This is a genomic window from Flavobacterium johnsoniae UW101 (assembly GCF_000016645.1).
GTDB classification, from domain to species: Bacteria; Bacteroidota; Bacteroidia; order Flavobacteriales; family Flavobacteriaceae; genus Flavobacterium; species Flavobacterium johnsoniae.
The window spans coordinates 5708017-5765687 of record NC_009441.1 but is presented as its reverse complement, the minus strand read 5'-3'; the positions used below and the strand labels follow the sequence as shown (position 1 = coordinate 5765687).

Annotated in this window: 49 protein-coding genes and 1 tRNA gene (2 of these 50 only partly in view); 29 read left to right on the top strand and 21 right to left on the bottom strand. The window is 33.4% G+C overall.

The window, feature by feature from the left end:
* A protein-coding gene (locus FJOH_RS24630) for a branched-chain amino acid aminotransferase (RefSeq protein WP_012026735.1) crosses the window boundary here: on the bottom strand, nt 1–152 show its 5' portion. The gene continues 919 nt to the left of window position 1, outside the view; only the first 152 of its 1071 coding nucleotides appear in the window; it begins with the start codon at nt 150–152; its stop codon lies off the left edge, out of view.
* 310 nt (nt 153–462) lie between these two features.
* Between FJOH_RS24630 and mnmD the strand changes: the two genes are divergently transcribed.
* Both mnmD and FJOH_RS24620 read left to right on the top strand, forming a co-directional pair.
* The gene (gene mnmD, locus FJOH_RS24625; protein WP_012026734.1) at nt 463–1128 is read left to right on the top strand and encodes a tRNA (5-methylaminomethyl-2-thiouridine)(34)-methyltransferase MnmD; all 666 of its coding nucleotides are present in this window, start codon (nt 463–465) and stop codon (nt 1126–1128) included.
* Nucleotides 1129–1294: 166 nt separating this feature from the next.
* Nucleotides 1295–1492, top strand: a complete 198-nt coding sequence (locus tag FJOH_RS24620; protein ID WP_044048114.1) for a hypothetical protein — start codon at nt 1295–1297, stop codon at nt 1490–1492.
* A 36-nt stretch (nt 1493–1528) separates the two neighbouring features.
* Here the strand turns inward: FJOH_RS24620 and FJOH_RS24615 are convergent, their stop codons facing one another.
* A complete protein-coding gene (locus FJOH_RS24615; protein WP_012026732.1) occupies nt 1529–2470 on the bottom strand; it encodes a LysR substrate-binding domain-containing protein in 942 nt (313 codons plus the stop codon).
* A gap of 109 nt (nt 2471–2579) precedes the next feature.
* On the opposite strand from FJOH_RS24615, the gene FJOH_RS24610 reads away from it, so the two are divergent.
* From FJOH_RS24610 to can, 4 genes are all read left to right on the top strand, one after another.
* Nucleotides 2580–3059 carry a Dps family protein gene (locus FJOH_RS24610; RefSeq protein WP_012026731.1) on the top strand — a complete coding sequence of 160 codons (480 nt, stop codon included), beginning with the start codon at nt 2580–2582 and terminating at the stop codon, nt 3057–3059.
* A 133-nt stretch (nt 3060–3192) separates the two neighbouring features.
* Nucleotides 3193–3474: a hypothetical protein gene (locus FJOH_RS24605; RefSeq protein WP_044048112.1), complete on the top strand. Its 282-nt coding sequence runs from the start codon at nt 3193–3195 to the stop codon at nt 3472–3474.
* Between the two features lie 79 nt (nt 3475–3553).
* On the top strand, nt 3554–5203 hold the full coding sequence (locus tag FJOH_RS24600; protein ID WP_012026729.1) for a SulP family inorganic anion transporter: 1650 nt from the start codon (nt 3554–3556) through the stop codon (nt 5201–5203).
* A gap of 126 nt (nt 5204–5329) precedes the next feature.
* Nucleotides 5330–5965 carry a carbonate dehydratase gene (gene can / locus FJOH_RS24595; RefSeq protein ID WP_012026728.1) on the top strand — a complete coding sequence of 212 codons (636 nt, stop codon included), beginning with the start codon at nt 5330–5332 and terminating at the stop codon, nt 5963–5965.
* Nucleotides 5966–6001: 36 nt separating this feature from the next.
* Here can and FJOH_RS24590 read toward each other — a convergent pair whose 3' ends face one another.
* Both FJOH_RS24590 and FJOH_RS24585 read right to left on the bottom strand, forming a co-directional pair.
* Entirely contained in the window at nt 6002–7204 is a 1203-nt protein-coding gene (locus FJOH_RS24590) for an LETM1-related biofilm-associated protein (protein ID WP_012026727.1), read from the bottom strand.
* Between the two features lie 109 nt (nt 7205–7313).
* Nucleotides 7314–7841: a superoxide dismutase family protein gene (locus tag FJOH_RS24585; RefSeq protein ID WP_044048110.1), complete on the bottom strand. Its 528-nt coding sequence runs from the start codon at nt 7839–7841 to the stop codon at nt 7314–7316.
* Between the two features lie 214 nt (nt 7842–8055).
* Here FJOH_RS24585 and FJOH_RS24580 point away from each other — a divergent pair, with 214 nt between their 5' ends.
* From FJOH_RS24580 to FJOH_RS24570, 3 genes are all read left to right on the top strand, one after another.
* Nucleotides 8056–8493 carry an META domain-containing protein gene (locus tag FJOH_RS24580; protein WP_012026725.1) on the top strand — a complete coding sequence of 146 codons (438 nt, stop codon included), beginning with the start codon at nt 8056–8058 and terminating at the stop codon, nt 8491–8493.
* A gap of 34 nt (nt 8494–8527) precedes the next feature.
* Nucleotides 8528–9049 carry a DUF4251 domain-containing protein gene (locus FJOH_RS24575; RefSeq protein WP_012026724.1) on the top strand — a complete coding sequence of 174 codons (522 nt, stop codon included), beginning with the start codon at nt 8528–8530 and terminating at the stop codon, nt 9047–9049.
* A gap of 111 nt (nt 9050–9160) precedes the next feature.
* Nucleotides 9161–9646, top strand: coding sequence for a hypothetical protein (locus FJOH_RS24570; RefSeq protein ID WP_044048586.1), 486 nt, complete (start codon nt 9161–9163; stop codon nt 9644–9646).
* A 70-nt stretch (nt 9647–9716) separates the two neighbouring features.
* Here FJOH_RS24570 and FJOH_RS24565 read toward each other — a convergent pair whose 3' ends face one another.
* From FJOH_RS24565 to FJOH_RS24535, 7 genes are all read right to left on the bottom strand, one after another.
* On the bottom strand, nt 9717–10811 hold the full coding sequence (locus FJOH_RS24565) for a glycoside hydrolase family 18 protein (protein WP_012026722.1): 1095 nt from the start codon (nt 10809–10811) through the stop codon (nt 9717–9719).
* 227 nt (nt 10812–11038) lie between these two features.
* Nucleotides 11039–12844 (bottom strand): acyl-CoA dehydrogenase family protein, encoded by a 1806-nt coding sequence (locus FJOH_RS24560; RefSeq protein WP_012026721.1) that lies wholly within the window; start codon nt 12842–12844, stop codon nt 11039–11041.
* A gap of 146 nt (nt 12845–12990) precedes the next feature.
* On the bottom strand, nt 12991–14172 hold the full coding sequence (locus FJOH_RS24555) for a thiolase family protein (RefSeq protein ID WP_012026720.1): 1182 nt from the start codon (nt 14170–14172) through the stop codon (nt 12991–12993).
* A gap of 58 nt (nt 14173–14230) precedes the next feature.
* Entirely contained in the window at nt 14231–14584 is a 354-nt protein-coding gene (locus FJOH_RS24550) for a four helix bundle protein (protein WP_012026719.1), read from the bottom strand.
* Nucleotides 14585–14633: 49 nt separating this feature from the next.
* Nucleotides 14634–17024: a 3-hydroxyacyl-CoA dehydrogenase/enoyl-CoA hydratase family protein gene (locus FJOH_RS24545; protein ID WP_012026718.1), complete on the bottom strand. Its 2391-nt coding sequence runs from the start codon at nt 17022–17024 to the stop codon at nt 14634–14636.
* 34 nt (nt 17025–17058) lie between these two features.
* Entirely contained in the window at nt 17059–17517 is a 459-nt protein-coding gene (locus FJOH_RS24540) for a MarR family winged helix-turn-helix transcriptional regulator (RefSeq protein ID WP_012026717.1), read from the bottom strand.
* 221 nt (nt 17518–17738) lie between these two features.
* Complete coding sequence (locus FJOH_RS24535; RefSeq protein ID WP_012026716.1) at nt 17739–18776, bottom strand: helix-turn-helix transcriptional regulator; 1038 nt, start codon at nt 18774–18776, stop codon at nt 17739–17741.
* Between the two features lie 312 nt (nt 18777–19088).
* Here FJOH_RS24535 and FJOH_RS24530 point away from each other — a divergent pair, with 312 nt between their 5' ends.
* Both FJOH_RS24530 and FJOH_RS24525 read left to right on the top strand, forming a co-directional pair.
* Nucleotides 19089–23480, top strand: coding sequence for a PKD domain-containing protein (locus FJOH_RS24530; RefSeq protein ID WP_012026715.1), 4392 nt, complete (start codon nt 19089–19091; stop codon nt 23478–23480).
* A 16-nt stretch (nt 23481–23496) separates the two neighbouring features.
* Nucleotides 23497–24498 (top strand): PorP/SprF family type IX secretion system membrane protein, encoded by a 1002-nt coding sequence (locus FJOH_RS24525; protein WP_012026714.1) that lies wholly within the window; start codon nt 23497–23499, stop codon nt 24496–24498.
* 232 nt (nt 24499–24730) lie between these two features.
* Here FJOH_RS24525 and FJOH_RS24520 read toward each other — a convergent pair whose 3' ends face one another.
* Nucleotides 24731–25378 (bottom strand): HD domain-containing protein, encoded by a 648-nt coding sequence (locus FJOH_RS24520; RefSeq protein ID WP_012026713.1) that lies wholly within the window; start codon nt 25376–25378, stop codon nt 24731–24733.
* Nucleotides 25379–26339: 961 nt separating this feature from the next.
* Between FJOH_RS24520 and FJOH_RS26890 the strand changes: the two genes are divergently transcribed.
* The 9 genes from FJOH_RS26890 (at nt 26340) to FJOH_RS24480 (ending at nt 36629) form a co-directional block, all read left to right on the top strand.
* Nucleotides 26340–26457 (top strand) — tRNA-OTHER (locus tag FJOH_RS26890).
* Nucleotides 26458–26713: 256 nt separating this feature from the next.
* Nucleotides 26714–28954: a hypothetical protein gene (locus FJOH_RS24515; protein WP_012026712.1), complete on the top strand. Its 2241-nt coding sequence runs from the start codon at nt 26714–26716 to the stop codon at nt 28952–28954.
* Between the two features lie 403 nt (nt 28955–29357).
* Nucleotides 29358–29918, top strand: a complete 561-nt coding sequence (locus tag FJOH_RS24510; RefSeq protein WP_012026711.1) for a hypothetical protein — start codon at nt 29358–29360, stop codon at nt 29916–29918.
* Nucleotides 29919–29991: 73 nt separating this feature from the next.
* Nucleotides 29992–31413 (top strand): RtcB family protein, encoded by a 1422-nt coding sequence (locus tag FJOH_RS24505; RefSeq protein ID WP_012026710.1) that lies wholly within the window; start codon nt 29992–29994, stop codon nt 31411–31413.
* Nucleotides 31414–31637: 224 nt separating this feature from the next.
* Complete coding sequence (locus FJOH_RS24500) at nt 31638–31859, top strand: hypothetical protein (protein WP_012026709.1); 222 nt, start codon at nt 31638–31640, stop codon at nt 31857–31859.
* Between the two features lie 92 nt (nt 31860–31951).
* On the top strand, nt 31952–32272 hold the full coding sequence (locus FJOH_RS24495; protein WP_012026708.1) for a S24 family peptidase: 321 nt from the start codon (nt 31952–31954) through the stop codon (nt 32270–32272).
* Between the two features lie 4 nt (nt 32273–32276).
* On the top strand, nt 32277–32615 hold the full coding sequence (locus tag FJOH_RS24490; protein ID WP_012026707.1) for a hypothetical protein: 339 nt from the start codon (nt 32277–32279) through the stop codon (nt 32613–32615).
* A gap of 92 nt (nt 32616–32707) precedes the next feature.
* Nucleotides 32708–33505: a TatD family hydrolase gene (locus tag FJOH_RS24485; protein ID WP_012026706.1), complete on the top strand. Its 798-nt coding sequence runs from the start codon at nt 32708–32710 to the stop codon at nt 33503–33505.
* Nucleotides 33506–33710: 205 nt separating this feature from the next.
* Complete coding sequence (locus tag FJOH_RS24480) at nt 33711–36629, top strand: TrlF family AAA-like ATPase (protein WP_012026705.1); 2919 nt, start codon at nt 33711–33713, stop codon at nt 36627–36629.
* Nucleotides 36630–36698: 69 nt separating this feature from the next.
* On the opposite strand, the gene FJOH_RS24475 is transcribed toward FJOH_RS24480, so the two are convergent.
* A complete protein-coding gene (locus FJOH_RS24475; RefSeq protein WP_012026704.1) occupies nt 36699–37097 on the bottom strand; it encodes a helix-turn-helix domain-containing protein in 399 nt (132 codons plus the stop codon).
* Nucleotides 37098–37253: 156 nt separating this feature from the next.
* Here FJOH_RS24475 and FJOH_RS27110 point away from each other — a divergent pair, with 156 nt between their 5' ends.
* Entirely contained in the window at nt 37254–37400 is a 147-nt protein-coding gene (locus tag FJOH_RS27110) for a hypothetical protein (RefSeq protein WP_165768437.1), read from the top strand.
* A gap of 27 nt (nt 37401–37427) precedes the next feature.
* On the opposite strand, the gene FJOH_RS24470 is transcribed toward FJOH_RS27110, so the two are convergent.
* Genes FJOH_RS24470 through FJOH_RS24455 form a run of 4 tightly spaced genes read right to left on the bottom strand, consistent with a single transcriptional unit; the run spans nt 37428 to nt 40137 of the window.
* Nucleotides 37428–38222: a sensor histidine kinase gene (locus tag FJOH_RS24470; RefSeq protein WP_012026703.1), complete on the bottom strand. Its 795-nt coding sequence runs from the start codon at nt 38220–38222 to the stop codon at nt 37428–37430.
* Entirely contained in the window at nt 38219–38854 is a 636-nt protein-coding gene (locus tag FJOH_RS24465) for a hypothetical protein (RefSeq protein WP_012026702.1), read from the bottom strand. The genes FJOH_RS24470 and FJOH_RS24465 overlap by 4 nt, the downstream gene beginning before the upstream one ends.
* Entirely contained in the window at nt 38854–39501 is a 648-nt protein-coding gene (locus tag FJOH_RS24460) for a hypothetical protein (protein ID WP_012026701.1), read from the bottom strand. The genes FJOH_RS24465 and FJOH_RS24460 overlap by 1 nt, the downstream gene beginning before the upstream one ends.
* Before the next feature lie 6 nt (nt 39502–39507).
* Nucleotides 39508–40137: a response regulator transcription factor gene (locus FJOH_RS24455; RefSeq protein WP_012026700.1), complete on the bottom strand. Its 630-nt coding sequence runs from the start codon at nt 40135–40137 to the stop codon at nt 39508–39510.
* A gap of 208 nt (nt 40138–40345) precedes the next feature.
* Here FJOH_RS24455 and FJOH_RS24450 point away from each other — a divergent pair, with 208 nt between their 5' ends.
* From FJOH_RS24450 to FJOH_RS24425, 7 genes are all read left to right on the top strand, one after another.
* The gene (locus FJOH_RS24450; protein ID WP_012026699.1) at nt 40346–41641 is read left to right on the top strand and encodes a hypothetical protein; all 1296 of its coding nucleotides are present in this window, start codon (nt 40346–40348) and stop codon (nt 41639–41641) included.
* Nucleotides 41642–41999: 358 nt separating this feature from the next.
* Complete coding sequence (locus tag FJOH_RS24445; protein WP_012026698.1) at nt 42000–45092, top strand: DUF6493 family protein; 3093 nt, start codon at nt 42000–42002, stop codon at nt 45090–45092.
* Nucleotides 45093–45097: 5 nt separating this feature from the next.
* Entirely contained in the window at nt 45098–46426 is a 1329-nt protein-coding gene (locus tag FJOH_RS24440; RefSeq protein ID WP_012026697.1) for an SWIM zinc finger family protein, read from the top strand.
* 995 nt (nt 46427–47421) lie between these two features.
* On the top strand, nt 47422–47583 hold the full coding sequence (locus FJOH_RS27105; RefSeq protein ID WP_159436639.1) for a hypothetical protein: 162 nt from the start codon (nt 47422–47424) through the stop codon (nt 47581–47583).
* 109 nt (nt 47584–47692) lie between these two features.
* Nucleotides 47693–48193, top strand: coding sequence for a hypothetical protein (locus tag FJOH_RS24435; protein ID WP_012026696.1), 501 nt, complete (start codon nt 47693–47695; stop codon nt 48191–48193).
* A 144-nt stretch (nt 48194–48337) separates the two neighbouring features.
* Nucleotides 48338–48883 carry a 3'-5' exonuclease gene (locus FJOH_RS24430; protein WP_012026695.1) on the top strand — a complete coding sequence of 182 codons (546 nt, stop codon included), beginning with the start codon at nt 48338–48340 and terminating at the stop codon, nt 48881–48883.
* A 251-nt stretch (nt 48884–49134) separates the two neighbouring features.
* Nucleotides 49135–50400, top strand: coding sequence for a hypothetical protein (locus tag FJOH_RS24425; protein WP_012026694.1), 1266 nt, complete (start codon nt 49135–49137; stop codon nt 50398–50400).
* 96 nt (nt 50401–50496) lie between these two features.
* On the opposite strand, the gene FJOH_RS24420 is transcribed toward FJOH_RS24425, so the two are convergent.
* The 3 genes from FJOH_RS24420 to FJOH_RS24410 form a co-directional block, all read right to left on the bottom strand.
* Nucleotides 50497–52275, bottom strand: coding sequence for an AMP-dependent synthetase/ligase (locus FJOH_RS24420; RefSeq protein WP_012026693.1), 1779 nt, complete (start codon nt 52273–52275; stop codon nt 50497–50499).
* A gap of 177 nt (nt 52276–52452) precedes the next feature.
* On the bottom strand, nt 52453–52884 hold the full coding sequence (locus FJOH_RS24415; RefSeq protein ID WP_012026692.1) for a hypothetical protein: 432 nt from the start codon (nt 52882–52884) through the stop codon (nt 52453–52455).
* A gap of 144 nt (nt 52885–53028) precedes the next feature.
* Nucleotides 53029–55440: a TonB-dependent receptor domain-containing protein gene (locus tag FJOH_RS24410; RefSeq protein ID WP_012026691.1), complete on the bottom strand. Its 2412-nt coding sequence runs from the start codon at nt 55438–55440 to the stop codon at nt 53029–53031.
* 234 nt (nt 55441–55674) lie between these two features.
* Between FJOH_RS24410 and FJOH_RS24405 the strand changes: the two genes are divergently transcribed.
* On the top strand, nt 55675–55959 hold the full coding sequence (locus FJOH_RS24405; RefSeq protein ID WP_012026690.1) for a hypothetical protein: 285 nt from the start codon (nt 55675–55677) through the stop codon (nt 55957–55959).
* A 216-nt stretch (nt 55960–56175) separates the two neighbouring features.
* On the opposite strand, the gene purL is transcribed toward FJOH_RS24405, so the two are convergent.
* Nucleotides 56176–57671, bottom strand: partial view of a phosphoribosylformylglycinamidine synthase gene (gene purL, locus FJOH_RS24400; protein WP_012026689.1) — the end only. 2158 nt of this gene lie beyond the right edge of the window; only the last 1496 of its 3654 coding nucleotides appear in the window; its start codon lies off the right edge, out of view; the stop codon is at nt 56176–56178.

Here is a 57671-nt window from a genome sequence, read left to right as displayed (position 1 = left end):
ACCGGAGTCTGCCATTGTCCGTTTTTGTAATCACATTCAAATAAATGGTCTGTAAATACAGCACCAAAGCTTAAGTTTTCAAAGTCTACAGAGCTTATCTTAGACGATTCAGCTTTTCTGATTTCAATTTTGCTTGTTTGAGTTGTACTCATAATTATGTAAAGTTTTTATCTATTTTGTATTCTTTCAGATGAAAATCTAACGTAATGATCTGATGAAGAATAGGTTTTACTGAATGCAAAATTACGGAAAAATATATAATTTACTTGGTAAAACTGCATTAATTCCTGCATTTGACTGAGATTTATTTATCTTACAATAAACCTAAAATTTTAGCGAAGTTTTATAAAGAATTTATGAAAAAACTGTCGTTTTTTAAGGCTTTACGCATTTGTTTTAATTAATTTTGACTGATAAAATAAACTCAAAATCAATAAAACACCATTGTAAAATTCGAAAATTGTGAAAAGGGAAATAATTAAAACGCTAGATGGTTCAACGACAATTCATTTGGAAGAGTGGAATGAAAGTTATCACTCTAAACATGGTGCAATACAGGAAGCAAAACACGTATTTATAATGAATGGACTTTCTTTATTTGAGAATAATCCGGTAACTATAATGGAAATTGGTTTTGGGACTGGTCTAAATGCTTTTATTACTTTTTTGGAGTCTGAAAATAAAGATCAAAAAATTGACTATGTTGGAGTAGAGGGATATCCGGTAAATGCAGAAGAAGTTTTAGCAATGAATTATGTCGAAGAACTCGAAGCATTGGAATTTCGTAACATTTTTGAAGAAATGCATAAATCTGAATGGGGTAAAAAAATAGAAATTAGCAGCCGTTTCTCGTTAACCAAAAGGAAACAATTTTTTGATGAAATAAACGATTTAGAAATTTTTGATTTGATTTACTTTGACGCCTTTGGATATCGGGTTCAGCCGGAGCTTTGGAGTACTGAAATTTTTCAAAAAATGTACAATAGTTTAAAGCCAAATGGAGTTCTCGTTACTTATGCAGCTCGTGGAGTTGTTAAAAGAAGTATGATTTCTGTTGGATTTACGGTCGAAAAATTGGCAGGGCCTCCGGGAAAACGAGAAATGTTTAGAGCCTTTAAAAAGGTTTAAGTGAGTTATTTAGAATAGTTCTATATTGATTTAAACGCATTAAGAAAACGTATTCGCTGCTAAAATTTTTAAAAAAATAAGTTAAAAATAGTATCTGTGAATGTTATTTGTTTACATTTGTTGCGAGTTTAAAAATATAGATAACCCCCAAAAATCTTATTTTATTATGTCAAAAATGATGTTTGATTACACAAAATCAATACTTGAAAGAGTAAGTTTCGATCCGGTACTTTTCTGCAAAGAGTTAGAAAAAGCTATCAAAACACTGTTACCTTACGAAATGGAACAATTACAAGAATGGTTATTAAGTTTTGTAATCGAAAAACCAGAATTAAAACCAAGTCTACAGCTAATTAAAGTATAAAAGAAAAAGGAGCCAAACTGGCTCCTTTTTTTATGATTACTTTTTTTGCAGCGGGCTGATGATCTGCACATTTTGAAAAACAATAGCGCCTTTTACAACACCGGCAATTGTAGATCGAATGGCATCAATGATCTGCATTTTTAATTCGCTCTTTGGGTAAATTAAACTTACCTCTCGGGCAGGTTTTGGTTCTTTAAAGTTTCGTAGTTTTAGTTTATCGGATTCTTTTAAGTCTAAGGTGTGCAAGTACGGAAGTAACGTTGTGCCCAAACCTTCATCGGCTAATTTTATTAAAGTTTCAAAACTGCCGCTTTGAATCTGAAAATTGTTTTGGTCGACATCAGTGCCGTTTTTGCATAAATTTAAAATTCCGTCTCTAAAACAATGTCCGTCTTGTAAAAGCAGGATTTCATTAATGTTTAAATCGGCAACTTCAATTTCTTCTTTTTGAAAACTATGATGATGTTCCGGAATATAAGCCACAAAAGGCTCAAAATACAAAACAATTTCTTTTATCTTTTCATCTTCAAGAGGCGTGGCGGCAATGGCAGCGTCCAGATGACCGTTTTTTAATTTTACTATAATTTCATCTGTATTAAGCTCTTCAATTAAAAGCTTAACTTTTGGATATTTTTTAATAAAATTATTTAAAAACATTGGTAAAAGGGTTGGCATAATAGTAGGTATAATTCCTAATCGAAATTCTCCGCCAATAAAACCTTTCTGCTGTTCTACAATATCTTTGATTCGGTCAGCTTCGTTTACAATATTTTTAGCCTGATTTACAATTTTTTGTCCAATGTCTGTAAGCTGAATTGGTTTTTTGCTTCTGTCGAAAATTAAAATATTAAGTTCTTCTTCAATTTTTTGAATCTGCATACTTAATGTTGGCTGTGTTACGAAACACTTTTCGGCGGCAAGTGTAAAGTTTTTATGCTCTGCAACAGCTAATACATATTGTAATTGAGTTATCGTCATTTTGATAGTAATTTTTGATGCAAAAATAGGTAAATATAATTTTTTTTTATAATTTTTTTAATCAAGTTGCTTTAAATTTGTAGTAACTTAGTTATTAAAATACAAGATTATGAAAACAAATATTTTAGGATTACCTGTAAAAGAGTCAGAATTGTTAGTAGAAGAATTAAATGTGTTATTATCAAATTTTCAAGTTTACTATCAAAATTTAAGAGGAATTCATTGGAATATTCGTGGTAAACGTTTCTTTGATCTTCATGTAAAATTTGAAGAATTATATACAGATTCACAATTAAAAATTGATATGATTGCCGAGAGAGTTTTGACAATTGGCGGCACTCCATTACATACTTTTGAAGATTATATTAAAAACAACAAATTAACAGTTGGAAAGAATATCTCAAATGACGAAAAAGCGGTTCACTTAATTGTAAATTCATTATCGGATTTATTAAAAATTGAAAGAGAAATTTTGAAAAAATCTGATGAAATTAACGATGAAGGTACGAATTCTATGATGAGTGACTTTATTGCAGAGCAGGAAAAAACCATTTGGATGATGAATGCATGGTTAGACGAAAGCTTGTAATAAGTTGTTTGTTAATGTGTTAAAAAGCAGGATGATTGAATTTGATCATTCTGCTTTTCTATTTTTGTTAAAATTGTATAAAAATTTTGCCTTCCGGCTTTGATTTTATTTGTTTAACGCTATTTTTGTTTCGATGAAAATACTTGCACGCATATTATTATTCATATTTATTGCCTTTTTATCGACTCCGACAATTGTTCAGGCGATAAAGAAAGGGAATAATACCTGCGTGTCTTTTAGTATTTCTGAAGAAGAAGTTCATAAAGAACTTAAAAATATAGTGCATCCTGTTATTTTAGAACATGAAGTGCTGATACCGGTTTACATTGAAAAGAAAACGATCCTTTCTGAAAACATCGTAAAACTAGATAATATTTCTCCGAGCATATTTGCTCCACCTCCCAATTTAGTATAATACTTCCGATTATTTGAAAGATGCTGTATTTGAAATAAATACGGCCGGTCTTTAATGTATTCATTTTTAGTATTGTATTATGACAAAAAAAATCAATCTTTTTGCCAACCTTAAATCTGATTTTGCTTCAGGTTTAGTGGTTTTCTTGGTGGCTCTTCCATTGTGTTTAGGTATTGCAATGGCTTCTGGAGCGCCGTTATTTTCTGGAATTATTGCAGGTGTTGTTGGTGGTATTGTGGTAGGTTATTTGAGCCAGTCACACATCAGCGTTTCTGGACCTGCAGCTGGGTTAACAGCTATTATATTAACAGCTATTACTGATTTTGGCGCTTTTGATGTGTTTTTATTGTCTGTATTTATTGCAGGAATAATTCAATTAGCATTAGGATTTTTAAAAGCCGGAAGTATATCCAATTATTTTCCAACCAACGTAATCGAAGGAATGCTGGCGGGTATTGGAATTATTATTATTCTAAAACAAATACCGCACGCTTTTGGTTACGATGCTGATTTTGAAGGTGATCAGGCTTTTATCCAAAACGATGGAAGCAACTCATTTTCATTTCTTTTTGACGTTTTAAATCACATTCATTTAGGTGCTGTTTTAATTTCGGCAATTTCACTTGCAGTTTTAATTTCTTGGGATAAAGTTCCGTTTTTAAAGAGATTGAAATTAGTTCCGGGTGCGCTTGTTGCTGTAATTTTAGGAGTGTTGTTAAACGAATTTTTTATATCTACAGGAAGCTCCTTGGCAATTGCAAAAGAACATTTGGTTTCTTTGCCTGTTCCAAAATCTTTTGATGAATTCAAGTCTATTCTGGTTACGCCAAATTTTGCTGCTATTACAAATCCGCAGGTTTGGGTTGTAGCTGTTACAATTGCCATTGTTGCTTCTATTGAAACACTTTTATGTATTGAAGCTTCAGACAGAATGGATGTTCAAAAACGTTACACAAATACAAACATTGAGCTTAAGGCGCAAGGTGTTGGTAATATTATAAGTTCACTTTTAGGAGGACTGCCAATGACATCTGTAGTTGTTAGATCTTCTGCAAATAATAATGCAGGTGCAAAATCAAAAATGTCAACCATCATTCATGGTGTACTTTTATTAATAAGCGTTTTATCTATCCCGGTAATTTTAAATAAAATTCCATTGGCAACTTTGGCAACCGTTTTAATTTTAGTTGGATATAAATTAGCAAAACCAGCAACCTTTATGCATTTCTGGGAAAAGGGGAAATACCAGTTTATCCCTTTTATTGCAACTTTGGTCTTTGTCGTTGCGACAGATTTGCTTAAAGGAGTTGCTTTAGGAATTGTGATTAGTATCATCTTTGTTTTAAGAGGAAACTTAAAACGTGCGTATAACTTTAAGAAAGAAGAATACGAAGACGGTGATATTATTCATATCGATTTAGCACAGGAAGTTTCGTTTTTAAACAAAGCTGCGATAAAACAAACATTGAGTGAAATTCCTGAAAATTCAAAAGTGGTTATCAATGCTCACGATACAGAGTATATTGCACACGATGTTCTGGATTTAATTCGTGAATTTAAAGAAACCCGTGCAGTCGACGAAAACATTAGGGTAAAACTGACTGGTTTTAAAGAAGCTTACGAATTAGAAAATACTCCGGAAAACAATAATCATGTTACAATAGAGCATTATTATGATATTGTAAAAAGAGAAGTTGTAAGAAAAGAAGAAGTTAAAGAAGGTTTTTAAAACAAATTATATAAATAAAGATATTTATCAGGTTTGAGAACTATCAAAATTTAAATAACTTTACGGAAATTAAAGGTGTTTTTGATATGCTTAAGCATTGATAATTCCAAAAAAACAAAAAAAAGGATGAGAAAGTTTTATGAACAAATACTAGAGAACAATAAAAAATGGGTTGAAGATTCTTTAGCAAAAGACCCGAATTACTTTGCTGATTTAGCTAAAGGACAATCACCGCCTTTATTATGGATTGGATGTTCTGACAGCCGTGTTCCTGCAAATGAAATTATTGGAGCAAAACCAGGTGAAGTTTTTGTTCACAGAAACATTGCTAACATGGTAGTTCACTCAGACATGAATATGTTAAGTGTACTGGATTATGCTGTAAACGTTTTAAAAGTAAAACACGTTATTGTATGCGGACATTACGGATGCGGTGGTGTAAAAGCAGCAATGGGACAGCAGTCTGTTGGAATTATCGACAACTGGCTTCGTCATATTAAAGATGAATACCGTCTGCATGACAAATATTTAAATTCAATTACTGACGAAACTGAGCGTTTTAATGCTTTTGTTGAAATCAATGCAAAAGAGCAGGTTTACAATTTAGCTAAAACTTCGATTGTGCAGGGAGCTTGGAAAAGCGGTCAGGATTTAATGCTTCACGGATGGGTTTACGGATTAAATTCTGGTTTTGTAACCGATTTAAATGTTACCATTAGTTCAAATGAAGAACTAGATCAGGTTTATCAGCTTGATCTTTAATATAAAAAGAAAATCGCCTCAAAAGGGCGATTTTTTTTATTCGTTTTCGTCTAGATTTTCATTAAATGCAGATGGTAACATGGTTGGTATAAACTTAATTAAAATCGGCAGTAATAAACTTCCTCCCGGAAGTAAAAATATAGTGAGCGACGGAATTGTTTTACAGATGTCTAAAAGTTGTTTCTTGACCTTTTTCTTTTCCTTTGCATCTAAATCTCTTGTTGTAGAGTAGGCCAGTAAAACCATTAATTCCTTACTTTGAACAATTTCTTTAATCAATCTGTTTTTGTTTCTTATAATCAGTTTTACAACGCTGTGCGTCATTTGATCGTAGAAATGCTTAACCGGATTTGAATAATTAAAGTATGGAATTTTCTTTTTATGTGTTGTAATAAAAGTATGTGTTGTGTCAATACTTTTGGTTACAAAATCATCGCCAACACCCATTGTAGAACCTAAGGAATACAAGAAATACGATTCTTCATTTTCAACAACACCATCACTCCATAAAGCCATTCCGGCCATATCAATCAGGTAATAATGTTCTAATTTATTTTTGAAATAATCCAATTGTAAAGTCTCTAAAGTCTCGACAGTAACTTTTGAAAATTTAGAATAACGAATAGAAGCTTCAAAAAGTTTAATTAATAAATCGTCGTGCTGCGATTTTATAGTTTTGGTTTTTAAAGCCAAACCTACTATGCCCAGAACGGTTTCCTCAATACGTTTTAAATATTTTTCTGGAATTTCACCATGTTCTAAATATTGTCTGAAAGCCAGAACATCAATAAACAAAAGTGCATTGGTTACTAAATGCGAAAAGTTTTTGCTTATAATACTGTCATTTGTCTGTACTCTCTCATCAATTATACTTTCTAATGAATGAGAAGGACTGTCTTTTGGAAGCAGAATTTTAAACAAATTAAAGCCTTCCGGGTTCATTTGTTTATAGAACTTTACAACTTCGGTAATAAAATTGTTGGGTTCAGAGCTTCTTTTCTCTAAACAAAAAACATGGTAAAGTGTATTTAATAAGGCAACTTTAGAAATTTCGGTTTTGAACCAGCCTTTTATAGGAATTGGAATTTGAGAATCAATGGCAATGATATGACCATAAATAAACCCTGTTTCTCTCACTTTATAGTAAAAAGAATCTGTAGTTTCAAAAGGTATCGCCTCTGAAAACTTCTGCTCACTAAAAAATTTATCTATCCAGCCGTGTGCTGATGGGTTAATCATTGCATTAAATTTATAGCTGCAAAGCTATATCTTTTTCTTGTTACAGAATATATTAAAATAAAATAACCACTAGATTTTTGTGAAAATAGTGGTTATTGTAAATTTTTGCTTATTTAATGATCCCTGCACAGGCTACACGTCCGCCGGCATTTCCGGTTGGCTGAGTAGTAAAATCATCAGTTCCCTGATGAACAATTAAACCTTTGTTAAGTACATTTTTAGTTTCATCTTCACATCCTATGCACCATTCGTCTGTAGTAAATGTGATAGATCCGTTACCATTTGCATCTGCAGTAAAGTTTCCAATATCACCTTTGTGGTATTCTCCAACACCCCATTTTCCATGTTTTTTGAAAGTAGGATTCCAGTGTCCGCCTGCAGAACTTCCATCAGCAGAGCTGCAATCAGCTTTTTCGTGAATATGTATTGCATGAACTCCCGGCTCTAGTCCAGTCATTTTTGCAGTAAAGGTAACCTTGCCGTTTTTTTCAGTAAAAACAGCAGTTCCGGCTACTTTACTGTTACTTTTTGGCTCTAAGGCAACCGTTATGGTTTTTGCATCGTTTGATTTTGTATTTGTCTTACAGCCAACTATTAAAGCTGTAATTATAGCGAAAGATACGATTAGTTTTTTCATAAATACGGGCATTTTAAATTAAAGATTAAGTAAATTTAACATAAAATAACGGAATAGTTTAACTCTAAAAGTTAAAAAAAAGTCAAACTATACTTTATAATTTAAGATTGATTGAGCACAAAAGCCAAAAAATATGCTTAAATTCGTGATAGTTTTTGTAGATATGTTCTGAAAACTGACTTTCCTAATTCATTCATATTTAATTCTTAATGTTATGATGAAAAAGATTTTTACTCTCGTTTTTCTTAGTTCAATATTGCTTTCCTGCAATGTCTTTAAATGTAAAAAAACAGATGCCGTTTCAAAACTTGATGGAACCTGGGAACTAAATTATATTACCGGACCGCGAATTACTTTTGATGGTTTGTATCCCAATAAAAAGCCTACTATTACTTTTAATACAAAAGACAATCAGGTTTCCGGCAATAGCAGTTGTAATAACTATACAGGTAAATTGGTTGTAGACGGAAACAAAATAGATTTTACACAGCCAATGGCAATGACAAAAATGATGTGCCTAAACGGACAGCAGGGCGAGCAGACGTATATGAGCACGCTTCAAAAAATAACTTCTTATGATATAACAGATGATGGTAAAATGCTGAATTTAATTTCGGGAGATATTGCCATGATGAGATTTACCAAAAAGTAAACTTCTATTTTTAAGTAATAAAAATTGAATTGAGATGAAAAATAAAGTATTCATTTTACTCGTATTATCTGTTTTTTTGAATTTTTCTGCCTTTGCTCAGGAAAAAACGAAAAAAGAATTAAAAGCCGAACGTGAGGCGCAAAAGCAAAAAGAAATTGAAGCGCTTATTGATTCTAAAAATTTTGTTTTTGAGGCTCAAAAGCTTACCCCGCAAGGAGGAAGGCTCATTAATCTAGACTATAATATGTATTTTTTAAATTTTAATACTGAAAAAACTACTGCAGATCTTCCGTTTTTTGGAAGGGGTTATAATGTAGGATACGGAAGCGACGGCGGAATTAAATTTGAAGGGATACCCGAAAATATTAAAGTAGAGAAAAAGAAGAAAAACACAACTATTAAGGCTTCTGTTAAAGGTAAAGATGATGTTTACGATTTGATGTTTACTATTTTTTATAATGGAGGCACCTCACTTTCGGTAAATAGTAATAATCGCGCGCCAATTTTTTATGATGGCGAAATAAGCGCCCCAAAAACAGATGAAAATAAAAAATAACATCTGCATAGTTTTTATGCTTTATAAAACTCTTTTGAAATGAATTACGATTTTAAAAACTATATATTTTGAATGCATAATTATTTAGAAACAAATTTAAAAATTGAAACTATGAAAAAATTAAGTCTTATTTTTATTATGGCCCTTGCCGCGTTTTCATCTTATGCACAGTCTTCATTTAAAGAAGATGTAGATGTTTTACAAAGTCTTTACGGAAAATCAAAAAGTGATCTCGTAAAACAATATATGAATTTGTCTGATGCACAATCGGCAGCTTTTACAAAGGTTTATGACGATTATGAAGTACAGCGTAAAGCTCTTGGGCAGACTAAATTTCAATTAATTAATGATTATGCAGCTAATTATGAAACGCTTACTGATGCAAAAGCAGATGAATTGGCAAAAGCAACTTTAAAAAATCACATAGATTATGAAAAGTTGTATAGTAAAACATATGGAAAAGCAAAGAAAGCGATTGGAAGTATAAATGCGGCTAAATTTATTCAGTTAGAAGTATATCTTCAAACCATAATTCGATCTGAAATTCTGGAAGCAATTCCGTTTATTGGTGAATTAGATAAATCTAAAATCCAATAAAATCTCTTGTTATATAAAAAAAGGCAGTTATTTTTAAATAACTGCCTTTTTTTATCTGCTTTTCAAAAACTTATTTAGCCGTTTTAACTTTATAAATTTCATCGACCATTCCGTTACGGAAACTGTCCAGAGTAAGTTCCCAGAACATGATTCCTCCCAGTTTTTTCTCTTTTACATATTCAGTTTTTGCTTTGATAGATTTAAGATCATCAGATGTAGCAAAAGTTTTAGTCTGTGCATTGTACCAATATGGAGCTTTTGCTTTATCATCCCAGAAATATTTCCAGCCGTTAGCTTCTGTATAGGTTGTCGCGTAGTTTTTAAAATCAACACCTTGAAAATGTTCTCCAGCCTGATACAATCCGTTATTGATATTTTCTACATTTTTCCATTGTCTGGTATAAAATGCGCCTCCAATTACTAATTTTTCAGCCGGAACGCCTTGTTTTAATAAAAATTCAACAGCTCTGTCTGTAGATTCTTCTTTAGGATTTGTGCTGTATAATGGTGTATGATGACCCGTAACTTTTGAATATCCGTTTACTAAATCATAACTCATAATATTGATACGGTTTACAAATGGAGCAACAGCTTTCCAATCGATAGATTCGTCTAAACATTTTTGAAAACCTCCTGCAGCAAAACTCAATTCGTATTTTTTACCTAAAGTAGAACGTAATATTTTTACCAATTCAGTAAAATTAGGCTTATCAGCAGCTTGGTATAAATGTCCCGGAAGTCCTTCGATTGAAGGATATTCCCAGTCTAAATCTAAACCGTCTACTTTGAAATAATCACTTACTTCTTTTACAGATTTAGCAAATTTCAAACGTCCCTCAGCGGTTGAAAATGCATCTGAACAAGGTTCGCAGCCTCCCCAGCCGCCAAGTGATACAATAATTTTTAATTGTGGATTTTTAGCTTTTAAAGATACTAAGTGTTTAATAGTAAGAGAATCTTTAGCAGAGTCTACACTTAGTTTTCCATCTTTTAAATGACAGAAACTAAAAATAATTTGATTTAATTTACTGACTTCGTATTGGTCAATTAATTGAGAATCGCCTGTGTAATAAGCAATAATGTCGAATTTTTTATTTTTCTGCGCAAAAGTTGTTGTGGATAAGATGCAGCAAAATAAAAGTGCAATTAGGTTAATTTGTTTCATTTTATGTTTTTTGAAGTTTTAGAACGCTAAATTTAAAACATTAGAATTTAAGATTTACTATGCTGCCTGCTTCGAAAAGTTAATTTTAACGAATATTTTGCAAATCGTTGCAAAAATATTGCGTGTAATGCTTTTACGGCTTTTCAAAATTGATAAAAAAAATAAACCCGCACAGTTTCGGACTTGTACGGGTTTAAACAAATTAAAAGCTAAAAACTATTTTGATATTAGAAGCAGTATGAATTTTCTGCAACTAATTTTTCTGCGATTTTTTCTCTTAATGCTACTACGTTTGGCAGGTTAGTGTATTTAGTGAAACGTTTAAGTCCCATTAACATCATACGCTGTTCGTCACCTTCAGAGAAAGAAGCGATTCCTTCTTTTCCTCTTAAGTTTACGATATCTACTGCTTTGTACAAGTATAATTTTGCCATAGCGATTTGCTCTTGTACTTTATCTTCACCTTCTTTTTTAGCTAATTTCTCAGTTCTAAGAATAGTACTTTCAGCCATGTAGATTTCGATTAAGATATCAGCTGCAGCCATCAATAATTGTTGGTGAGAATCTAATTCCGGACCGTATTTTTGAACAGCGCTTCCGGCAACCATTAAGAAAACTTTTTTCAAGTTAGCCACGATTACTTTTTCTTCAGAGAATAATTCAGAGAAATCAGGCGTATCAAAAGATGGAATTCCCATTAATTCTTCCTGAACTTTCATTGCTGGTCCAAGTAAATCAACGTGTCCTTTCATTGCTTTTTTGATCAGCATACCTACAGAAAGCATTCTGTTGATTTCGTTTGTTCCTTCGTAGATACGAGCGATACGAGCATCTCTCCAGGCACTCTCCATTGGAGTATCTTCAGAGAATCCCATTCCACCAAAAACCTGGATACCTTCGTCAGAACAGTTTTGAACGTCCTCAGAAACCGCTACTTTCAAGATAGAACACTCGATAGCGTATTCTTCAACACCTTTCAATTCTGCTTCCTGGTGACTTGTTCCTTCCGCCTCACGAGCAGCGATTCTGTCTTCGATATCTTTTGCAGCACGGTAAGAAGCACTTTCTCCTGCATAAGCATTAGTTGCCATTTCAGCTAATTTAGAACGAATAGCTCCAAAAGATGAAATAGATGTATTGAACTGAATTCTTTCGTTAGCATATTTTACAGCTCCAGAAGTAACTCTTCTTTGAGCATCTAAACAAGCTGCTGCTAATTTAATACGACCAACATTTAAAGCATTCATTGCAATTTTGAAACCGTTTCCTCTTTCAGATAACATATTTTCAACCGGAACTTTTGTTTCGTTGAAGAAAACCTGACGAGTAGATGAAGCACGGATTCCTAATTTATGTTCTTCTTCATTCATAGAAATTCCGTTTGAAGGATCGTTTTCTACGATGAAACCTGTAATATTTTTATCATCTCCAATACGAGCAAAAACGATGAAAACGCTGCAGAAACCTGCATTCGAAATCCACATTTTTTGTCCTGTAATAGAGTAGTACTTTCCATCATCAGATAAAACTGCTTTAGTTTTTCCTGAGTTAGCATCAGATCCTGCGCCTGGCTCAGTTAAGCAATAAGCTCCAAACCATTCTCCAGAAGCCAATTTCGGAACGTATTTTTTCTTTTGTTCTTCAGTACCGTAAAGTGTAATTGGCATAGTTCCAATTCCTGTATGTGCACCAAAAGCAGTAGAGAAAGAACCTGTTGCTCCAGAAATGTAGTCACAAACTAACATTGTAGAAACAAATCCCATTCCTAATCCGCCGTATTCTTCTGGAACTGCAACTCCCAGAAGTCCTAGTTCACCAGCTTTACGCATAGATGATTCTGTATACGCATAATCTTTTTTCTCAAAACGATCTTTGTGCGCCCATAATTCTTTGTCTACGAACTCCTTTACTGAGTCACGCATCATTAACTGCTCTTCTGAGAAATCTTCTGGTGTGAAGATATCTTCGCATTTTGTTTCTTTAACTAAAAACTGACCACCACGAGTCACGTTTTTTTGAATTGTATCTGCCATGATTATGTTTTTTTATATTTTGTTTTTGCTCAATCTTGTCATTGCGAGGAACGAAGCAACCACACTTGCTTTGCGCAATTGTTAGCGAGGTTGCTTCGTTCCTCGCAATGACCAAACTGGACGTATACTTTACTTAATACTACTTATTACAACACTTCGTAAATCCCCGCGCTTCCTTGCCCAGTTCCTACACACATAGAAACGATTCCGTACTTATTGCCTCTACGTTTCATTTCATCAAACAACTGAACAGAAAGTTTAGCTCCAGTACATCCCAGAGGGTGACCTAAAGCAATTGCTCCACCATTTACGTTTACGATTTCTGGGTTTATGTTTAATTCGCGAGTTACTGCTAAAGCTTGTGAAGCAAAAGCCTCATTTAATTCAATTAACTCAATATCGTTCAATGTTAATCCTGCTTGTTTCAACGCTTTCGGAATTGCTTTTACAGGACCGATACCCATAATTCTTGGCTCAACACCAGAAGAAGCAAAGTTTACCAAACGTGCAATTGGTTCAAGGTTTAATTCTTTTACCATTTCTTCGCTCATGATTAAAACGAATGCAGCACCGTCGCTCATTTGAGAAGAGTTACCAGCTGTTACACTTCCGTCAGCAGCAAAAACTGGTTTTAAACCTGCTAAAGCTTCTTTAGAAGTTCCTGCTCTTGGTCCTTCGTCTTTGTTTACAACGTATGATTTTGTTTCTTTTTTACCATTTTCATTGATGAAAGTCTGCTCAACAGTAATTGGAACGATTTGTTTATCGAATTTCCCTTCTGCCTGCGCTTTTAATGCTTTCATGTGAGAGTTGTAAGCAAACTCATCCTGATCTTCTCTAGAGATTTTGTATTGGTTAGCCACCGCCTCAGCAGTTAAACCCATTCCCCAATAGTAATCTTCGTGACCCGCTGCAGCAACTTTATAATCCGGAGTTGGTTTGTAACCTCCCATCGGAATATAACTCATACTTTCTGCACCACCAGCGATGATACAATCTGCCATTCCTGATTGGATTTTAGCAGTTGCCATTCCGATAGTTTCTAATCCAGATGCGCAATAGCGGTTTACTGTAACTCCAGGAACGTCTTCTACTTTTAATCCCATTAAAGAGATTAAACGTCCAACGTTAAGACCTTGTTCCGCCTCCGGCATGGCATTTCCTACCATAACATCATCGATACGTTTTTTATCGAAATTAGGCAGTTCGTCCATCATAAACTGAATGGTTTCTGCAGCTAATTCATCAGGTCTTTTAAATCTAAAAACACCTTTTGGAGCTTTTCCAACTGCTGTTCTATATGCTTTTACTATATATGCTGTTTTCATTTATAAAATGTATTAAGATTGGTGTATTAAGTATTAAGACTGCCAATCGATATAGTTATTATTTTTTTAGAGATCTTTGAAGCGCAAAATTCATGTTGCTGACTTCTACTAATTCATTTATTATAGTTGATATTTTTTCTTCAGCTATTAATTTCAAACGTTTTGAAATCATTAATTGAGTGATTAATTCATAAGTCGAACCATTTGCAATTCCTAAAAAATGAGCAAACTCATTATTGGAATTTCTACCAGAGCCTTCCGCTATATTTGAAGGAATAGATACTGCACATCTTTTTATTTGACTTATTAAGTTGAATTTCTCATCTGAGGGTAATTCTGAACAAACTTTATATACATTTTCAGTTATATCCATAGCTTTCTGCCAGATTTTCAACTTTTCAAATTGATGCATAATTCTTTTTAATCTTAATACTTAATACTCAGATCTTAATACTCAAATACTAATTTCTAAGCGGTTTTCCTTTAGTCAACATGTATTGAATTCTTTCTAAAGTCTTACGTTCTGTACATAAACTCAAGAAAGCTTCACGTTCGATATCTAATAAATATTGTTCAGATACTAAAGTTGCTTCAGATAAATCACCACCAGCCATTACATAAGCCAGTTTGTTAGCGATTTTCTTGTCGTGCTCAGAAATGTATTTTCCAGCCTGCATTTGATCTGTTCCCACTAAGAACATACCTAAAGCTTGTTTTCCTAGAACTTTAATATCGTTTCTTCTGATAGGCTGTGTATAACCGGCTTCTGCTAATAATAAAGCATGTTTCTTAGCTTCTGCAATCTGACGATCTTTGTTTACTACAATAACATCTTTTCCATGTTGAAGAAGTCCAGTATCAAAAGCTTCATAACCAGAAGTCGAAACTTTAGCCATTGCGATTGTTAAGAAATACTCTTGAAGAACATTCAATTCCACATCGTTTTTGCGGAATAAATCAGATGCTCTTAAAGTCATTTCTTTAGATCCACCACCACCAGGGATAACTCCAACACCAAATTCAACTAATCCCATGTAAGTTTCTGCAGCAGCAACCACTTTATCAGCGTGTAAGCTCATTTCGCAACCACCACCAAAAGTCATTCCGTGAGGTGCCACTACAACTGGAATAGAAGAGTAACGAACACGCATCATGGTATCTTGGAACAATTTAATTGCCATGTTTAATTCGTCGTATTCCTGCTCAACTGCCATCATGAAAATCATTCCGATATTAGCTCCAACTGAGAAATTAGCTGCTTGGTTTCCAATAACTAAGCCTTGATATTCTTTTTCAGATAAGTCGATTGCTTTATTGATAGCAGTAAGTACATCGCCACCAATTGTATTCATTTTAGATTGGAATTCTAAGTTCAAGATTCCGTCTCCTAAATCCTGAATGATTGCACCACTGTTGCTCCAAACTTTTTTGCTTTCGCGAATGTTGTTTAGGATAATAAATGAATCTTGTCCAGGAACTTTTACTTGAGATTTTGTTGGAATGTTATAGAAATAAGTTGCTCCTTCTTTTACAGTATAGAAACTATCGCTTCCAGAAGCCAGCATTTCAGTAACCCATGCAGCAGGCTCTAAACCTTCAGCTTTCATGATTTCAATTCCTTTGGCAACACCAATTGCATCCCAGATTTCGAATGGACCATTTTCCCATCCAAAACCAGCTTTCATGGCATCGTCAATTTTGTATAATTCGTCTGAGATTTCTGGAACTCTGTTTGACACATAAGCAAACATTCCGGCGAAACTCTTACGATAGAATTCTCCCGCTTTGTCTGTTCCTTTCACTAAAACTTTAAAACGATTGATAGGTTTATCGATAGTTTTTGTTAGTTCAAGAGTAGCAAAATTTGCTTTTTTCGCAGCGCGGTATTCTAATGTATTTAAGTCTAAAGAAAGAATATCTTTATCTACTTTTTTATAAAAACCTTGTCCAGTTTTGCTCCCTAACCAATTATTTTCCATCATTTTGTTGATGAAATCAGGAAGTTTGAACAATTCGTGTTGTTCGTCGTTCGGGCAGTTTTCGTAAATACCATTGGCAACGTGTACCAAAGTATCTAAACCAACAACGTCAACTGTACGGAAAGTAGCCGATTTTGGACGGCCAATTACTGGTCCAGTCAATTTATCAACTTCTTCAATCGTTAATCCCATTTCTTTAACTAAATGGAATAAACTTTGGATTCCGTAAATCCCAATTCTGTTTCCAATAAACGCAGGAGTATCTTTAGCAACAACCGAAGTTTTTCCTAAGAATTTAGATCCGTATTCGTTTAAGAAATCCAATACTTCAGTTGAAGTTTTTGGACCAGGAATAATTTCAAATAATTTTAAGTAACGCGCAGGGTTAAAAAAGTGGGTTCCGCAGAAGTGCTGTTGGAAATCTTCGCTTCTTCCTTCACTCATAAAATGAATTGGAATACCAGAAGTGTTTGAAGTAACCAAAGTTCCGGGTTTACGGAATTTCTCGATTTGTTCAAAAACTAATTTCTTAATGTCTAAACGCTCTACAACAACCTCGATAATCCAGTCAACATTGGCAATTTTTGCCATATCATCTGTTGTATTTCCAGTCGTGATTCTATTTGCGAATTTCTGACTGTAAATAGGAGATGGTTTTGATTTTAATGAATTCGCCAAATGTTCGTTTACCACACGGTTACGAACGGCTTTACTTTCAAGTGTTAACCCTTTTTTAGCTTCAGCTTCGGTCAATTCACGCGGTACAATGTCAAGAAGTAAAACTTCGACACCAATGTTAGCAAAATGACAAGCTATACCTGAACCCATAATTCCGGATCCAATTACAGCAACTTTTTTAATTGTGCGTTTCATATTGTTATTATTTGTTTGTAGGAGGAAAAGAATATTATTCTTTTTCTGTGTTTTCTATTTGATTAAAAATGTTTTTATCGTGAATCAGTTCATTGATGATTTCAGAAACTTCGATAAAATGATTCAGTTTTTCTTCTGAAACATGTTTTCTAACGGTTTCATTAAACTTTAGAACTGTATTTTTAGATAAATCTCTTTTTTCTTTCCCAAAATCGGTCAGGTAGATTAAAACACCTCGGCCGTCGCTTGGGTTTTTTTTGCGAACAATTAAACCTTTTTCTTCCATAGATTTAAGTGTTCTTGTTAAGCTGGTTGCTTCCATGCCCATTCTAGGACCCAAAGCGGTTGATGGAGTTCCTTCTTCCTTATCCATACTTAAAAGAGCAAATCCTGTCGCCATTGTTGCGTCGTATTTAGCAGCTTCTTCATTATACATTCTTGAAACAGCCTGCCATGTAGCTCTCAAAATATAATCTATCGTTTTGTCTTTCATAGGTAACTATATCGATTTCAAATATAATTAAAAAATACTATGCATGCATATAATTTTTTAATAATTTTTTGGTTAGTTATAAAATATCCCTGATTTAGAGGGTTTTGGTGGTTTATTTTAAGTGTAATATACTATTCTTTTTTTAGATTTTAACATTTTTAATGCGGTAAAAATCTTTTTTTAATTTTTAAAAAGCATATAATTCTATATTCCGTAAAAAATTATGCATTTATTTCAGTTGGTTTTTCAGAATCGTAGCGTGAAATCGCATCCTGGAGAATCTTTTTCATACGATTTCTCAGACCTTCTGGCTTTAAAATCTCCAAACAGCTTCCAAAACCTAATAAAAGCCTTTCCATCTCGTAATTTGGGATTACATATATGTGTATAATGACACTTCCGTCTTTGTTTTGTTTAATTAACCGCTGAGAAGTATGCAGAGGTTTTGTAAGTACATAAGGCGCATTTGAAGCATCGACCCATAACTCAATTCGTCTTGCATTCAATCCTGAATTCACCGTAACACCAATTACATCTTTATAAAAATTATCAGCATCAAAATCTTCTTCTAAATAAGGATGATTAAAATCGTAATCAATAGAAATGATTCTGTCCAATGCTAAATTGGTAATCGGCTGTGAGGCTTTCTTCTTTCCAATTAAAAACCAGCGGTTATTGAATTCCTTCAATATGAAAGGATGAAAGTGGAATTTGCTTTCTTCAGCAGATTTAAAAGATTTATACGTAATAATGAGAACCATTTTTTTGATAATTGCCTGATAGATTTCGTCCAGATAATGGAGTCCTTTTAGTTTATCATTTTTATCCAGATAAATAACGGGTTTAGTATGCGATTTTTCGGCGTAGATTTTATCTTCCAATCGCTGTAGAATATCTGATACATCATTAAATAAAGAGAAATCTTTAAACTGTTTCAGCATAGAAACCGTTTCTGTCAAAACATTCATATCGGTTTCCGTCAGCGGAATATCGGTTATCGAAAAATCTTCGTCTTCATATTTATAATACTTTTTATCGTAAACTACGATTGGCGCATTATAACCCAGTTTTTCACTTCGCATCAGCTGAATATCCATCTGAATGGTTCGCTTACTTATTGGGTTTTGTCTTCCTTCATATTCAAATAAAGCTTCAGAGCATTCTTCGATTAAATCTTCGAGAGACCATTGCCTGTATTTATTCTGGAGGCATTTATCGATTGTTTTGTATCGTATTAAGGCGTTTTTGTTTTGTGACATTATGTTTTTGTTTGCTGCAAAGTCACTAAAGCACTAAGTTTTTTGTTTCACGCTGATCTGGCAGATTTAAGCAGATTTTTGAAATCATTTTAATCCTTAATCTGTGGCTGTAAATAAAAACTTTACTATTTGATGTCTTTGCGTGATTTACATATGATTACTATTCATTTTTCATTAAAAATATTTCATTTAATCTTAATACGCAATAGTGTTGCGTACTAAAATTTAACATATTGATTTTAAATCGGTTTTTTAATATTTTTTTATGTTAAAAAATCATATACTTTTACGCACAAATTTGATTCGACATATATGGGGAAACTTTACTTACTGCCTTTAAGCTTTATTTTTTTAATAACCACTTCAGTGTTTGCTCTTCATGCAGATGATAATTCAAACCTGTTTTTTAATAGTTATAATTTAACTGTTCCCCCTTCTGTAGATTTTAATTTTACAAATAATAACAGCTGTTCCGGTACACCGGTAACATTCAACGCAATAGTGAGCGGTGCAGCTCCTTTTGTTTACAGCTGGGATTTTGGTGATGGAACTACATCGACAGTTAATAATCCGAATCATACTTTTACAGCACTTGGCTGCGGATTCCAAAATTTTACCGTAAGACTTACTGTTACAGATGCAAATGGTGAGATAAATACTGTTGTAAAAACTGTTTCAGTTGCACAAAAGCCTGATTTAAAGTTTGTAGATTTAAATGCGGCTGGATCTGCGAAACCTTTTGAGCGATGCGGTGATAATAACTCGAATCCTAAGTATACAATTAATGTAGGAAATAGTTCGGCTTCGGTTTCCTGTATTACTTCTTATAATGTCAATTGGGGGGATGGTACTTCAGAAACAAACGTTACGTTTCCCAGAACCCATGAATATCAAAAATTAGGGGCGTTTAATATGACGATTACTGCCTTAGGAACAAATTCCTGCAGTAATTCGATCACTTATGTTGTAAAAAATTCTAATAATCCAATAGGTGCTCTTATTGCGCCGGGTAATACTACCAATTTATGTACACCGGTTCCTCCAATGGATTTTGCAATAGGATCATGGGGACTGAATCCGTCTGATACCAATTATCAGGTAAATTATGGAGATGGTACGTTCCAAAATTATACGCAGCAACAATTAGAAAGTTCACCTTATTACAATAGTGCAAATCCTGGTGCGTCGCAAAACTTTCCTATTCCGCATACTTTTACACGATTTAATTGTCCGTCTGGAAATACAGTAACTTTAACGATAACAACATCTTGCGGGAGCACTTATTTAACAGCTGGTCCTATTATTATTTTAGATGTACCAACCGTAAGTTTTAATGTAAACAGTATAATATGTGCTAATACTTACGCTTATTTTAGCAATACCACAATGGCTGGTTATACTAATGGCTGCAGTACATACAATGTTTACACGTGGGATTTTGGAGACGGAACTCCGGTATCGAGAGAAGTAAATCCTGCACACGTATATACAAGACCAGGAACTTATACAATTACATTAAGGGCACAAACGCCTTGTGGAATAGGCAATACGGCAACAAGACAAATATGTGTTGAACCAATTTTGGAACCCAATTTTACTTTTGGTAATGCTTGTGCAGCCAGTAATTTACAAATTACAAATACTACAGATACAAGTTTAAGCTGTGGTGTAGAAAGCTATTATTGGGAAGTAATTAATTATGTTGAAGGATTTTGCGGTAAAGAGTCAGTTCCGGGGGCAGGAAGAGGACAGTGGAATTTTGCTAATGGTACTTATTCTTATTCAAAAGAGCCAGTATTTAATTTTGTAATGCCGGGAACTTATTATGTTAGATTAACTACAAGAAACTCCTGCGGAATAGACCGTTCGATTGTAAAAACTATTCAGGTGAAAAAACCGCCGGTAATTACATTAGAAAAGATATCTGATTTTTGTAATTCGGCAACAATTAAACCAGTCGGAAAGGTAGAAGAAACTTGTGCTCCGGCCAGCGAAATTACCTATTTATGGAGTTTTCCCGGAGGAACGCCTTCATCGTCAACTTTACTTGATCCGGGGTCAATTAATTATACAGTCAGTGGAAATTATCAGGCAACTTTTAGTGTAACGAACAGCTGTGGTACTACCACAAAAACACAAAATTTTTCTGTTAATACAGTTTTATCTCCTGTTATAACACCAAAATCTGTACAGATATGCAGCGGAGCATCTTTTCAGGTTACACCATTTACAAACGGAACAGATAATGTTCCGGCAGGAACGACCTATGTATGGTCTGCTCCTGTAGTTTCTCCTCCTGTAGCTGTAAGCGGTGCCTTTGCACAATCATCTCCAAGAACAAATATTAGTCAGACACTTACCAATAATACAAATGCACCGGCAACAGTTACGTATACTGTATCGCCAATATCTACGGTTTGTCCGGGACCAGATTTTACAATTACAGTAACGGTCGACCCATTAATTAAAGTTACTGAAACAATAAAAACAGGTACTTGTTTTGGCTCAAATGACGGAAGTATAACTATTGCTGTTGCTGGTGGAATTCCTTTTGCAACAGGAAATCCATATAATTTTTCCTGGACAGGTCCTAACGGATTTGCAAGTTCAGATCAAAATATTTCAAACTTAAAACCGGGATATTATAATTTAAGAGTTATTGATAACGGAAGATGTCCTTTCAATCAAAGTTATTATGTCAGCGAACCAGGTAAATTTCAGGTTGTTGGAGAATCTAAAAATGACATTACCTGTTTTGGTTTAAATGACGGAAGAATTAATGTGTCAGTATCTGGAGGAACTCTGCCTTACACTTATGTATGGACTAAAAACGGAGCGCCTTATACTGCTAATACCGGAAATCCGGCCAATTTAGGACCTGGTGATTATAATGTTACCATTACAGAAGTAAATTCCTGTGATGTCCTGAATAGAAGTTTTACGATAATTGAACCTCCGTTGTTAAAAGTTAGTTATGTAAGCCAGGTAGATATATTGTGTTATGGATATTCAACCGGCGAAATTAATGTAACAACTACGGGAGGAAGAGCAACAGAAATTTCTCCGGGAATATTTAATTACCGATACAACTGGACTGGACCAAATGGATATAGAAGCACAGTTCAAAATCCGAGAAATTTAGCTGCCGGAACTTATAATTTAACCGTTACTGATAATTCTGGCTGTGTTTCTAATTTACAGGTTGTGCTGCTTCAAAATGACGAAATAAAGTTAGATTATACAAAAACCGAAATAGCGTGTTATAATTATGCCGATGCTTCGATTACTATAAATAACATTACAGGTGGTGTTCCTTTTGCAACGGGAGAGCCATATATTATTAAATGGAGTAATTTAGGTTCAGGACGTGTACAGAATAACTTATCGGCTGGGACTTATGTAATAACGATTACAGATGCTTTAGGCTGTCCAAAAGTGTTTACAATAGTTATAGACAATGCGCCGGTATTTACGATAAAACCAGATGTAAGGCAGATTTCTTGTTTTGGTCAGAAAGATGCACACATACGTTTAAATCTCGTAGGAGGCAAAGCTCCTGTGCGACTTGTTTGGGATGATGATGCGACTGCTGGAATTGAAAGAAATAATATAGGGCCAGGAAAGTATTCTGTAACTATTACCGATGCAAAAAATTGTGAAATAAAAGAAACTTTTACAATTGTAGAACCATTATTGCTGGAAATAAAAGGAGAAGTTTCTAATACTTTAGATTGTACAAGATCCGATACCGGAGCAGTCAATCTAATTGTAACAGGAGGTACACAGCCCTATACTTACAGCTGGTCGAATGGTGCCAGGACAGAAGACCTAGTAAATCTTGTTCCGGGAAAATACACCGTAGTTGTAACAGATGCTAACGGCTGTAAACAATCTGATACCTGGACAATTATGAGATTTGATCAGCTTACACCTTCAATCGAAGTAATAACCGATCATAATTGTGAAACCAAATATGTAAAACAAACCTTTGTAGGTCATGTAAAAGGAGGGATTCCGCCTTATACCTTAAACTGGTCAGACGGAATAGTTTCTGGAGCTAATAATGAAATTATGAATACCGAAAATAATGGTTTGGTCATATTTAGCGTAACAGACAGTTTTGGCTGTAAAGCCGAAGTAGCATACAATGTCAACACACCTGTTTTGGGTACTGCTAATTTCTCAACCGGATCTTATGGAAAAGATATGTATGATTTATACTCTATTTACGATCCAATAACGTTTACCAATTTAGCTACAGGAGATTTTACATTGATTTCATGGGATTTTGGAGACGGTAATTTTTCAAATGAAGAAAATCCAAAACATATTTATACTAAAGTAGGAACCTATACTATTAAGCAAACTGTCACTTATCCTTTTGGCTGTCAATATTCTTATTCAGCAACCATTAAAGTTGAGAAAGGTTACAGTCTCATAATGCCAAATGCTTTTACTCCTAATAATGATGGATATAATGATACGTTTGCTCCGGTATTTTTAGGATTATCAGATATAACACTGGATGTTTTTGATACATGGGGCGGTGTAATTTATACAGAGAAAGGAACCAATATTAGAGGCTGGAATGGTAAAGTAAAAGATATTGATGCCGAAAATGGAAATTACTATTACAAAATAATCTTAAAAACCTTTTACAACCATACTATAGTCGAAAAAGGAGCCTTTACACTAATTAAATAAGCAGCCAGAATTACCAATGAAATTAAAACTATTTACCATAATAATTGCATGTTGCTTATTTACAAAGGCAAGAGCTCAGGATCCTATTTTTACACAATATTTTTTAATACCCGAAACCTTAAATCCCGGATTTACAGGTTTTATGGAAACTACCTATGCAGGTATAATTCACCGTGAACAATGGCCGGAATTAGACCTTAGAATCGACACCGATTATGCTTTTGTAAATACATGGAGTGACAGCATGAACAGCGGTTTAGGAATCAGCTTTTTAAACCAAAGGGAAAATGTAACCAATTATAATTTCTCTCAATTAAACGCAAATTATGCTTACAAAGTAAGGCTGAATGATTATTGGGAATTTAGACCCGGAATAGAAGCCGGATTTGGATTAAAATCATTTGCGTTCCAGAATTTACTGCTCGAAGATCAGATTAACATACGAACAGGAGTTATTAATACCAGTTCAATGGATCCTATGCTGCTCAACAGAAAAGCCACATTTTTTGATGTCTCTGCCGGAATGGTTTTCAATACAGACAAAGCCTGGATAGGTCTGTCAATGAAACATCTTAACAGACCCAATATTGCATTTAGCTCTGAAGGAAACGTGCCTTTAAACACCTTTTTTTCGCTGAGTGCCGGCTACGAATTTTTGATAATAGATTATATAGACGTATTGCTGCTTCCGTATGAAACAAAGTTTTTTCTAACTTCAAATTATATGCAGCAAGGCCGATACAACAGACTTGACTTAGGAGCTTCTATATTATTCGAAAAGATATTTTTTGGAGCTACAGCGGTTACAAATCCAGCAAAAAATGGTGCCAACGGCGATTTAATGACCTCAGTAAATTTATTGACAGGATTGCAGTACGAACATTTAAGACTAGGTTTTTCTTATGATTTTAATACAACCAAAATTGGAAAAACAGGAGGTATTTATGAGCTTTCTTTAACCTATCAGTTTGATCTCCGCAGAAAATGTTTTGGCTGTCCTAATTACTCAGGAAATTAGCTTCAGCAAACCTTTGCATAATATGGGCGTGTCCCTACGGGTCGGGCTTTCGGCTTTATTCCCGATTTAGAAAAACTACGGCTAAAAAGCCTTGTTTTTCTAAATCGGGAGATACCGCCTCAATCCCTCACGCATTTACGGTAATAATTAAATTTCGTCTCATAACATTGTTTCGATAACAAACCCGACAGGTTTTCAAAACCTGTCGGGTTTAACAACGTATGCATATTATCTACGTTAATAATAAAATCTCCTTTTCAATATTTGCTCTCGCTTTTTCCTCATATAAACCTCTGAATTCCTCAGTCTGAAAAATAAATTCATTCTCCAGAAAATGCGTCAAGGCTTTGGCGCGCCCGGGTTTGTAGAGAAAATCAGGATAAATGCGGTATTCTTTTCTAATTTGCTCAAAATAGATTTTATAATCTTCCCAATCTTTAGCAAGGATTTTCAAATCAAAATCGATTAACCAATTAATATCTTCAATTACATTTTGCTGATGCTGCTGTGTTGCACAAATCGCATCAAAAACTAATTGACGATCAAATTCCGCAAACCCGACAGGTTTTTGAAACCTGTCGGGTTTATCATCTGTAAAAATAGATACAGCATATTCGGCACTTTTGAGTTCGTTATCTTTCTTTGAAGCGGAATACACATAATCATGATAAAAGATAGAAAATAATACTTCATTCGGATTTTGAAGTTTATCACGATACGTTTCAAAACTGGCAGTCATTTCTTTTAAATGCGTGAGATTATGATAATGTCTTGATTTTTTAGAATATGCCTTTTCTAAGTCAATCCAGTTTTTCTGTATTTCATTTGCTGAAAAGCCAATATTCGAAAGTAATTCAGAATAAATTTTCTCTAAATTCATGTTGTATTTTATTTAATCTATTAAAACCTCCAACGAAGCACAATATTATAACTAATCACATTTGAATGTAGTAAAAAGCTTCGGAGGAGTTAAATATTTATAGCAAAATATTTATTGCCAATTATTCAACGTATTACCAAGCTCCGGAGGAGTTAGATATTTATAGCAAAATATTTATTGCCAATTATTCAACGTATTACCAAGCTCCGGAGGAGTTAGATATTTATAGCAAAATATTTATTGCCAATTATTCAACGTATTACCAAGCTCCGGAGGAGTTAGATATTTATAGCAAAATATTTATTGCCAATTATTCAACGTATTACCAAGCTCCGGAGGAGTTAGATATTTATAGCAAAATATTTATAGCCGATTTATATCCAACGGTTAAAAAGCTCCAGCGGAGCGACACCTTCAATTTTTATATTCATTAATAATATATCACCCCGCTGGGGCTTTTGAAATGAATGCTGAAATGGCTATAAATATATCGTCCCTCTGGGACTTATGTTTTTTGTAATTTGAAAATAGCTATAAATATGCCAACCCTCTGGGGCTTTTAAAATGAATCCTAAAATTGCTATAAATATATCGTCCCTCTGGGACTCGTGTTTTTTTGTAATTTAAAAATATCTATAAATATACCTTCGTTCTGGGACTTACGTGCTTTTTTTAAATTAATTTTCACTCAAATTTAAAATTCTTTTTTACTGCGCAAAATAATTGCGTAGTGGTTTTGAAATCTTTGTTCAAGAAATAAAACAAATAGTATTTCTAAAAAATGAAAACAAAAATTTCACTACGCAAAATAACTGCGTACTAGTTTTGAAATCTTTGTTCAGAAATAAAAACAAACGTTCATAGAAATAAAAAAAGAATAAAACAGGTCAAGTTTGAGTTACTTCGAAAACACTTTCCAATGTACACACTTACACCATTACCTTTTTATTCAATTATATACGAAGCAGTAGCTCAGCGGATAGAGCAGGTAGTTTTGAAATTATCAATCAAAGGTCAATCAAAATTTACTTCTTACGCTTTTAACGTCCAGGTCGTGGGTTCGAATCCCACCTGCTTCACAATTAATGGTCAATTAAAACTTACTTCTTAGGTTCGACTCCTAACTTCCGAAAGGAAGTTGCTGGTTATTAAGTTTTAAAATTATCATTAATAAAAAAACGAGGGTCAAGATTAACTTACTTCTTTCGGGGTAGCCCGCTCCATTTTAGCTTAGTTAATTCATTACACTCCAATTTCAGGTCAAGTGTTTCTTACTTCAAAATCTTTTAGGTAGAACTCAGAAGCACAATTATCTAAATTTTAAAAATTAAAAAAATGAAAACAAAAGAATTATTAAAAATCAGTTTACGTCAAAATGCTATTTTCATTCCATCAGAAATGATTACGAATGATATTAAAAATTTATCAGGAACAACTTCAGTTTTTTTAGCCAATGTTTCTAAACTTGGATTTACATTTTCTGAATCTTTGCTTCACGCTTTAAACAACGTGAGCCCAACTTATAAAATCGAGGTTTTAGAAGTTTTGAGAGAAGTTTTAGGAACAGATAAAAACTGGACGCCATTGGTAAAAGAATGGAACGTTCCAACCAATGAATCTGTTATAGATCATATTATCACGTATTTCGGAAACGTTTTTAAAACTAAAAACGGAACAACTTTACAATGCGGCCATATTATCCCAGATAATACTTTTCCGTTAGAAAGATACAATGGTTGTCCGTTCTGCGGAACTCCGTTTGAATTTGGAAAACTGGAAAACATCGGACAAGGAAGCAAAATGAAAGTGCTTGAATTGTGGACAGAAAAAGATTTAAATGATTTCTATATATCGTTATTGCAATCTAAAACCGCTTTAGACGCTACTCAGGTAGATAGTTTAAAAATGGCAATGCAATATTTGCCTTTGCCAAAAACAGAAGTGGCAATGAAGGAAACTTTAATGCTCGTAATCGATCTTTTGATCGAAAATGGTAAAGAAGACGAAGCGTCTCAGTTTTTGAAAACGCCAACAGATATCTTACGATACTTGTGGTATAAAAACACAGGAATGCTTCAAATTATTGAGCCAAAAACGATTATCAAAAGAACATCAAAAAATGCGCAGCATTTCCATAATGTTTTAGATACAAGCGTTCAGGCCAGAATTGCATCTCAAAAAGATTTGAAACTAAAATATTCCCGAAAAGAATGTTTAATGGTCGCAAATTGGTTGAACAACATGAATATGGAAGTGGAGGCGATGTGCGAAACCATGCACCCAAAAAGAGGAATGTGGGTTCGTTTTATCCGCGCGCTTCGTTTGGCAGAATACAGCAAAAGAAAAGGGTTTGAGAAATTGAACTTTTTAATGGATGTTTTCTACAACCAAGTGTATGATGTTTGGCAAAGCAAAGTAGATTCGTCAAGATTGAAATTTGATGCCGATAAAACATTTGGATTATTAAAACAACGTCCGGGATTATTTGCACGTTCGTTATTTTCGAACATGCTATGGTTTGGAGCAGAGGAAACTGTTGCTCATTTTGAAGAAATCATCGATAAAGTTCCGGCTCGGTTGGTGTTTACTTTAAACATGTATGCTCAAAATTACTTTGATAAAAACATGCAGAGAAGTGTGAAACCTTTGGGTGGAACAAACAAAAGAATTGAAGCAAACGCTTTATTGAAGTTGTACGAAGATTTTCAGTTGGAAGCAATGAAAAATCAAATCGAAGAATTGTGTCTTTTGGCCATGAAAAAGCGATTTGCGAAAATTGCTAATACCAATAAAACAATCTATATCGATCCGCAATTGTTTAACATTCCGGTTTCTATAGGAGATCGAAGCGATACAGTTCAGGATTTACCAGTTGCTTTAATGGGAACACGTTTCCCAGTTGAAGGAAACGAAGTGCGATTGTTTATGCAGTGGGGTAAAGATTTGCCAGCGCAGCATTTAGATATGGATTTGAGCTGTCAGATTGCATACGAAGATCGCTTAGATATGTGCTCTTTCAGCCGATTGACGACTACAGGTTGTCAGCATAGCGGTGATATCAGAAGTATTCCGAATAAAATTGGAACTGCCGAATATATCAATATCAACATCGACGAATTGGCAAAAGCCAAAGCAAAATTTGTAACTTTTACTTGCAACGCGTACAGCAACGGAAGTATTACGCCAAATTTAGTCGTAGGTTGGATGAACAGCAAATATCCGATGAAAATTTCGGAGAAAACAGGTGTAGCATACGATCCGTCGTGTGTAGATCATCAGGTTCGTGTAACGCAGAATATTGCCAAAGGTTTGGTTTTTGGAGTGTTGGATGTAGCCAAAAGAGAAATCGTTTGGTTAGAGATGACTTTCGGAGGTCAGGTAGTTGGTGGATTGGATTTCAAAGGCGTTCAGGCATTGTTGGCAAAACTAAACAGCAAATTGAATATTGGTAGTTTGTTACAGCTAAAAGCGGAAGCTCAAGGTTTAACAATCACCGAAAATGAAATTGCCGATGAGGTTTACACAGCGCAATGGGCAATGAACCCAGCGGTTGTTACACAATTATTGGTTGATTAAGTTGCAAAGGTTCATAGTAACAAAGTGACAAAGGTTTTGTAGAGGCGCACAGCTGTGCCTCTCCGTAAAGATTGGTAAATTTAATCTCGCAAAGGCGCAAAGGCGCTAAGTTTTTTTTGCCACAGATTATGAGGATTAAAAGGATTTTTTATCTGCTGAATCTGCAATCCCGATAGCTATCGGGAGCGTGAGAATAATCTTTAAGATACAGTAACCACAAAGTTTGTCATTTCGACATAAGGAGAAATCTCCACAAGTAACTCCGCAAAGAGAAGCCAATCTTTGTAGAGCTTCTCGCGAAGATTTCTCCTTCGTCGAAATGACATAAAATGAGAAATAAAAAAAACTACGCAAAATAACTGCGCAGTAGTATTTGAATCTTTGAAAAAATAAATTGAGAGATATGAGAAATTTAGAATTTGAAATCCATCCTTTTGATCAAGCTTTCTATATTGAATCTTTATTAAAGAAAACACATTCAGTTTTAAATGATGCTAAATCATTAAATAAATTTTGGATGAAGAGGAACTATCATTGTAAAAATGACGATATGATTCTAGATTTATTTGAGAATATTATTCTTAATGCGGGAGGAGTTTCCAGATTTTTTTGGCCTTCAAGCAAAAAAGTACATTATAAAATTAGAGGGAAAAAACTACGCGAAGTTTATGAAATTAATGATTCAAATGTTTTAAAAAATCGAGACATGCGGAATCACATCGAACATTTTGATGAAAAATTAGATGATTTTTTAAAAGAATTTTCTACATGGAAAGTAACGCGAAAGTATGTGGGGCCATTAACTTTTGTAGATGATAATAGAACATTTTTCAGAGCATATTTTTATGATAAGGATATTTTTAAAATTTTCAACGTAGAATATGAAATGGAGCCAATTATTGCTGAAATTAGAAGAATTCATGAGATTTTATTACAACAACAAAAAAATGGTAGTCGATTTTAAAATAACTGCGCAGCAGCAAAGAACCTTTGCACCTATGAACCTCTGGCACTTTGTCCCTTAAAAAAGAAAAAAAATGAAAACACAAATAAACGGTACAGATATATTAGAATTAGGATTCCCAGAAGGAAAAATAATTGGAATTGCCTTAAAAATAAACAGCAAAAGAAACGGATTCACAAGAGACGAAATGATTGCCAATTTCAAAAACGTCTTAGAAACTCCAGAAAACTATATAGACGATAAAATCTTCAGCAAACTGGCTGTGGCTTTAATCGAAAAATCGAATGAAAAACCAGAAGATTTCATTGCTTTAAATCAGAATCCGAATGCGTATTCGGCTTACGGATTGGATCATATCGAAGACGGAGCCAGAAAACAAATGGAAGTGGCCATGAAACTGCCAGTTACCGTTGCGGGAGCTTTAATGCCAGACGCACACCAAGGTTACGGATTACCAATTGGCGGAGTTTTAGCCACAAAAAATGCCATTATTCCGTATGGTGTTGGAGTTGATATTGGATGTAGAATGGCGTTGTCGGTTTATGATATTCCAGAGGATTTTTACTTTGAAAACGAAGCGAAGTTCAAAAAAGAATTAATTACGAATTCCATTTTTGGAGCGGGTCACGGATTTCACGGTCAGTACAAATCAGATCATGCGGTTTTAGAGAACGAAACGTTTAATATGAATCCGTTTGTGAAGAATTTGAAAGATAAAGCCTGGTCGCAATTAGGATCTTCGGGTGGCGGGAATCACTTTGTGGAATTCGGAATCATGGAATTTGCGAAAGACGATGCGGTCTTGAATATCCCAAAAGGAAAATACGTCGCTTTGTTAACGCATTCTGGTTCACGCGGAATGGGAGCAACCATTGCCGGACATTATACTAAAATAGCCAAAGACGAATGTAAACTTCCAGAAGTTGCCAAAAACTTGGCGTATCTGGATATGAACTCGCAATTAGGACAAGAATACTGGCTTGCGATGAATTTGGCGGGAGATTACGCTTCGGCTTGTCATGAGATTATCCATAACAAAATGGAACGCGCTTTGGGTGCGACGATTTTAGCCAAAGTCGAAAACCATCATAATTTTGCCTGGAAAGAAATCTGGAACGGCGAAGAAGTGATCGTACATAGAAAAGGAGCAACCCCAGCCGGAAAAGGCGTTATGGGAATCATTCCGGGAAGTATGACCGCACCGGGATTTTTGGTGAGAGGAAAAGGTGAGGAGAATGCCATTAATTCGGCTTCGCATGGAGCAGGAAGACAAATGAGCAGAACCCAAGCCATAAAAAACATTACACAAACCGAAATGAAATCGATACTGAGAGATCATGGCGTTACGCTTATTGGAGCAGGTCTGGACGAAGCTCCAATGGCGTATAAAGATATCAATCAGGTTATGGAAGCGCAGAAAGAGTTAGTCGATGTTGTTGCCAAATTCACGCCGAAACTGGTTAGAATGGCTGATGACGGAAGCAAGGAAGACTAAGTTTTTTTAGTATTCAGTCTCAGTCACAGTTTTCAGTGTAGAGGTGTGCTGCAGTTCGTGTAACAGAATATGAATAAAATTAAAATAAATCCAAAAGACGAAGGTTCAAATCCTTCCTTCGCAGCAAATAAGTCGCGGTAGTTTAGCAAGGGAAAACAGTTGGTTTTAAATTAAAGAGAAATTAGTTTATATTTGTAAGTTAATAATTACAAATATGAATTAAAATGATCGAAAGTAAAGAAGTAGCGACAAAAATTAGTGAGTTAATGCTCAATATTGGTAAGGAATTAAATGAATCTGTATTCCTGGTTCAGGAGCAATGCAGTGAGAGTGAATTTTTTATTTATCGAAGACAGGTTGGAATTATTATGGGAAACATTTTATTGGATGTGTTGAATCCATTATATGAGAAACATGCAGATCTAAAACCCCGTGAGCTAAAATAATGATTACGGATACTTAAATAATAACAGGTCACAAAGAGGAAAAAAACTTAGCATCTCAGCCTCTTAGAACCTTAGCACCTTTTTTTAAAAAAATGAACAAATACGAACGACTGAAAACAGAATTAGAAACAGTCGGAAATGGAAAGATGAAAGCATTTGGAGACTCAATGCGTCCGATTTTAAAAAGCGGCAGTCTCTTAACTTTTCAAAAAAGCGAAAATTACCAAATAGGAGATATTGTATTCTGCAAAGTAAAAGGCAGATATATCGACGCTCATAAAATTATAAAAACCGACGTAAACAAAGGTTTCCTAATCGCCAACAATCACGGATTCGAAAATGGCTGGACCAAAATTATTTACGGAAAAGTGGTTGAAGCAGAATTTAAAAATGAAATTATTTATAAAAAGTAATTGAATGATGTTGGTAGATGATAAAAGAATAATAGCACTAATAAATGCTTTGGAATCAAATGGATGGAAAAATGCAGGCTTTAGCGATCAGGTTATAGAATGGTATTTCGCTGAGATTATTGAATTTGTTTCCGTTTGGAGTCCTCTGGGTAAAAAACTTTATATGGTTTTATTGATAAATGAGTTAGATTATCCTAAAAAGAACATTGTAGAAATTGGTTTTTCATTAGTGCCATGTAATGTTAGTAATACTTTTTTTGAGAATATTTATCTTAAGGATATTTTACAAACGGACTTAAAAAAATTTTGCGAAAGTATCAATAGTAAAGCTTTACACGATTAAAAAATCACAAAAAAATAAATAATAAAGGTCTCAAAGAGAGAAAAAAAAACTTAGCACCTTAGCCTCTCAGAACCTTAGCACCTTAAAAAAAAATGAATTACATAGACATAGGTATCAACCTAACCAACAAACAATTCCAAAACGACATAGACGATGTTGTACAAGACGCGATTGACGCCGATGTATCGCAAATGATCCTAACGGGAACAAGCGTGCGAAACAGCGAAGCATCATTAGAAATCGCAAAACAATATCCGGGAGTATTATATGCTACAGCCGGAATTCACCCGCATGATGCGAAGAGTTTTGATGCGCAGAGTATTTCGAAACTCAGGAAATTATTAGAACTGAAACAAGTCGTTTCGGTTGGCGAATGCGGACTCGATTTTGATCGTGACTTTTCGCCCCGAAACAAACAGGAAGAATGTTACAAAGTTCAATTAGAATTGGCGATTGAAGTACAGAAACCTTTGTTTTTGCACGAAAGAAGCGCTTTTAATTCATTTATGAATATCACAAAAGACTATCTGCCAAAACTGCCTAAAGCCGTTGTGCATTGTTTTACGGGAACTTTGCAGGAAGCCAAAACCTATCTCGATAACGGATTTTATCTGGGTTTTACAGGAGCGATTTCAGATGTTAAACGTTTCAGCCATTTAAAAGAAGTCATTCAGTACGTACCGCTCGACCGAATGATGATTGAAACCGATGCGCCGTTTATGCTTCCTAAAAATGTCCCGAACAGCCTTTTAAAAAAATACCACGAACGCCGTTGCGAACCTGCTTTTCTACCGTATGTTGCTGGAACTATTGCACAGTTTAAAGGAATTACTTTGGCTAAAGTCGCGGAGGAAACAACTAGGAATTCTAAATGCTTTTTTGGGATTTAGATTTTAATTTATAAAGATTATTTGTTGGCTTTTAAATCAGGGGTTTGTACTTGGTTTGAAGGCTTTTTGTTTGTATATATTTGGAAATATTCAATTTCTATATTATGGAAAACCGTAAAATATCTTCTAAAAATTTTTGCATTTTTGATTACTAGATTTTTTAACAGAAAATAAAGCTAACTAACCAACATAAACCAAAATAATTATGAGTAATAGAGGTTCAGAATGGAGAAAATGGAATTTTCATGTTCATACTAAGGGAACAAATAAAAATGATCAGTTTACTTCTGGAAGTATGGATGATTTTTTTTGTACATTTTTTAAAAAGGCATATGAAGATAAAATTGAGGCTATAGGAATAACTGATTATTTTTCAATAGATAGATATTTAGATGCAATTAATTATGTCAAAGAAATACATACTAAAGAAGATGAAGATTGGGAGGAAAAACTTTTTTCTGAGGATGAAATAAATTTTATCCGAAAGATATTTATTTTCCCAAATGTAGAACTTCGAATTTCCCCAACTACAAAAAAAGGAAAGTTTATAAACTTACATTTTATATTTGATCCAAAGATTGTTGAAAATTTGAATAATGAATTTTTTAACAAGATTAGTAATGTTGAGAATTATTTAATGAATTATCAAGGTATAAAGGATTATGCTAAGCATATAAATCCTTTATTAAATGATGATCAACTTTATAAGTTTGGGATTGATAATTATAATATAGAGTTTGGGAGTATCAAATCTTTATTGGAATCAAACAAATTAATTAGAGATAATTCGCTTATTGCAGTTAGTAGTAAATCGAATGATGGAGTTTCGGGGTTAAAAGATTATTATGAAGAATTTGAAAAAGAAGGAGGAAGTCTTCTTGGAACTGTTAAATCAATTTATAAATTAACCAATATTGTATTCTCCAATGCTCCTTCTGATAAGGAATATTTTTTAGGAAAAAAAACTTCAGAACAAGAAGTAATAAGTCATACAGGATCTTTAAAACCATGTATAATCGGATGTGATTCTCATAGCGAAGATACTTTATTTAGTAGATTTACATGGGTAAAATCAGATTTAACTTTTGAAGGATTAAGGCAAATATGTTACGAACCTGAACAAAGAGTTAAAATACAAAATGATAAACCGGATTTTAAGGAAGATAAAGTAATAATCAATAAGGTTCAATTTATATCAGAGAATAAAGTCTTTACCAATAAAGAAATTTATTTGAATCCAAATTTAAATGTTATAATAGGTGGTAAATCTTCAGGTAAATCAATTTTTCTTTATTCTATGGCAAAAACATTATTAGTTGATGACACTATTTTGAAAAATGAAAATTTAGAAGAAAAATACAATTTGAGATCTATTGATTCGGACTTTAATTTTAGAATTACAACGAATTCAGGAATTTCACAAGAAATGTTTCGCAGTTTGGACGAGAATTCCGTAATTCCAGATATTAAATATATTCCACAAAATTATTTGGTAAAATTAGCCGAACCGGATATAAATAAAAAAGGAAAATCTTTAAATAAATTAGTGCGTGATTTAATTAAAGAAGATCAAGATTCAAAAGACAAATATGATCAGTTTATTAGGAATGTAAAGCAAAATGATAAAGAGAGAGATGATTTGCTAAGTAAATATTTTGAACTTTTAGAAGAAATAGCAAAAACTGAATCTGAATTGAAAACCAAGTCAAATAAAGAAGTTCTTGAAAAAAACATTAAATCGAATACTGAGAGTGTCGAAAAATTAAATAAAGAATCAGGTTTAAGTGATCAAGAAATTTTAAAGTATAAAGAAATTCAAACGAAGTTAGAGTTTAATACTATTCAGAAAAATAATTTTAACGATGATTTTAACAATATTAATGCTGGTTTATCTGATTTAAAAAAGCTTTCAAATGATATTTTAGAGAAGAAAAAAGAATTTGTAGAAAAAATTAAAACAGAAAGTGTTAAACAATATTATGTCGATAAATTATCATTTATTGATAAAATTTATTTAGATATCACAAAAATATTTGAAGAGATTGAAATTCAGACTGATGAAGCAGGAAAGAGGTCTTTTAAAAATGAAAATCTTTTAAAAAAGAATTTAATTTCTATAAATGGAGAAAAAGCAACTTTAACAAAAGAATTAGAGCCATATCAGCAAAATGAAAAATTGAAAAAGCAGATTGAAGTTTTAAATCAATCAATTATAGATGATAAAAAACTATTGGCTGATATTGATTTATTAAATAAAGCGATATTGGATAAAAAATCGCTCAGTGAAAATTGCAGACAAGATATATTTAAACTATTTAGAGAAAACTTTGAAGAATATAATAAGATTATAAACGAACTTAAGCATAGAACTTTAGAACTAGAAGGTGACGGATTAAAAATAGATGGTATAGCACAGTTTAATTTTCCAAAATTTGTTAAAAATTTGTATGAAGTTAGTGACGGTAGAAAAGCGTCATATAATAATTATACAATTTTAAAGGAAACTCATAAAGCTACTTCACCAACAAATTTTGAAGAAATTATTAACGAAATTGAAAAAATATTTATTGACATAATTAATGGTGATTATTTTATTTTAGCAAAGTTTGGTAAAATGCAAGCCGTAAAAGAATTGCTGGATGATTATTTCTTTGATTATTGGAAAATAACTTATAAAGAGGACAAATTAGGAGAGATGTCTACAGGAAAAGCGAGTTTTGTGATCTTAATGTTAATAATTGGTTTAAGTAAATCAAAAGCGCCTATTTTGATTGATCAACCAGAAGATAATTTAGATAATAGATCGATAACTTTGGATTTAGTTTCTTATTTAAAGAATAAAAAATTGGAAAGACAAATTATCATTGTTACTCATAACGCAAATATAGTTGTTAATTCAGATGCTGAAAATGTTATTGTGGCAAATCAGAAAGGACAGAATGAGATTGATAGTTCCAGTAATTTTAAATTTGATTTGATAAATGGTTCAATTGAAAATACTTTTGAGAAAATATTAGAAGAAACAGATATTTTAAGAAGTATGGGAATTAGGGAGCATATTGCGGATATCGTTGAAGGAGGAAAAGAAGCTTTTAAAAAGCGAGAAGAAAAATACGGATTTTAAGAAAAACAAAAAAAGCGCAAAACTTATGATTTGCGCTTTTTTCAATTCTATATATAAAAAGAAAAATCCTTATTTCAATTTCATCAATTTTTCTAAATATTCAACCTTATCTTTTTCAGCCTGAACCAAACGCTCATAAAGTTCGACAACTTTGTCAAGAGCATTGAAAGTACAAGAATTAAAAGGACCATTTACTTGGCCGTGGTTAGCACTATTATCGTAAAAATTATTAAAGAAATTAAAAACAGATTCTTCGGTAAAATTTTCAATCGCTTCTACTGTTACTCCAAGTGCTTTTGCAATTTGTACCAGTTTATCAAAATCTACAGTTTCGCTGGTTTCAATGCTTGAAATCGTCTGCTGGCTTGTGCCAATGGCATCAGCAAGTGCTCCTTGTTTCATGCCGCGAAGTTCTCTAATTCGGCTGATATTTCTACCGATATGTTTGGGTCTGTTTACTGTACTCATAATTCAAAGGTATTTATTTTTTTTGATAAAAACAGCTATTTGTAAAATACAAGATCAATTGGTATTATACGATTTTGTTTAGTTTTTACAAAATCAAATATACACTTTTTCTTACTTTAATTAAATTGTATATTTGCATTATAAACCTCATGAAAAATGAACTACAAAATATCATTTAAGGAAAGAGCTAAGTTAGGCATGGAAATTCTATCCAAACAGTCTCCAGTTACCTTAGAAAAAGCCAGAGCGCAGGTAGAACGCTTAAGTCAGGCAAGCAAATCAAAAGTGAAGAAACATTTATAAGTGACGACTTAACAGGAGAAAACCTTTTTAATCCTGTAATGGATACACAAACAATAACCGAAGACCTTTTTGAGCAGGAATAATTTTAAAAGTTCCGTTTATGCTTTCCATTCTTAAGGACATATTACTCATGCCGTTTCCCTTTTGTGTGGTTTCAGATAATCCAATTCCGTTATCGATAATCGTAATACTGAAAGAATCTTCATTTTGGTCAAATTCAATAAAAATCTCACTTGCCTGGCTGTGTTTGTATATATTGTGAACTGCTTCTTTAACTGCTAAAAAAAGATTCCGTCTGGCTTTTACCGTTAGATTCGTTTCCTTTTCGGGAACATTCAATTTGAAATGCGAATCGATACTCGTTTTACTTAGGAAACGTTTGATATACAAAGTCGTATATTCTATAAAATTACCAACAGTATCGTTTTGCGAGTTCAAACTCCAAAGAATTTCGCGCATGGCTAAATTCATATCTTCAGAAGTATTTATTATGGCTTCTAAATCTTCAGAAAAACTTTCCTGAGGCATTTTATATTTTAAAAATTCGGCCTGAAGTTTTATAGCCGAAATTCCCGCACCCAGATCATCGTGCATATCTTGCGAAATACGTTCTCTTTCGAGCTGAATGGCTTTTTGGCGTTCTAATTCTTTTTGCAGTAATTGGTTCTGGAATTCGCTTTCTTTTATTTGATTTTCCTGCTGCTGAATCAGCTGTTTTTTGTTGTAAATAAAGACCATCATAATAATGAAGCACACAAACATCAGCATTATGATAATGGCGATAATGTAGGTTAATTTTATTTCTGGGGGCAGTTCTCTCATTTTTTTATGTTTTTTGCGATTGTCTCGTATTCAATTAAAGCTTTAAAAAATAAAAGATACATAACGCAGTTTATCGCATATAAAAATTCTCTGAGTAATTCTAAAAAAGGCTGATCTTCGATATTAAAAAAATCTCTTGGAACAACTCTAAAGATAAAAAAACAACTCCAAAGAAGTAAACCTGTCGAAATCCAAAAATTAGGATCGTTTGTAATTTTAGATTCTGAAGGCAAAGCAATTTTTTGATAGAACCAAAATATGCTAAATACAATATAAAAAATAGGTAATGCTATTATTAACAAAGAACCTATTTCTTCCTTTGAAAAAAATGAGAATAATAAAACGCTTAAAGAGCTTAAACCAGATACAAAGTGAAATTTCTTTCTTAATTTTTTTTGAAATGACTGAGCATAATAAAACCAGAAAAATGCAATACAGAATATGCAATATAATGTATACTGAAAACTCCAATCTTTTTTAATTAAAATAATTATCCATGAAGATAATTCTATAAGGAAGGTAATAAGAAGATATACAAACAAATAGTTCTGGCTAGAAAGACTAAATTTTCTAGCCAAAACTATTGATTTTAATAGTGTTATAAGTAATATTATCTCATAAAGATATATCATTAAGGTCTAAGGTTTCCTAGATCGTAACCATCGCCTTCACTATACAAGTTGTTCTTCTTGTCAAATATGGCATGAACGCAGAAAGCAATTCTTTTGTCTCTATCTATAAAATGTGCAGAAAATTCATGATCTGCACTAACCGGGGAATACTGAAACATGTTAAATTTTAAGGCAGAAATGCTAGGATGTACTTTTTTCATTTCGCCTAAGTATTTATTAATTTCTTCCATAGAATATGAGATTAATGTGTCTTTCTTATTTTCAGGATGAGTAGGTAATTTAGCTCCTATACCATTCACAAAATTATCTTTCAAATTTGTAAAATCACCTTCTTCTATGATAGATTTATCATCTAAAATATATTTTTTGTCATCACTTTTAATTGGGCATTGATCATTATCTGAAAAAGATAATCCTAAATATAAAGCCTTACCTTTTTGGATATAATAAAACTTACAAAACTTTTTGTTTTCATTTTTAATAAGTAACTCTTTAAAGATTTCTAAATCTATAAAAAAGGTTTCTGTTAATCCATCAATCCTTAATTTTTGGTAGTTCTCGACAAAAAGATTTTCGATTTCTCTATCAATTTTTTTTGCAAAATCAATTACATCGATTTTTTCTTGTTTTAATTTTTCTAGTTCCATGATTTGTTAGTTTTTGGTGTTAAACTTATTAATAGCTTCAATTTTATTACTTACTTGTAATTTTCTGTAGATATTGCCAATGTGTTTTTTTATAGTGTCGATGGTGACATTTTTTTTATCGGCAATTTCTTTGTAGAGCAGTCCTTGTGCCAGCAGTTCAAGAACTTCTTTTTCGGTTACGGTAAGTAAGGCCAAACTTTGTACCTGTACTTTCGATTCCTGAAAATGCTGTAAAACCCGCTTTGCAATTGTAAAACTCATGGGTGCGCCTCCTTTATGAGCTTCGAGAATAGCCTGAATAATTTTATCGAGAGGATCACCTTTTACAAGATAACCGCTCGCGCCTGCACGCAGGGCCGAAAAGATTTTTTCGTCGTTTTCGAAACTGGTGCACATTATAAAACTCGTTCCCGGCATTGCTTCTGTCAATTTAGAAACGATATCAATTCCTGATGCATCCTGAAGCTGAATATCCATTAAAACCACGTCTGGTTCCAGGTCTTCCAATTTTTGCAATGCGCTTTTACCATTAAAAAACTGAGCTGCGCATTCCATGTCTTCCTGAAAATCGATGATACTCTTCAGGGCCTGACTGTAATGTTTATCATCTTCTACTATGGCAACTCTTATTTTCATGTTGTTACATTTTCATTACAAAGTTGGGTAATAAGTATTTTGACCACAATTACCCTTTTGGGTGATATTTCAGAATTAAGCTTAACGTGGATAAACTTACAAAAAAATAAAGAAGAATGTAAGAAAAAAAATATCACCCAAAAGGGTAATTGATTGGTGTAGTGATCTCTAAATACATTTGATACGTTAACTAAAAACATTAGAAATCATGAAAACAACCTTATTATTTTTTTTATTTTTTGGATTTATAGGCTATAGCCAAGACAAAGAAAGCCGAATAGTTACTAAAATTATTGAAATCGATTTAAGCGAACCTAATTCAAATAGCATTAAAATGTGTAATGATGTAGGATGTACGCCTGTAGAAAATAAAAAATGGCTTTCTGCAAAATGTAGTGAAATGATTGCGGTTAAATTATTAAACGCTAATCCTTTTAAATATACTTATAAAATTGATACTAAAGAAATCTCTTTTTTTAATGATCAAAGTGCGACAGGAGAAAACTTAAAAGCAAAAGCAAAAATAAGTGCAGATAGCACGTTTAAATTATTGTCTTTTTTTCCTGATAGAGATAAAATGTATATTAAAAACATTATTGACCAAAATCAGCAATTAGCTCAAGGTATCGATAGCTTAGGCTACGAAGTAAAGAGTCTTTATGGAATTTTAAAGCAAAAAAACACACTAAAAGCAAATGATTACGCTCCGAGAAAAGATTTCCTAAATAAAGCAAAAGCACAGTTGAGAAATAGTTATGAATTGTTGAATGTTTTAGAACAGTTTAGTGACAATGAACAATATGGAACAGTTAAAAGTAGTCTAATCGAAACAAAAGTAAAAGCTGAAAAAAGCATTGATTCAATTATTGAAAAATTCTACAGCATTGATTTTGATGTTTATACGCGACCAATCGACGTACAAGGTAAAAATATTGATGTTGTAGAATTCACAATTAATCAATCTAATAAAGAAACCAAAAAGAAAGATGAAAATTTCGATAGTAAACCGTATAATATCTGGATAAAAGGCGGTTTAAAAATTGATGTAAGTGCGGGAGTGTTTTTCACTTCGCTTTACGATTCAGAATTTAGTACAAAAGACGATCCAGCCATTGCAGGCAATAAAATTATTACTCTAAAAAATGGAGGAGATTATGATTTAGCATTTGGTTCGACAATTAATACTTATATGCGTATGAATTCCTGGGTTGTGCCAACACTTAACTTTGGTGCAGTCATAACTCAAAATCAAAAGTTGCAGATACTTTTAGGAGGCGGGCTTATATTGGGCAAGCAAGAACGCATTATTTTTTCTGGCGGGCTTACTATGGGGAAAGTTACTAGAATTGCAGACTCTTATTCTGTTGGTGGTTCTTATAATCTGGGAAATTCCGGAGACGTTCCTACGCAAAACCAGTTTAAATTTGGGCACTTTTTTGGAATTACCTATAATTTAACCAAAGTTAAAAAAATAAGCCTCGATAAAGGAATCGAACAAAACTAGATAAAGAGACTTTTTCTTATTTTGGTGAAAAAGAAATTTTATACCAATAAAAACCCAAACCCTGCAAATACCAATTTGCAGGGTATTTTTTTGCAATCAAATAGTACTTTTAATTCGTAAGATTTTTTAACAATCAAAAGATATTCTTTTATGAAAAAATTAGTTTAAAATTCTTACTTTACAATTTCAAATTAAAAGCCCGTAGAGATGAATAGAAGCACACCAATCCAAGATTTAGAAAACAAAAAATATCCCCTTCTGCAAAAAAGTGACGGTTTTTCACTTTAAACCCGAACCAATACTACACAAACTAAACTGTAAATATTTAGAAATAACGCTTGTTTTACACTAATACATAATGAAAAAAAGTCTTAAATACATCGACGGAACTTCGGATAAATTCTGGGAAATCGAAGTTACAGGATCAAATTATACCGTGACTTACGGAAAAAACGGAACATCAGGAACAACGCAAACCAAAAGCTTTGGTTCTGACGAAGAATGTTTAAAAATGGCTGAGAAAGTATTGGCCGAAAAAGTAAAAAAAGGATATTCAGAATCAGGTGAAGTAGATGTGGTTTCGAAACCAAAATCGGCGAAAACCAAAAACTCAGATGAGGTTATTGAAGAATATGACAGCATTATAAAAGCTAAAAAGATTTCTTTGTTACTGCCGTTTCTAAAAGAAAAATCAAAAGGCAATATTGAAGCTTTAAAAAAGCACATTAAAAAATGCAAGCGTTACTGGATGACGTATACTGATTTGACCAAAGATCCGGGTTATGTAAAAAAAGACAAACACGACTACGGCTGGGGCCGACGCGGCGATATGGAACAAAATGACATTATCACCCTGAGTGCTATAGCCTTATTTGACAAAACCGATATTAATTCGTGGGATGAAGCCCTGCATTTGCTTAACGATATCGATACAAAACCTCAAGTGTTGGAAACCCTGATATGGGCAAAACCAAACTGGCTGGAAACGTTTATTCTTGATAAAGTAAAAAGACAGGATTGGGTAACCTTTAATTATCATAATTTGAGAAAACTTGAAGACGAAGGATTATTGCAATTCAATCCAGAATTATATGCTTTGAGTTTAGCGGCAACAAATGAGTGGCGCGCAAAAATGAAAACCAGAAAGTTTATCGAAACGATTGTAAATGATAAAACGGGATATCAAAGAGATATTCCTGAATTGTTTAACTACGAAACAATTCTTCATAACAGTTTTTTCCGTGATAATGATAAACAAAATTATGACGAATTTCAGACCTGGAGTATTGTATACAAAACGTTATTAGACGAGAAAAAAATGGATCGCAGTTTCTTTATCGAAAATGCCATCCAGATTCAAACCAAAGAATGGAACAACAACCTGAAATCTTTCTTTAGAAAAAGAATCGAAGAATTTCAGGCAGCAGAAGATGAACTGGTTGTTTTTCAGGAAAATATATTTTCGTTTTTACACAACGCGTATCCGCCCATAACGAGCTACGGAATCGAGCTGGTAAAGAAAATCTACAATCATCCAAAATTTAAAACCAAATCATTCTTAGAATGGCTTGAACCTTTAATGATGCGCGGCGACTGCAAGGCAGCAATAAAAAGTGTTCTTCCGGTTTTAGAAAAAATAAGCAAAGCCAATCCGAAATTGAACAATCAAATCGCTTCAATTCTGGCCGATGTTTATGTGATTTCTGATTTAACATTACAAGAAAAAGTATCTAAAATTATCCTGAAAATAGGTTCTGCAAAAGACAAAGTACTGAAAGAAAAACTGAGTTCGTATGTTACTTTAATGCAGGGAAATATAAAATCAGGATTAAGTCAGTTTTTAGATGAAGAAGCTTTAACGGCAGATCATGATACTTTAGAAGAATATCATTTTGAGCCTAAAAAAGAAACTTTGCTTCTGGAAGAAGTACAGCTTCCAAATGACTGGAATGATATTGTGTTTCAGTTTGGAAATTTCATTGCATCAGATGAAACGCTCGATACTGAGATTTTAATGAATACCTATATTCAGCAGAGAGATTTATTTCCGGCAGACTATAAAACACAGTTGCAGCCGTATGAAAAACAGCTTCAAAAGCATTATTTTGAAGCCGTTCATAAAAACTTTATGAAGTCGTTTTTATCTCAAAAAATAGAAAATATCAACGCCAAATTTGACAGTAAATACAAACACTACTCAAAAATAAATACCAATCTATTAATAAAACCTTTACTGGAGAAAGTGCAGGAGAAAATGGATTCAAATTCTACTCTGCCTTTGCTTTCATTTCCGAGTCATAAACCCTATTGGGTCGCACCAAAAGTTTTAGTAGAAAGAGTAATTCAATATCAAAAAAACAATGAAGAAATAGATTCAGTCGATTTAGCGATTGCAATAGCACGTATGCCGAGAGAAAATGTCGAAGAAGCAATTCCGTTATTAGATCAGGTTGAAGGAGAAATAAAACCGCTTTTATCATTCTGTCTTGGAGTAGACGAAAAATTGAATTTAGATTCGACTTCGTTATTTTCAAAAGCGTTGGCTGTTTTAGGAAAAACGACAAAAGAAACCGGAAATTTATCGCTTTGGGCAACAGCAGCAAGAACTTTTTATCCAAACGATACTTTTACAGAATTTGAAAATACCTATTTAAAAGAGATTCCGTTTGTGGTTTCGCCCTTTGTTGCGGAAATAAAATTTAAAGAAAAATGGAACGAATGGACAAATTATCAAACCAAAGAAAAAGAAAGAACACCTTCTTGGTATGAATTAAAGTTTGATTTACCAAATTACACCAAAATTCCAAACTACTTATTGTACAGTCAGGATATTTACAATCGCGGCAACAGCTGGGATTATTTATTAAGTTATGCCGGAAATACCTATTATTGGCACAGTTTAACCCCACAGAATTCAGATGCACTGGCTTTGACTTTATTACAAAATTGTGCCACTGGCGATGGGTCAAAACCAGAATTAAAAGGATTTTTAGACGTTATGAACCGACCAGAATTTAGATCTTCTGAAACGACTCAGCTTTTATTTGCTGCCTGTTTCTTTCAGGAAAAGAAAGATTTACGATTGCTGGCATCAGAAGTATTGATAAATTTAATTGAAAAACAAGCTGTTGATGTTGTTGTTTTTGCTGAAAAAGCGGCCAAACTGGCTTCAGAAAAATATGGTGTTTTCTTAAGGTTTTCAGACGGAATTACGGCTTTAAAAGATATTTCACCGCTTCATAACAGTGCTTTACTGCAATTGTTCAATGCTTTCTTTGATAATCTTGACTTGAAAGACAAACTGCCGACAAATTTCAAAAAAATGGTCGAAAATTATGTCGATATTTTAACGAAAACCAATCAAAAACCTACGCCAAAAGCCGTTGCATTTTTTGAACAATGGAAAGACAATTCAGCACTTAAATCATTAGTGAAGCAGATTTTAAAATAAACAAAATGACAGATTTAGAATATAATTATAAAGGAGTTTCGACGTATAGTAAAACAAAAGGCATTAATAATTTGGTTTTGGCACATCAAACCGAAATCGAGGAAGTCAATAATATTCCGTGTTTTTTCTGGGGAAGTTTAACAGATCCTTATGTAACGGCAAAATGCTGGAGTACGATTGCAAAAGTCGTTCGTTCGAGTTTTGGACCAATTCCGCCAAGTCTTCGTGATCCTATTGTTTCTGCGGGATCAGAAAGACTTCGTTTTGAGGGATTTTCTTCCTGCAACGGAGTTTATGTAAGATTAGACATGAAACCTGAAGCCGTTGACGGAGAATTTATCGCAAACGGAACAACAAATGTTGACTTTAATGATCCAATGCTGAATGCGCTGAATGCGATTCAAAAAAACGAAAAAGTAACCCTTGCCGTTGGTCAGCAGGACGTTCAGGTAATTACCAGCAAAGCAAAAGTAGTCGAGAAAAAAGTGACTTTGCCAATGCGCTGGATAAAAGGATTAACAAGCGTACAGTTGTATCTGGCTGATATGGATTTAAAGTTCGAATTGAATAAAATCCAAACCATTCAGCTTTTTCAAAGTCTGCCAAAAGGAAATGTAAAAGGTGATTTCTTTATAACCAAAAGAGCCGGAAAATTTATGTTTTCGACATTAGCCACAGCAGACAGTGTTAGAATTGGTGGTGTACAAAGATTGCGTTTATTAGAAGGTATTCTGGCAATTGTAGATAAGATTTTTATTTACGAATCTGATGATAAACAAACTTGTGCTGTTGTCTGCGAATTTGGAAAAATGCAGTTGTTAATGGCTTTTTCTCCAGATTCGTACCGCGGATTTTCGGGTGAAGGAAACGTATTGGAAACCATGACAGAAAACCTGCCTATAGAATGGGTTTACGGATTAAACAGTTTATTAAAATCAAATGAAATGTTTGACCCAACAATGCTTTCGATAGAAAATGATATTGATTTTGGAACAATGGATAATCTGACTTCCAATTTATCTTCGATGGGATTATTGGGTTATGATTTAAGCGAAAAAGCACATTTTTACCGTCGTCTTCCTTTTAAAACAGAGCGTATTTTGTCTTTAAACCCGAGATTAAAAAATGCCAAAAAACTAATCGATAATGAAGAAGTAGAAATCGTTGAAAGAAAGGCTGACTATATCGAAGCCAAAGTAAAAGGTTCAGGCGTGGTGCATAAAGTAATTATCGACAATACTTCGCAAAGATGCACCTGCGATTGGTTTACAGCTTATCAGGGAAAAAGAGGAATCTGTAAACATATTTTAGCAGTAAAAATGACGATTTCTTAGTATAGTATATTGTGATAAATTCATGGTTTTTGCAATTATTTGTTAAATTAAGGTGAAATATGCTACATTTGTACCTGTAATTAAAAATAGAAAAAATACATATGACACTTTCAGTAAGCAAAAAATTTGAACGTTTAGCCGGAGATTATCCAGCTGAAAGCTCAGGATGCTATATGTGTTTTTATGAAATTAAAATGTAAAATTTAGAGTCAAACTCATCATAATACAAAAAAGCGTCCTCATTTCAGGGCGCTTTTTTTGTTTTTTTAGACCATTTGAATTCGTCGAATAGTGCAAAAAGAGATTGAAAAATGATTAAAAAAGAAGTCGCAGCTAAAAAAAACTAAAAAAATAATTGACCAAATGTTTAATGATTAATAAAAATAGCGAAATATAATCTTGGAAAGTAATCCGATGAGTAACAGTCATTTGATAAAAAGATAAATCTGCACCAGTTTGCGGACAGGAATTTCTTTGCTTTAACCTTATAAGTAACCAATTGATAATCAATAAAATAATGTTAAAAAAGATTTGCAAATATGATTTTTTCATCATTATCTTTGCCAAACAAAATTGAAACAAAGAGTTTCATACAACAACAACAACAACAACAACAACAACAACAACAACAACAACAAAAATTTTAAAATAGAATACAATGAGTTTTAAACTATACATACAAAACCCAATACTAGCAGCCTCGGTTTCATACCGTGAAGGGTTTTACATGATGGTGCATCAATATAGGCAATAGGATATTTATATCGTATTTGTTATGAAGCACCTTTAATTGGGTGCTTTTTTTGTTTTAGGGCAAAAGGTTAGAGATTAAAAGAAAAAAGTTTTTTACCTAACCTGGAATCTTAAAATAAATACGCAAAATAATTGCGTAGAACGATTGTAATATTTGTTCGTAAAGAATTAATGTGAAGTAAAAAGTAAGAACCGTTAGCAGTAAATGCTGATAGTTTAAGTTTAATAATAAAAATTTAAGGATGAATCAAGAAATAGGATTTGAATCGGCGGGGCATATTAGTCAAGCCAATAGAGTAGAGTTTAGTGAGCTGTCATCTGCCTCAATTAAAAAGATGGATTTAGAGCTGATTAACCTATGGAATGAAAAGGTAAATTTTTGGGATATGATATATATCATTTAGAGATATTTCTCTGGTAAAGCAAGGGTGCTTTGAACTTTTGTGATATTGGATTTCCCGGAAAAACCTTTGATTTCCTGTGATTTCCAAGAATTGCAAAAAAAAAAATACCATGCAAAACAATACACTAGAAAAATACAAAAAAGCAATTAGAAAAAAATACGACATAGAAAAAGAAGGCAGATACTTTGATTATTTGTACAAGCCTTCTCGTGGAAAACTGCGTGATTTGTGCTGGCTTATTTTCGAGAATAACACAACCAAAGAGGATTTAAATGTTTTCAGCAATTTCCTTTCTATGGATTTTGATCACACCAAAAAGAATAAGTTTAAGGAGAAAAAAGATAAGTTCAGACCTATTGAAACTTTCTTTAAGGGAGAAACAGATCTATCGAACATTGATGCTATAAATATGGCAGCGATTATGGTCGATTTCCATCCGCGTCCTTTCAAAAAGTTTTACGAAAATTCTAAGACTGATGAAATAAAACCAGTTAAACGGATGGATAAAGCTAAAGCAGTCTTTGAGAAAAAGAGTACTGCAAAAAAAGAAAAGCATGAAAAAAAGTCTAAGAAAAGTTTCTTTCTAGATTTTAAAAGCATGTTTTTCTAGGGGTTTGCCACAAAGACGCTAAGACACAAAATTTTTATCCACAGATTATAAAGATTAAAAGGATTATAAAAAATCTGCCAGATCTGTGAGAAACTATCTTAGCGTTCCTTGCGGTTAAAAAAAACAATTATTAAAAATTTAAAAATGAAAACAACAGATAAAATTATTATTATCGATTTAGAAGCAACATGCTGGCAGGGCGTGGTCCCGAAAGGCCAGCAAAATGAAATTATCGAAATTGGATTAGCGGTTTTAGATTCACAAACAGGTGAAATTACAAAGAACAAGGGAATTTTAATAAAGCCCCAGCGCTCGACCGTGAGTCCGTTTTGTACAGAATTAACCACCATTACTCAGGATTTATTAGATAAAAACGGTGTTTCTTTTGAGGAAGCTGTAAATCTCTTAATCGACGAATACAATCCCGATTTATATACTTGGGCAAGTTACGGTCAGTACGACTTAAATATGCTTACAAAACAATGCAAATCGTTTGGTATTCCATATCCAATGGGAGAGGAACATATTAACGTAAAAGAGCATTTTGCTGAAAAGTTTGGTCTAAAAAGATCCACCGGAATGAACGGTGCCCTGCAATTATTGAATATTCCGCTTGAAGGAACACATCACCGCGGAATTGACGATGCCAAAAACATCGCTAAGATTATGCATTGGTGCCTTAAAAATTAGAATTTAATTTGTTAAGAACAGTTATCAAAAGGATAGCAGATAACTGTGCAATGAAGCTGCAGATAATTTAGTATCTGCAGTTTTTGTTTTTTATAATAGTTTACAATTTAAAATATCACCCAAAAGGGTAATTGATTACTATACTGTTCTAACTATACATTTGAATCATTAATAAAGACAGTATAGAATAAATCATTTTGCCTTTGAGAGTTTTCAAAAAATACTATTAAGTAAACCTAAAAAACGATATCATGAAAAGTTGTAAAAATTATTCAGTAAGTAAAATTCTTGTATTTATTTTTTTAATGAATATTTCGTATAAAGGAATCAGCCAGACCATGGTGGGAAGAATTTATGATTATGTAAGACAGCAAAGCTTTGTGCTTTTTGATAATGGATTCATTATACAGAATGAGAATCCTATGAATAGTGGTTATGTACAACGAGACCCTTCGGGATTTATGTATCTTAGGATACCAGCTGTAAATCCTATTGATAATGCTTATTTTGTTGCTTGGGATAAAAATATAGTAGAAATTAATCGATATAGGGGCGCTAATATAGTGGGACGTTATGAAGGTTTTGTTCCTGTAAATCCGTATAATACAGTTTACCATACACCCAGTTATAATCAAAATTTTGGAGTTGAGATTTCACCAGGCAATTTTACTCCAATTCCTGATGGAGTTGTAGATGAAAATAAATCTTTTGGGGATATTATGATTACAAATGAAGTCAAAGCGCAGGAATGTTATCAAAATGCCTTTTCTCCTTCAACAGGACTTGATAGAGAAAAATTTACTATGTGTATGATTCAAAATATGGCAGGTAAAAGAGAACTGGATATTTTAAATTGTGTTCGAGATTCTAAAACGCCAGAAGAACAAACTCTTTGTCTATTTGGAAAATTAGGAGGATCTAAAGAAAGAGAAATTGCTCAAAAAATTTCAGAATGCTATGCGAATTATGGAAGTGATTGGAGTAAATATCCATTGTGTATGTCATCTTATGTAAATGATCCAACAGTATCTAAGGTACTAGCCTGTATGGAACAGCAAAGTAAATCAGGTAATGTTAGTTTTATGGGAACAGCTATGTGCTATGGATTGCAAGAATTTAATATGAATGCAGAAACTCAGATTATATTACAATGTGCTGCAGCTTCGGGAGGAGAACCTTATACTTTTGCCGGATGTGCGGGTGGGCAGTTACTGGCAAGAGAACTAGACAAATGTTTTACAAATGGTGTTGGTGGTGATAGTGGATGTTTTGGTAAAAATAATGATATTGTAAAAGGGCTTAAAGCAATTGGAGATGCCCTTAATGTAAAATTTGGACCAAATAATGATATTACAAAATTATGGAATAATACGGTAAGCGATATTACAAATGGCCCAGGTTATAATCATGATGCAGTAAAAACAATAAGAAATATAAGTAATGAAGTTGATAGAGCTGCTGATAATGTGAGTAAAGCGGTAAGGAAGGCAGTGCCTAAAATTAGAATTAAATGGTAATTTTTAATCAAAAGATGTTTTTAGTATCCATATTACCTGTATTAAAAAAGGCTGTTCAATTGAACAGCCTTTTTCGTTTGGTTATATTATTTTGATTTAATTATGATCATAGATTTTAGCGTAAAGATCTTTGTAGATTTCTTTAATGATTTTACGTTTCAATTTTAGAGTAGGAGTAAGCTGTCCGCCATCGATAGACCATACATCTGGTGTTAATTCAAAGCGTTTTACTTGTTCCCAGTGTCCGAATTTTTTGTTGATGCTTTCTACTTCTTCATCGATACGTTTAATAACATCTGGATTTGAACTAATTTCGGCATCAGAACTTCCCAAAGTAATTTTATGGATTTTTGCCCATTCTTTTACAAATTCAAAGTTTGGCTGAATAAAAGCTCCAGGCATTTTTTCACCTTCGCCAATAACCATAATCTGCTCAATAAAACGAGATTGTTTCATGGCATTTTCGATCATCTGCGGCGCAATATATTTACCTCCTGAAGTTTTAAACATTTCTTTTTTACGGTCGGTAATTTTTAAGAAACCTTCACTGTCAATTTCTCCAATATCGCCTGTATGGAAATACCCGTCAATAACAGCTTCTGCAGTTTTTTCAGGATCTTTATAATAACCCAGCATTACGTTTGGACCTTTTAATAAAATTTCTCCGTCTTCGGCAATTTTAACTTCAACATTGCGGATTGGTTTTCCAACGGTTCCAATTTTAAATCCTCTGTTTCTTTGATCGTTAACGGCAATTACGGGAGAAGTTTCTGTTAAACCATATCCTTCCATAACCGGGATTTCTGCAGCAGCAAAAACTCTTGATAAGCGCGGCTGTAAAGCGGCACTTCCGGAAACCATCAAGTCTAATTTTCCTCCTAAACCTTCTTTCCATTTACTGAAAATAAGTTTGCGGGCGATTTTCAATTGAAATTCATACCAAAAGCCATTTGCTCCGTATGGTTCATATTTTAAGCCTAAATCAATAGCCCAGAAAAAAAGTTTTTTCTTGATACCTGTTAATTCAGTCCCTTTTGCGTAAATTTTATCGTAAACTTTTTCTAAAAGTCGTGGTACAGCTGTAATTACAGTTGGACGAACTTCTTTTAAGTTATCGCTGATTTTATCAATAGATTCTCCAAAATAAACCGAAACTCCATAATATTGATAAATGTATAAAATCATTCTTTCAAAAATATGGCAGATTGGCAGAAAGCTCAAAGCAGTGCTTTTTCCCGGATCAAATGGAATTCTTGGAGCACTGTCCAGAACATTTGAAACGATATTTTTATGAGAAAGCATAACGCCCTTAGGTCTTCCTGTAGTTCCGGAAGTATAAATAATTGTAGCTAAATCATCTGTGTGGATGCTGTCTTTTCTGGCCTCAACTTCGCTTTGATTGCTTTCGTCTTCGCCGGCCAAAAGAAGATCTGACCAGTGTTTGCATCCAGGAATTTCATTAAAAGAATAAACTTCTTTCAAAGTAGGCACATTGGCTTTAATTGCATTTACTTTTTGTAAAACTTCGTCATCAGAAACAAAGCAATAAATACTGCCGCTGTGATTTAAAATATATTCGTAATCTTCCTCTGCAATTGTTGGATAAATTGGAACATTTTGCGCACCAGTCTGCAAAATACCAATATCCATTATATTCCATTCGGTACGGTTATTAGAACTTATTAAAGCAATTTTATCATCTTTTTGAACGCCCATGCGCAATAATGCTCTCGAAACGGCATTAGCTTTTGCAATATATTCCTCGGTGGATGTTTTTTCCCAGACTCCGTTTTTTTTGTTTGCCAGAGCAACTGGGAGGTTGTAAGTTTCTTGTTGATAATAGGGAAAATCAAAAAGGCGTGTGATTGAAACCATGTTTAATATATTGAATTTTACTGCAAATTAAATAAAATTTAGGTATGATTTTTTATTTTATGGAATTTTATGGGAAAATTTATAGAGACTATTAAAAATCAACGAAAACGTTTTCTTTTTTCTCGTAAAATTTCAAAAAAATCAAGAAAAATTTAATTTGAAGCCGTTTTTAAAAGCCTACTGTACGTTGTAATCTTCGTAAGCTTTTACTCTTTCACCCATTAAAAACATTTTTTTCTTGGCAAAATGAATAGAGAATTGAGAATAGTACCATTCATTGCTGTCGTTTGGTCTGTACCAAAAAGTATAAGATTTGCTGTTAAAACCTTCTTTAAAAATAGCAACACCTTCTTCAGAGCATTCAATTCCCCAATTGATTTTTTTCTTGCTTAAATCATCTGCCTGGATAAAACCGGTGCCATCTGGATTTAAAACCGTAACAGGTTCTTTCATTCCAATAGGGGCATAAGTTCCCTGAACCGGAAAACCAATTGTAGTAGTAATATATCGTTCTTTAGAATTATGGGTAATTTGGTTTACTTCAACTTGCGAATATGATTTTACAGCAATAAAAAATAAGGCAGCAAGGAATACATGTACAGATTTCATTCTATGTAGGTTTAAGTGTTTTTGGCGTTTACAGAAAAATCAGCGGCAGATTTTTCGAGGCTAATATAGTTTAAATTTTAATAGAAAGACGAATCTGAAATATTAAGAATGCTGTTTTTTTAAGTTTTAGTTTTTTGAGATTATTTATTCTGTAGAAAACTGATTTTCTAACAGCTTTTCTTTAAAATCAGATCTGAAGGTATAAGCAAAAGTAAGCATAAGAGCACGGGTATCAGATTTAGAAGTTCTGTTGTTTCTAAATAGCAGAGTATTGTTTTTATAACCGCTTTCTAAAGTGTTGAACATATCGGTTACAACAAGACCTAATCTGGCATTGCTTTTTCCTAATTTCTGCTGGAATCCCATGTCTACATTATAAATTGGAATTCTTTTTCCCTGAGCAGTTGCCACAGCAGAATTATAGTTGCCTATTACCTGAAGTTTACCGCCTTTCCAAGGCGTAAAATTATTAATGATTTTTCCGTACCAGCTAAAAGCACTGCTCACAACATCTTCTGATTGCGGTAAATTACCGGCATTAATATTTTGCTGAAAAGCCGTTAAACTAATATTTCCATCGTAGAAAGAAATTGGCTTAAAGCTGAAAATAGTTTCAAGTCCGTACGTAACTGTATTTCCAATGTTTTGTGGCTGCAATAAAATCACTCCGTTATCTTGAAGAACACCGTATTGTCTAATCGTATTATTGGCATTTCTGTAAAAAGCATTTCCGGAAAGAGAATATTTGTCCCAGTCTTTATTGTAGCTTAATTCTACAATATATATAATTTCAGGCTTTAAATATGGATTTCCTCCATGCGGATTCAAAGCGTCTGTAATATCAATAAAAGGATTTAAATCATCTAAATCCGGACGATTAATACGTTTACTGTAACCAAATTTTAAAAATTCATCAGATTTTAAATTCAATTGTACAGATCCGGAAGGGAAAATTTTTAAATAATCATTGCTAAAATGATCACTATTGTTTTGTGTTGCCCCATTGTTAGAAACATTTTCTGCACGAAGTCCTAAATTGTATTTCCATTTTTGATTTTCCTTAGAACCTGAATACGAATTCCAAAGTACATAAACGGCATTTATCTGCTCATTAAAATCAAAAATATTACTCACCATCGGATTTACCACATACTCACCATTTATAAGGTCTGCACTTTGAAAATCTGAATTAAAAAGTCTAAAAGTTCCTTTATATCCGGTTTCAATTATAGATTTTTCTGAAATAGTAAAAGCATAGTTTACAATTGCATTCGAAATATTTTCTTTTTCATAATTATGTGTTCGCTGCCAAAAAGTATCGCCAATTGGTGCATAATTTTTATCATAATTATCTGTGTCGATATCGGTATTTTCTCTGTGGAAATTGTATGAGGTGGTAATACTTGCAGTTAAACTTTTTCTGTCATCAGAAAACTTTCGATCGTAATTAAAAGCAAATTCTGCAGCTTTAGAACGTTCTAATTCCAGGGAATGACGTTTATTACTAGAGTAAAACTGATTAGAACTATTGAGAATATCTGTTTTTAAGGTTTCATCATTATCCTGACTTTCCATGTTTCCAAGTGCTTCAAAAGAAATAGTATTTCTGTCATTTGGTGAAAAATCAACGTTCAGTTTTAAATTCTGCAGACCTTCAGTTCTTTCATCACTTCTGCTCTGATTAATAAAATGTTCATCATCAATGAAGTAATTCGTTCTTTCACCTTTAATACTCTTGGTTCTTCCGGCAAAACGATTATCATACGCAAGACCAATATTCCATTTATCGGTTTTATTGTTTAAAAGTACAGAGCTGTTCATTCTTCCTTTTGCTCCAAATCCGCCGCCCAGAACAGCCGCACCGTTTAATCCGTTTAAGTTGTTTTTCTTTAATTTAATATTGATGATTCCACTTTCGGCATTGGCATCATATTTTGCTGTTGGACTTGTAATGATTTCGATACTTTCGATACTGCTTGCCGGAATCTGATTCATATTTGTAACAGCAGAATTTTTTCCATTAATTAAAATTAAAGGTGTTTTTCCTCTAAGTGAAATAGCATCGTCTGCATCAACAGCAACAGTTGGGATATTTTTGAGCATATCAATTGCAGTGCCGCCGGTTTGTGATATATTAGAAACGGCATTAAAAACAAAACCTTCGTTTGTTTTTTGAATCTGCTTTTTCTGAGAATTTACAACTACCGTATTAAGAAGATTGGCATCTTCCTGCAAAACAATATTTCCAAGCGAAATAGGAGTTCCTGTATATTTTATTTTCTGACTATTTGATTTGAAACCAATTAAACGAAATTTTAAAATATATTCTGCTGAGTTGATATTTTCAAGAACAAATTTTCCTGACGAATCTGTAACAGCATACGCTGCTGTTTTTGTAGTATCTGTAAGAGGTTTTAAAACTACATCGACAAATTCAAGAGGAGTTTTACCGTCTGAAATAGTTCCGGTAACAGAATTTGTTTTTTGACTAAATGAGTATTGGCTTATAGCAAATAAGAGAATTGCGGCGATTAAATTTTGTTTCCATTTTTCCATGCAGCAAAGTTATCTATCATGTTAAATGAAGCCTCAAAAACTGCCTTAAGATATCATTAAGCTATTCTTATATGTCAATTAGAGTATAATTAATGAAGAAAAAAAACAGGCTTTTTCCCCTTTCAAAAACAGTAGTTTACCTTATGAAACCAAATTTGGCTTATTCTAATTTTACCTCAATCAAATGCGGAAGCCGAAAAGCAAAAGAGTAGGCGCAAATCAAATCATGAAATTATGGAAACTGCTTTATTTTTAGCAATGGGCTGGTGCGGAACCAAATACCCAGGCTGGTGGAGACGTTTTTGGAAAAACCCGCCGCCACCTCCGGATCCGGAACCTTGGTGGACTGTTGCCTTAATTGGAATTGGACTTGTAGCAGGAGCTGCAGGCGGATTATTCTTTAGCAATGCCATCACAGAAAATCAATTTTTTGCAGGCCAAAATGCAGTTGCTTCAGGGCTGTTTGCATTTGGAGCTTCAAATGTTATAACAGGTATTGCTTCTTCTTTTAGAAATTAGAAAAAATGCTTCGACTTAGGGATAGCGTCGGGGCATTTTTTTTAGAATGAAATATTTTGTCGGCTATAAATTACACGAATTTTTACGAGCTGTTTTTTTATTGCCACAGATTAAAATGATTTCTTTTTTATTCAGAAAAAATCTGTGCTAATCTGTGTAATCTGCGGCTAAAAAAAAACGCCCGATAGTTTCGGGCGCTTTAGTAAAAATATATTTTTAGTTTTTCTCAATCCATTTTCTGGCGTTAACAAAAGCTTCATGCCAAGGAGAAACCTCGTCATTTCTGTCTTTTGGATAATGCGCCCAGTTCCATTGGAAAGTAGAACGCTCAATATGAGGCATCATAACCAAATGTCTTCCTGTTTTATCACACATCATTGCCGTGTTGTAGTCAGAACCATTTGGGTTTGCAGGATAACCTTCGTAAGCATATTTAGAAACAATGTTGTATTGGTCTTCTGCATAAGGCAATTTGAATTTACCTTCTCCGTGAGAAACCCAAACTCCTAAAGTACTTCCAGCCAATGTCGATAACATAACAGAGTTATTTTCCTGAACTTTTACTGATGTAAAGATACTTTCGTGTTTCTGGCTTTCGTTATGAAGCATTTTTCCGTGAACTTCATGTTCTGGGTTAATTACTTCTAATTCCATAAACAACTGGCATCCGTTACAGATTCCAACTGATAAAGTATCTTCTCTTTTAAAGAAATTATCTAAAGCTGTTTTTGCTTTTTCGTTGTATAAGAAAGCTCCGGCCCAGCCTTTAGCAGAACCTAAAACATCTGAGTTAGAGAATCCTCCAACTGCTCCGATAAACTGAATATCTTCAAGCGTTTCACGACCCGAAATTAAATCGGTCATGTGGACGTCTTTTACATCAAAACCTGCCAAGTACATTGCATTTGCCATTTCACGCTCAGAATTACTTCCTTTTTCACGAATAATAGCCGCTTTTGGTCTTGGTTTAGAATTGTCGATTTCTGGTTTCTTTCCTGTAAAATGTGCAGGGAAAGTATAGTTTAAAACCTGATTTTTATAGTTTTCAAAACGTGCCTGAGCTCTTCCGTTTTTAGATTGTTTTTGATCTAATAAATAAGAAGTTTCGAACCAAACATCTCTGTAAGCTTTTATGTCTAAAGTCCAAGGTCCAAGGTCTAAAGTCTCGGTAGTTGTCGCTTTTCCTAATTTGAAAAATTCGATGTTGTTTGCGTTTAATTTAGCTTCAACAGCTGCATCAGATTTAGCCTGGAATACAATTCCGATATTTTCAGCGAATAGGATTTTTAATAAATCTTTTTCTGCGAAAGCACTGAAATCAATTTTAGCTCCAAGATTTATATCAGCAAAACACAATTCTAATAAAGTAGTAATTAAACCACCGCTTCCAATATCGTGACCTGCTAAAATTTGGTTTTCACCAATTAATTCCTGAATGGTATTAAATGCATTTTTAAAGAAAGCCGAATCTTTAATGGTAGACGTTTCGTTTCCGATTGTGTTTCTGATTTGTGCAAAAGATGAACCTCCAAGTTTGAAATCATCCTGAGACAAATTGATATAGTAAATTGAATCTCCGTTTTTCTGTAAAACTGGTTCAACTACTTTTCTAATATCTGTACAGTTTCCGGCAGCTGAAATAATAACAGTTCCCGGTGCAATTACTTCATCGTTTGGATATTTTTGTTTCATTGAAAGAGAATCTTTTCCTG

What these genes read in the sequence shown, in the direction of transcription:
- FJOH_RS24620 (WP_044048114.1), top strand. Translation starts at nt 1,295, where the DNA reads ATGTCAAAAATGATGTTTGATTACACAAAATCAATACTTGAAAGAGTA.
- FJOH_RS24615 (WP_012026732.1), bottom strand. Translation starts at nt 2,470, where the DNA reads ATGACGATAACTCAATTACAATATGTATTAGCTGTTGCAGAGCATAAA.
- FJOH_RS24610 (WP_012026731.1), top strand. Translation starts at nt 2,580, where the DNA reads ATGAAAACAAATATTTTAGGATTACCTGTAAAAGAGTCAGAATTGTTA.
- FJOH_RS24605 (WP_044048112.1), top strand. Translation starts at nt 3,193, where the DNA reads ATGAAAATACTTGCACGCATATTATTATTCATATTTATTGCCTTTTTA.
- FJOH_RS24600 (WP_012026729.1), top strand. Translation starts at nt 3,554, where the DNA reads ATGACAAAAAAAATCAATCTTTTTGCCAACCTTAAATCTGATTTTGCT.
- can (WP_012026728.1), top strand. Translation starts at nt 5,330, where the DNA reads ATGAGAAAGTTTTATGAACAAATACTAGAGAACAATAAAAAATGGGTT.
- FJOH_RS24590 (WP_012026727.1), bottom strand. Translation starts at nt 7,204, where the DNA reads ATGATTAACCCATCAGCACACGGCTGGATAGATAAATTTTTTAGTGAG.
- FJOH_RS24585 (WP_044048110.1), bottom strand. Translation starts at nt 7,841, where the DNA reads ATGAAAAAACTAATCGTATCTTTCGCTATAATTACAGCTTTAATAGTT.
- FJOH_RS24580 (WP_012026725.1), top strand. Translation starts at nt 8,056, where the DNA reads ATGATGAAAAAGATTTTTACTCTCGTTTTTCTTAGTTCAATATTGCTT.
- FJOH_RS24575 (WP_012026724.1), top strand. Translation starts at nt 8,528, where the DNA reads ATGAAAAATAAAGTATTCATTTTACTCGTATTATCTGTTTTTTTGAAT.
- FJOH_RS24570 (WP_044048586.1), top strand. Translation starts at nt 9,161, where the DNA reads ATGAAAAAATTAAGTCTTATTTTTATTATGGCCCTTGCCGCGTTTTCA.
- FJOH_RS24565 (WP_012026722.1), bottom strand. Translation starts at nt 10,811, where the DNA reads ATGAAACAAATTAACCTAATTGCACTTTTATTTTGCTGCATCTTATCC.
- FJOH_RS24560 (WP_012026721.1), bottom strand. Translation starts at nt 12,844, where the DNA reads ATGGCAGATACAATTCAAAAAAACGTGACTCGTGGTGGTCAGTTTTTA.
- FJOH_RS24555 (WP_012026720.1), bottom strand. Translation starts at nt 14,172, where the DNA reads ATGAAAACAGCATATATAGTAAAAGCATATAGAACAGCAGTTGGAAAA.
- FJOH_RS24550 (WP_012026719.1), bottom strand. Translation starts at nt 14,584, where the DNA reads ATGCATCAATTTGAAAAGTTGAAAATCTGGCAGAAAGCTATGGATATA.
- FJOH_RS24545 (WP_012026718.1), bottom strand. Translation starts at nt 17,024, where the DNA reads ATGAAACGCACAATTAAAAAAGTTGCTGTAATTGGATCCGGAATTATG.
- FJOH_RS24540 (WP_012026717.1), bottom strand. Translation starts at nt 17,517, where the DNA reads ATGAAAGACAAAACGATAGATTATATTTTGAGAGCTACATGGCAGGCT.
- FJOH_RS24535 (WP_012026716.1), bottom strand. Translation starts at nt 18,776, where the DNA reads ATGTCACAAAACAAAAACGCCTTAATACGATACAAAACAATCGATAAA.
- FJOH_RS24530 (WP_012026715.1), top strand. Translation starts at nt 19,089, where the DNA reads ATGGGGAAACTTTACTTACTGCCTTTAAGCTTTATTTTTTTAATAACC.
- FJOH_RS24525 (WP_012026714.1), top strand. Translation starts at nt 23,497, where the DNA reads ATGAAATTAAAACTATTTACCATAATAATTGCATGTTGCTTATTTACA.
- FJOH_RS24520 (WP_012026713.1), bottom strand. Translation starts at nt 25,378, where the DNA reads ATGAATTTAGAGAAAATTTATTCTGAATTACTTTCGAATATTGGCTTT.
- FJOH_RS24515 (WP_012026712.1), top strand. Translation starts at nt 26,714, where the DNA reads ATGAAAACAAAAGAATTATTAAAAATCAGTTTACGTCAAAATGCTATT.
- FJOH_RS24510 (WP_012026711.1), top strand. Translation starts at nt 29,358, where the DNA reads ATGAGAAATTTAGAATTTGAAATCCATCCTTTTGATCAAGCTTTCTAT.
- FJOH_RS24505 (WP_012026710.1), top strand. Translation starts at nt 29,992, where the DNA reads ATGAAAACACAAATAAACGGTACAGATATATTAGAATTAGGATTCCCA.
- FJOH_RS24500 (WP_012026709.1), top strand. Translation starts at nt 31,638, where the DNA reads ATGATCGAAAGTAAAGAAGTAGCGACAAAAATTAGTGAGTTAATGCTC.
- FJOH_RS24495 (WP_012026708.1), top strand. Translation starts at nt 31,952, where the DNA reads ATGAACAAATACGAACGACTGAAAACAGAATTAGAAACAGTCGGAAAT.
- FJOH_RS24490 (WP_012026707.1), top strand. Translation starts at nt 32,277, where the DNA reads ATGATGTTGGTAGATGATAAAAGAATAATAGCACTAATAAATGCTTTG.
- FJOH_RS24485 (WP_012026706.1), top strand. Translation starts at nt 32,708, where the DNA reads ATGAATTACATAGACATAGGTATCAACCTAACCAACAAACAATTCCAA.
- FJOH_RS24480 (WP_012026705.1), top strand. Translation starts at nt 33,711, where the DNA reads ATGAGTAATAGAGGTTCAGAATGGAGAAAATGGAATTTTCATGTTCAT.
- FJOH_RS24475 (WP_012026704.1), bottom strand. Translation starts at nt 37,097, where the DNA reads ATGAGTACAGTAAACAGACCCAAACATATCGGTAGAAATATCAGCCGA.
- FJOH_RS27110 (WP_165768437.1), top strand. Translation starts at nt 37,254, where the DNA reads ATGAACTACAAAATATCATTTAAGGAAAGAGCTAAGTTAGGCATGGAA.
- FJOH_RS24470 (WP_012026703.1), bottom strand. Translation starts at nt 38,222, where the DNA reads ATGAGAGAACTGCCCCCAGAAATAAAATTAACCTACATTATCGCCATT.
- FJOH_RS24465 (WP_012026702.1), bottom strand. Translation starts at nt 38,854, where the DNA reads ATGATATATCTTTATGAGATAATATTACTTATAACACTATTAAAATCA.
- FJOH_RS24460 (WP_012026701.1), bottom strand. Translation starts at nt 39,501, where the DNA reads ATGGAACTAGAAAAATTAAAACAAGAAAAAATCGATGTAATTGATTTT.
- FJOH_RS24455 (WP_012026700.1), bottom strand. Translation starts at nt 40,137, where the DNA reads ATGAAAATAAGAGTTGCCATAGTAGAAGATGATAAACATTACAGTCAG.
- FJOH_RS24450 (WP_012026699.1), top strand. Translation starts at nt 40,346, where the DNA reads ATGAAAACAACCTTATTATTTTTTTTATTTTTTGGATTTATAGGCTAT.
- FJOH_RS24445 (WP_012026698.1), top strand. Translation starts at nt 42,000, where the DNA reads ATGAAAAAAAGTCTTAAATACATCGACGGAACTTCGGATAAATTCTGG.
- FJOH_RS24440 (WP_012026697.1), top strand. Translation starts at nt 45,098, where the DNA reads ATGACAGATTTAGAATATAATTATAAAGGAGTTTCGACGTATAGTAAA.
- FJOH_RS27105 (WP_159436639.1), top strand. Translation starts at nt 47,422, where the DNA reads ATGAATCAAGAAATAGGATTTGAATCGGCGGGGCATATTAGTCAAGCC.
- FJOH_RS24435 (WP_012026696.1), top strand. Translation starts at nt 47,693, where the DNA reads ATGCAAAACAATACACTAGAAAAATACAAAAAAGCAATTAGAAAAAAA.
- FJOH_RS24430 (WP_012026695.1), top strand. Translation starts at nt 48,338, where the DNA reads ATGAAAACAACAGATAAAATTATTATTATCGATTTAGAAGCAACATGC.
- FJOH_RS24425 (WP_012026694.1), top strand. Translation starts at nt 49,135, where the DNA reads ATGAAAAGTTGTAAAAATTATTCAGTAAGTAAAATTCTTGTATTTATT.
- FJOH_RS24420 (WP_012026693.1), bottom strand. Translation starts at nt 52,275, where the DNA reads ATGGTTTCAATCACACGCCTTTTTGATTTTCCCTATTATCAACAAGAA.
- FJOH_RS24415 (WP_012026692.1), bottom strand. Translation starts at nt 52,884, where the DNA reads ATGAAATCTGTACATGTATTCCTTGCTGCCTTATTTTTTATTGCTGTA.
- FJOH_RS24410 (WP_012026691.1), bottom strand. Translation starts at nt 55,440, where the DNA reads ATGGAAAAATGGAAACAAAATTTAATCGCCGCAATTCTCTTATTTGCT.
- FJOH_RS24405 (WP_012026690.1), top strand. Translation starts at nt 55,675, where the DNA reads ATGGAAACTGCTTTATTTTTAGCAATGGGCTGGTGCGGAACCAAATAC.